This is a genomic window from Winogradskyella rapida (genome assembly GCF_042675845.1).
Lineage (GTDB): Bacteria > Bacteroidota > Bacteroidia > Flavobacteriales > Flavobacteriaceae > Winogradskyella > Winogradskyella rapida.
In genome coordinates, this window is record NZ_JBHTKM010000063.1 from 938,945 (window position 1) to 986,796 (window position 47,852).

The window sequence follows — 47,852 nt, forward strand, 5'->3', positions numbered from 1 at the left end:
ACATGGATCTTTTTATAGGAAACCACTCTGATGCCCATGATTTTGGACAAGCCGTCTCCTCGTATATTTTAGTTAACGACGGAACAGGGCATTTTACAAAACAACTTAATTTTAAAGTAGAATCTAAAGTTACTAGCGCGCGTTGGGAAGACATTAATGGCGACCAATTAAAAGATTTACTAATTGCCACAGAATGGGATGCGCCTAAAATTTTCTTAAACCAAGGCGGAACCTTAACCCCAACCACCGTACCTCAGCAGCTTAATGGTTTATGGCAAACCGTCAGCACTTACGATATTGACAAAGATGGCGATCAAGATATTTTATTAGGCAATTGGGGCTTAAATACTAAATTCAACCTCAACTTTGATGGTCCTTTACAGCTTTATCATTCCGACTTTGACCAGAATGGAAAAAATGAAACTCTATTAGCCTACAATAAAGGAGGCTACTACTACCCGTTAAACACCAAAGATGAACTCGCCTCGCAGATGAATGTGATTAATAGAATTTACACGAATCATAAAAGTTATGCTGGCAGAACCATTGAAGAAGCCCTAACTAAAACCACTATAAATCGTGCCGAAAAGTTTGAAGTGCACCAATTAGCTTCAGGCTATATGAGAAATGACCATGGGCAGTTTAATACGTTTATTCCTTTTGACGATGCTTTACAATTAGCTCCGATTACCACATTTTTAAATGTCAACCTAGAGAATGAATCACAGCTTATGGTGGCCGGAAACTCTACTAAGCTAAACAGCTATCATGGTGCTTACACGGCTTTAAAAGGCCTTTTATTAAAAAATGAAAACGATTATAAATTGATTTCAGACTACGGAATGACTCCAATAAACACGCAAGTAAAACAATTAGAGACTCTAAAGATGAAGGATGAAAACTTAATCTTAATCCTTTCTAATGACGATAATTTACAACTTTACACCTACAAGTAATCCCTATGAAACAGTTTTATTTCTCCCTCACGTTTTTAATTGTAGTCCTTTTTTCATCGTGTAACACAGAGCACCCAACTATTGAGATTTCTAGTGAAGATTACCACCATGCTGTAGAAAAACTCACCCAAATTATGGTGCATGATATATTTTCTCCTCCTGTAGCGAGCAGAATTTATACCTATCCTAATATTGCGGCCTATGAGACCTTAAACCAAGAGAGTTCCAACTACCATTCTTTAAGTGATCAACTCAACAACTTGTCAATCATTAGTCCAACAAACACGAACGACGAAGTGAATTTAAAATTAGCGTCACTCATTGCCTATTTAGACGTTGCTAAAGATTTGGTGTTTTCAAAAGAAGCGATTACCACTTACAGAGATAGCTTATACCAACAATGGAATACGCTTAATCCCGATGAATTAGAAGCTGCTCAAACTTATGGCACAACCATCTCCCAACAAGTAATAACTTGGATGCAAAAAGACCAGTATGCCGAAACCCGCACCATGCCGAACTACAATATTTACTCTGATGATCCTTCGAGATGGCAACCGACACCGCCTTCATATACCACAGGAATAGAGCCCCATTGGAGTAAAATTAGACCTTTTGTTTTAGACTCCGCAGCCCAATTTAAACCCCAAAGACATCCTGAGTTTTCCTTAGAGAAAGACAGTCCATTTTACAAAGAGATTATGGAGGTATACACGGTTAATCGTGAGATGTCACAAAAAGGAGACGAAAGTCCGGAGGTTCTTATTGCCAAGTTTTGGGACTGCAATCCTTTTGTTTCTGTAAATAAAGGCCACTTTATGTTTGCGGTAAAGAAAATTACACCCGGAGCGCATTGGGTAGGCATCTGTAAAATTGCCTGCAGACAAACAAAGACTGATTTTGAAAAAACCGTCTACGCCTATACCAAAATCTCATTAGGTATTGCCGATGCCTTTATAAGTTGCTGGGATGAAAAATACCGAAGCAATTTGGTACGTCCTGAAACATTGATCAACGCTTATATAGACAAATCGTGGGCGCCAGTATTGCAAACCCCTCCCTTTCCAGAATATACTAGTGGCCATTCGGTGGTCTCAGGGGCATCTTCAGAAATATTAACCTCTATTTTTGGTGAGGATTTTTATTTTGAAGACCTCACGGAAGTACAATATGGTTTACCTATTAGACCGTTCAATTCCTTTAGAGACGCAGCCCAAGAGGCGGCCTTGAGTCGGCTTTACGGAGGTATTCATTACAGATCCGCTATAGATATTGGTCTTGATCAAGGGATTAAAGTGGGGACTTTAGTAAATAGCAAAGTTAAATTTCTAAAATAATAGTTTAGTACTGATCTGTAGCTAAAAGTACTAAGGTACACGCCACTTCATAATGAATGTTTTGCTGTTCTAGCACATTATAAAATTCAGAATTCTCAGTTCCTGGATTAAAAATCACACGCTCTGGATTTAAGCCCACAATATAATCGTAATATGGTTTTTGACGTTGTGGGTTAAGATACAAGGTCACGGTGTGAATATCTTGGTAAGGCATTAATTCGGTATCAATAGGCACTCCTTCCACTTCACCTGATTTTAAACCAAAGGCTTTGACATCGTGTTGATAACGTCTTAATCTTTTGATAGCGATATTAGAATAGCGTTCCGGTTTTAAGGATGCGCCTATAACTAGTGTTCTTTTTGTCATATTGTTAAAGTCGTGTTAAGAAAATATATTTAAGTAACATACCCTAAATATAATCGTCTTCTCTTTATCGAACAATCTTAATACCATCAAATTTAATCAATCTAAACAATGAAACAGTTTTTACTTATGCTTATAATAGCTTCATCAACTCTTATAAGCGCCCAGCCAGCGGCCCATTCAGCATTAAAGAATGGCGCTGTTTACGGTCGTGTTATCGACGCAGAACTCAATGAACCCTTGCCTTATGTTAATATTGTCATTTCAGATATGGCAAAAAAAATTATAACAGGAGGAATCACCGACGACGATGGAAAATTCTATATTGATAACCTTCCTGAAGGAAAGATCCTAGTGTCTGTTCAATTTGTAGGCTTTAAAACCATCAACCAAGACACCACTATTGGTAAAGCAAATTATAAAGTAGATTTAGGAGTCATACGCTTAGAGGAAGCATCTACAGGCTTAGACGAAGTTACTATTGTAGCCGATGTATCTTCGATTCAACAACGTGTAGACCGCAAAGTTATTACCATTGGAAAAGATTTACAAACCGCCGGTGCCACAGCAAGTGAGATAATGAATAATCTTCCGGCCGTAAGCGTAGATCAGCAAACGGGAGCGCTAAGTTTACGTGGCAATCAGAATGTACGCGTTATGGTAGACGGAAAATTATCTAATATTCCGGCAGAACAATTACTAAAACAGATCCCTTCAACCTCTATAAAAAGTATTGAGCTTATTACCAATCCTTCAGCAAAATACAATCCTGAAGGGATGAGTGGTATAATTAATATTATCCTCCACAAAAACACACAAATTGGCTTTAATGGTAATATTAACGTTGGCTTAGCTTATGATATAGAACCAAAATTCAACAGTTCTATAGACGCCAATTACCGTAACGGTAAATTAAATTTCTACGGATCTTACAGCAATAGTGTGGCTAAAAATGTTAACTACGGACAGATTAATCGTGTGGAACAAGAGATTGCACAGAATTTTAATATTTTAAACAATAATAAATCGCACCTCTTTAAAGTAGGGCTTGATTACTACCTTAACGACAAGAACACACTTTCAGTTTTCACCAATCAGAATATTTTTGATGCTTGGAGTGATGTGTATTCGAGTATTGATTACCGTACTAACCCTGCTTTAGATGAATCGCAATACACTAGAGGTGACAACGATAACGACTCGCAACAATACAATCTGAATTATAAGCACGACTTTAATGAAGAAGGGCATAACATTGAGTTTGAAGCAGATTACAATACGTACAACGGCCTTACGGATACGAGTAACGCTTTTTACAACTCGCAACGCCCTAATTTTATTGAAGAAACCCATACAGACCGAAGCAATACCACATTAAATTTAGATTACGTTAATCCGTTAACAGAGGCTACAAAACTAGAACTTGGCTTACAAGTGCGTTTATTTGACACAGAATTATTTTATGAATCTGATGCGCGTGAAACCAATGCCAATGGCGATTATATCCCAACAACCACACGTTTTGATTATACCAGAGACATTTATTCGGCCTATGCCACTTACGGCACTAAAAAAGAAAAATGGAGTTATCAACTTGGCCTAAGAGCCGAATCTGTTTATGTAGATTCTGATGCTTTTAAACAAGATTTAGCGTCTAATGAGGTTTTAAATATTCCTTTTGAAAACAACTATTTTGAGCTGTATCCGTCGGCCTTTTTTACCTATAGCCCTTCAGAAAAAAACAGCTATCAATTGAGTTATAGCCGACGTATAGATCGTCCGGGGATTGGGCAAGTTAACCCTTTACCAGAATGGAATACCCCATTAATATCGCAATTTGGAAATCAGGAATTACGTCCACAGTTTACCAATTCTATAGAGACCAACTACACCCGACAGTTAGAAAAAGGAAGCCTTACTGCCGGTTTATTTTACAGAATTATTGAAGATGAAATTCAGCAAGCCATTCTTATAGATCGTACAGACATCAACCGATTGATTATGACCAATCTTAATTTTGACAATAGTACGGCTTACGGAATTGAGGTATCTTCTAACTACCGTCCAACGTCTTGGTGGAGTGTAAATGCGAGTTTTGATTTGTATGCACAATCTCAGAAAAGTTTAGCAGAGTCTTTTGATGAAGATCAGAATATTCTATTAAATACGGTGAAGGTTGATAATGTTGCTTGGAGCGCTAGAGCTTTCAATAATTTTAAAATTAGTAAAAGTTTTAGTCTTTCGGCCTTCGGAATGTATCGCGGAAAAAACCAAAATATACAATTTGAAATGGAAGATATGCTTATGGTTAACTTAGGGCTTCGTTATACGTTTATGGAGAATAGAGCAAATTTCAGCTTAAGTTATAACGACATTTTTGATACGATGTATGCGGCATTCGAAAGCGAACGTCCTTATGCGCAACAAGGGCAATTTAATTGGGAGAGCCAACAGATCTCTGCACGTTTATCTTACCGTTTTGGAGGGGGTAACTATAGAGCCAAATCAAGAAAACAACGTGATAACGATGTGAAAGAAGGTGGCGGTATGTTTTAATTTAAGTCCGCCACATACACTTTAAATCTACAATTATCATATTTATGTAATGGACCGTAATCGTTTTCTTTATACTGTTAAATACGCGTTAAATGCGAAAAACGATGTAATAAAAATGAATTTCTAACGTCTTAAGCTATATAGTTTTTAAGTAATAAGATTATAAATTAATTTTTATAATAGTGTTAGTTAAGGTTGGTTAATAGCTGAAAAGCCCAAACGTTTCGTTTGGGCTTTTTAAGTTTTTAAAGCTGTTGTGTTTTAAACACCACTGTAGGCACTAAACCCACCATCAACCGGAACGACTATTCCGGTTACAAATTTTGAAGCCTCTGAGCAGAGGTAATGTACAGCCCCGTTAAGTTCGTCAGCCTCACCAAAACGACCCATTGGCGTGTTTCTTATAATGGTATGACCTCTATCGGTATAAGTCCCATCTTCATTAGTAAGGAGTGCACGGTTTTGGTTTCCTATAAAAAATCCTGGTGCTACAGCGTTAACACGCATACCTTCCCCATATTTCTGAGCCAATTCTACAGACATCCATTTTGTAAAATTATCTATAGCTGCTTTTGATGCCGAGTAACCCATTACGCGTGTAATCACCCTATCGGCTGCCATAGAAGACATATTTATAATAGTTCCTTTTTTATGCTTAGACATTTCTTTACCAAAGACTAAGGACGGAAGAATACTGCCAAATAAATTCAGATCTATAACTTGTTTAAATTGCTCTATATCTACATCAAAAACTGACTGACCTGGAGCCACTGTTGCACCTGGTTTATTACCACCAGCGGCATTAATAAGTACATCAATTTTTCCATATTTAGCCATTATAGTGCTAGCCACTTCTTGAAGACTCTCCTCCTCTACCACATTACACACATAGCCATCAACCTTATCACTTATAGCTTTAAATTCATGGATTCGTTCTAATAAAGGAGCTTCCTTATAATGTAATAAAATTACGGTTGCCTTATTTTCTAATAAGTATTTTGCAATACCACCACCGAGAACACCACAGGCTCCCGTAACAAGAATTATTTGATCTTCTAAATTGAATAAATTCATTTTATATTTTTATTTTCTTTTGATTTGTGAATTGTTAATCCGTTTAATTTGGCGGGTAACACAGTAAAATTTTAGAGGCGGTGTCGGACTTAAACGTAAGCTCTGAAATTGCTGCTGAAATAAAAATCTCATCTCCTTGAGCGTAGGAATACGTTTCGCCATTACAGATCATTTGTCCTGCACCGGAATAAATAACCGCCACATAAAAACAAGCATTACCTTTTATAGTGTGTTCCCCATCTAATAAAAGCTCACTTAAACCAAAGCAATTGGTATGCTTCGTATTGAATAAGGTTTTAAGCGTATAAGCTTCTGTTTGTTCTAAAACTTCAGGTTCAATTTTCCATTCGTTTAAAGCTTCCTCCATAGTAAAGGTGTCGTAGTGGAAACATTCTAACATTTTCGCTTCTCCAACCCCTTGATGAATTAACTCCGGGCCAATTTTTAATCCTGCTGGTGTTGTTTTTTCAACACGCATGGTATAATCTGTAGGCTCTTGTACTTCCATTAGAAAACAACCCGCACCAATAGCATGCGGCACACCACCATAAATCATAAAAGCATCGCCAGGTTGCACTTCTATTTTATGCAAACAATCTAGCATTCCTTCAATATCTTGATTTTCAAAATGCGTTTGCCATAGCGCTTTAGTAACATGCTTTTTAAAGCCCATGTACACCACACTTTTTTCACCATTAATTTCTCTGGTATTCAGCACATACCAAGATTCTGTTTTTCCAAATTCAGAATTAAACACGGTTTTAGCATACGCCTTATCCGGATGCACTTGCACGGTTAAACGCTCCATAGAATCGAGCATTTTTATCAATACACCAGTAGTGCCGTACTTCTTAGCCAAGGCTTCACCTAAATACAATTCCTTATTGGCGTTTATTAATTCTTTTAAAGAAAACGTACCTTCAGGGGTTTCAATTAGAGAAAGGCCTTCGTTTTCGGGCCTACCATTTCCACGAGCGGTCACGGTAGACATTATCCACTGCTCTGGCATCTGCCCATCGGTTTCTGGGCTATGGTTTTTCCAACGGTCAATTAAGGCGCCGCCTTCGTAAGTTCTCCAAACACGATTAGACTTTTGTTTTAAAGGTATATGGGCGTATTTCTGTAAATCTTTACTCATGGGTTTGCAATCTCTTAAAACTTATTAGTGTACAAAATCTATAAATCCAACTAAAGCGACATATAACATATAGCAGTTAAAAATAAACGTCGCTCCCAAGGCAAGGTTCATACCTAGCTTAGGCAGGTGCGATGTCATCAGTTGAGATTTATTCAGTAAAATTATTAAAAACAAGGTGATTAATGGCATAACAAAAGGACTTAGTGCTTGCGAGGCAATTAAAATCCAAACCGGTTTTCCGCCTAAAAAAGGCACAATTAAACCCGTTAATGCTACGAGTACCACAATACCTTTAAATAATGGTCTTTTCATATTTCGTGGTGTATTGCTATAATCTGCAATTAACCAAGGAAAAAGTAATAGGTTAGGGAATATAGATGATAAGCCTGCTCCTATTATCCCTAACGTAAATAAGGTGAGAGCAAAATCGCCTGCCCACGGACCTAATGCCGCCATTAAGTCGGTAGCATCATCAACAGGTGTGCCTTTAAAATACAGGGTTCCTGTAGCACTTATCATTATGGCAAGACTAATTAAAAAAGTCATGACCATGGCAGAAAGCGCATCTTTATTTTCTTTCTTTAAATCGTTTAAGCCCCATTTTTCTTCATGGACTAAAATACTACGGGATGCTAAACAAACTCCAGCCATTGTAGTCCCTACAATCCCTGCTATTATTAAACCTGTATTATCACCGATAGGCAACTCTGGAAAGAAATCTACAATAGACTTCCCAGACTCTTTTATGACCATAAAACTAGTGAATATAAAAGCCAAGGCCATAAAGCCCACCATAACACTCATCGCTTTAATAAAATTCTCGTGTTTCCCAGTCCAAAACAAACCTATTAACAAGGCCGTAAATAAAGCCGCTATAGCAGGTTTATTTAAAAACGAAATGGATGTTTTTACGGCAATCCATTCCATAGACACCTCAGCCACCACACCCATGACGCCAATAACAGACGAAATAATAGACACGGCTAAGGCGATAATAATAAATAAGGTTATGGGTTTACCAAAGTTCTTTTTAAATAAAAACATCAGCGTATCTCCTGTAACAATAGTAAGTTTACTAATAGAGATTAAAAGGAAATACGTAAAAAAACAAGAAAGCAATAAAGCCCAAGAGAGACTTAAGCCAAATTTAGCCCCAGAAACCACCATGGAGGTGACGCTTCCGGTACCGACGACATAGCCAATGATAAAAAAGGCAGGGCCAAAATCTTTAATTTTCTTTTTTAATTTAGTCGCAAAAGAGGGAGGACTCGTATCCATAATTTTGTTGTTCGGGTTCATTAGTTTATCGTCTTAAAATCACAACACAAATATTTCAATAAGCTATTGAAAGGTAGAGAATGCGTTCGATGTGATTCATTTTCAAGAGGTCAAGATATAAAATTAGAACACAAAAACGATGGAATACATCGTATTAATAACAAATAAACCTGACCTGTAGAAACAGGTCAGGTTTATAAATAGTTTTAAGATAGGTAGAACAGTTGCTTATAAAAATTTTCTTACCATTTTATAACCGCACTTCCCCAAGTAAACCCACTACCGAAAGCGGCTAACACAACAGTATCTCCAGTTTTAATTTTTCCTTCTTCCCAAGCTTCGGTTAAAGCAATAGGAATAGACGCTGCGGTTGTATTTCCATATTTCTGAATGTTATTAAATACTTGGTCATCTGCCAATTTAAATTTCTTCTGGATAAATTGAGCGATACGCAAATTGGCCTGGTGTGGAATAAGCATATCAATAGCCGAAACCTCCATTTTATTTTTGGCTAAGCCTTCCATAATGACTTCGCTAAAACGAACCACAGCATTTTTAAACACAAACTGCCCATTCATATGTGGAAAGTAACTTTCGTCATTAGGATCGTTATCCGCAATAATATCACTGACCCAACGTTTCCCCATTCCGGGTGCAACTAATACTAATTCTTCAGCATGCTCCCCTTCAGAATGCAGATGTGTAGATAAAATTCCTTTACTGTTATCCTCTTCTCGGGTTAATACCGCAGCACCAGCTCCGTCACCAAAAATCACAGAAACACCTCTTCCTCGAGTGGTTTTATCTAAACCAAAGGAGTGCAACTCACTACCAATAACTAAGATGTTTTTATACATCCCCGTTTTTATAAAATTATCAGCGACAGAAATGGCATATATAAATCCAGAACATTGGTTACGGACATCAAGTGCTCCAACGGTTTTAATCCCTAAAGCATGTTGCACTTGCACCCCAGGACCAGGAAAATACATATCAGGACTTAAGGTTGCAAAAATGATAAAATCAATATCATCTTTATCAATTCCGGCACGCTCAATAGCCACTTTAGCAGCTTTTACGCCCATCGTTGCTGTGGTATCACCACTCCCCTTTTTAACCCAACGGCGCTCTTTTATCCCTGTACGCTCTTGAATCCAAGCATCGTTAGTGTCCATCATTTTAGACAAATCGTCATTAGTAACCACGTTGTCGGGCACGTATTTACCTAAACCAATTATTTTTGAATTATACATGTGTCGTTTATTTAAGTTCAGCAATCGCTCTATTATAGTATTCTAAAACAAAGCTAACCTTTTCGGCGTTACCAAAGATTTAGTTGGACTTATATTTATTATGCACGCATAATACAAACCTTAAGCTTAGAGTATAGTAAACAACACTTTTGTATATGTCATCTTGTCACAATTATTGTCTTGGTATTTTATTTGACTATAGCTAATCGTTCAAATTAATTATACAAAAAACTATATATCATGACAAAAGGAAGTATTAATGTATCGGTAGAGAATATCTTTCCGTTAATTAAAAAGTTCTTATACAGCGATCACGAAATCTTTTTACGTGAGCTTATTAGTAATGGTACAGATGCCACACTAAAATTAAAACACCTTACAAGTATAGGGGAATCTAAATCTGAATATGGAAACCCACAAATTGAAGTAAAGATCGATAAAGAGGGTAAAAAACTTCATATTATTGATCAAGGTTTAGGTATGACTGCTGAAGAAGTAGAAAAATACATTAATCAAGTCGCTTTTTCTGGTGCTGAAGAGTTTTTAGATAAGTACAAGGATTCTGCTCAAGATTCTGGAATTATAGGTCACTTTGGTCTTGGGTTCTACTCGGCATTTATGGTTGCAGAAAAGGTAGAGATTATTACAAAATCACATACCGGCGCTGAGGCTGCACACTGGACATGTGATGGCTCTCCTGAGTTTACTTTAGAACCTTCTGATAAAGCAGATAGAGGAACTGAAATTATTCTTCATATTGCTGAAGATTCTACTGAGTTTTTAGAAGAACAAAGAATCAGTGCTCTATTAAACAAGTATAACAAGTTTATGCCTATTCCAATTAAATTTGGAACTAAGGAAATTAACGATCCAGATTTTACGCCGGAAACGACTACAGATGCTGAAGGTAAAGAAACCACTGAGCCTCATAAACAAATTACTGTTGATAACATTATTAACAACCCTAACCCAGCGTGGACAAAACAACCTACAGAGTTAGAGGCAGAAGACTATAAAGGTTTCTACAGAGAATTGTACCCAATGCAATTTGAAGAGCCTTTATTCCATATCCATTTAAATGTTGATTATCCGTTCAACTTAACGGGAATTTTATATTTCCCTAAGATGACCAACGATATGAACATGCAAAAGGATAAAATTCAACTGTACCAAAACCAAGTATATGTAACAGATAATGTTGAAGGTATTGTTCCTGAATTTTTAACCATGCTTCGTGGTGTTATTGATTCTCCAGACATTCCATTAAACGTATCGCGTTCTTACTTACAAGCCGATGGTGCTGTAAAGAAAATTTCTTCTTATATCACGCGTAAGGTTGCCGATAAATTAAAATCACTATTCAACAGCAATAGAGAAGATTTTGAAGCAAAATGGGACGATATAAAAATTGTTATCGAATACGGAATGCTTTCTGAAGAAAAATTCTTTGAAAAAGCAGATGCTTTCGCATTATATCCAAGTGTAGATGGTAAGTTCTATACTTACGAAGAATTATATAACAAAACTAAAGCAAACCAAACTGATAAAGATGGTAAGCTAGTTATACTTTATGCGTCTAACAAAGACCAACAGCACAGCTATATTGAAGCTGCCAAAGCTAAAGGTTATGAGGTATTAATGTTAGACTCTCCTATTGTATCGCATTTAATTCAGAAATTAGAATCGTCTAAAGAAAACATTTCTTTTGCACGTGTTGATGGAGATCATATTGACAATTTAATTAAGAAAGAGGAAACTACGATTTCTAAATTAACGGAAGAGCAACAAACCACTTTAGACACCCTTTTAAAAGAAGTTGTTCCTTCTGAAAAATTCACGGTACAATTAGAGGCTATGGATAGTGATGCTTCACCATTTATCATTACCCAACCTGAATTTATGCGTAGAATGAAAGAGATGCAACAGACCGGTGGAGGTGGTGGTATGAATATGTTTGGTAACATGCCAGAGATATACAACCTTATTGTTAATACCAATTCGCCTTTAGTTGGTGATATCTTAGAAGCGGACTCTAAAGAGAGCAAAGAACGTTTAATAACGCAAAGTTTAGACTTAGCACGTTTATCACAAGGCCTTTTAAAAGGTGAAGAGTTAACCAACTTTATTAAGCGTAGTTACGAGATGATTAAATAATGTTTTTACACATTATAGTTTTATAAATTAAACCCATTTCTTTTTTGAAATGGGTTTTTTCTGTTTTAGCCAGAAAACTAGCTTTTAATATTTTGTTTGATTTAGATAAAGCGTGAAGCCTATTTTTAATGGCCATTATCATTCGTTTGTACATGCACAATTTCCCTATTAATTCCCCAAAGGTAATTGACTGATAATCTGATAGTCACATGACAAAAGTCATGAAAAAAACTAAAACTTAGTTGTAATTTAAGAGTATAAGTTTAACTAAATACTCTATTATTATGAAAACTATCTTTTCTCTAGCTTTTATTGTGCTTTGTAGCACATTGACCCTTAATGCACAAAAAGTTGTCGCATTGCACAGCCCCACCAACGGCACCCAATATTTTAACGAAAGTGGCGCTTTTGTAGAAGCCTATGAAGCTGCCGTGGTTGGTGATACTATTTATTTACCTGGCGGGACACATACCCCTCCAAGTGTATTTGATAAGCAGCTCACTATTTTTGGTGCCGGACATCATCCAGAGGCTACCACAGCAACATTTAAAACCACAATTTCGGGGCAAGTTATTCTTGGCGAAAATGCCGATGGTTTTCATCTTGAAGGTGTAAACATTACCTCTGACCTATATCTTGGTTCTCCTGGAACCGATATGTCAGTTAATGACGTTGTAATAAAACGTTGCAAGTGGGGTAATCTTAGGGTGCCAGGCAGCACCAATACCAGTTACAATAATGCATTTGTTGAAAACATATTTACTTCAATATACGATGGTTCCAATTTAAGAAGCAGCTCTTTTTTTAACAATATTATTGTTAGTGGCAATAGAAATGCGTCTCTAACAGATTTATACCTCTCCAATAATGTATTCTTGTATGAGGATATATCGGGTTATATTTATGGCGGATTCACCTTTAACAATTGCGTGCTTCAAAATAATATTTTTGTAAATCAAGGATCAGAACTAAGCTACGGTGCAGATTCAACTTTTGAAAACAACATTTTTTGCCATGGAACCCCAAGTTTAGGAACAGACCCAACACTTGTGAACAATTATTACATGACGCGCTCTGAAGTCTTGGTAGATCAAACAGGAAGCACTTTTGATTATGAGCACGACTACCATTTACAACCTACCGCGGCCTCCAATTTAGGTACGGATGGCACAGAGACAGGAATTTATGGTGGTGCCTATTCATGGAAAGACTATTCTATTCCATCAAACCCCCATATTGTAAGTAAAACAATATCTGGAGCTTCAGATGCAAGTGGTCAAATTCAAGTTAATATAACCGTAGAAGTTCAAGACAATTAATTATGAAAGCACTTAAATTAATTTCACAACTATGGTTGTTATTAAGTTTGCTTTTTAGCTTTCATAGTGCAGCACAGAATGTTATAGTCGGTTACGAATATGCCTTTGACAATAACGCTCCACCGGTATATATCAACGTACCACCAACAGCGAGTTTTAATCTAAATACTTCTATTGATGTTAGTAGTTTACCTAACGATGTGAATGTTTTCTATATTAGGTTTAAAGATGATGTTGGACAATGGAGCAGCATAATTAGCAAAATATTTATAAAACCTCCAGAAGCCTTTGCCACAGTGAGCAACATTGTAGGTTATGAATATGCATTTGACAATGAAGATCCTCCCGTTTATGTTGATGTAGCAGCAACAGCAGACTATAATTTAGTCACGGATATTGACGTGAGCAATTTACCTAATGATGTGAATGTTTTTTACATTCGGTTTCAAGATGATGTTGGACAATGGAGCAGCATAATTAGCAAAATATTTGTAAAACCTCCTGAAGCCTTTGCCACTGCAAGTAACATTGTAGGTTATGAATATGCATTTGATAATGAAGACCCTCCCGTTTATGTTGATGTAGCAGCAACAGCAGACTATAATTTAGTCACGGATATTGATGTGAGCAATTTACCTAATGACGTGAATGTTTTCTACATTCGGTTTCAAGATGATATTGGACAATGGAGCAGCATAATTAGCAAAATATTTGTAAAACCTCCTGAAGCCTTTGTCACTGCAAGTAACATTGTAGGTTATGAGTATGGTTTTGATGACGACGAAGACCCAATTTATGTTTCAATTACGCCATCGGTAGATTATAATTTAGTGACCGACATCGATGTGAGTAGTTTGCCTAATGATATTAACGAATTTTACATTCGGTTTCAAGACGACATTGGGCAATGGAGTAGCGTTATTAGTAAGATTTTTGTTAAACCGCCAACCCCCATAACCTTTCCGAATAACACCTTAGTAAGTTATGACTATTGGTTTAATGACGACACCGCTTCTGTGATTAGTGTAGACATCACGCCAGCGACCGCTAATTTCAATCTGTTAGAAATTGATGTCAGCCAATTATGGGCAGGTGAATATAAACTGAATACACAGTTTAAGGATGTTTATGGTAATTATAGTGTGGTAATGACAGATACCATTAATAAAGCCATTTTACCAAAGGCTATGTTCTCAACCGATGCTACAGAAATTTGTTCAGGAAGTTCTATAACCTTTACAAATCTTAGTGTCGATTATGACAACCAACTTTGGAATTTTGATGATGGTGAAACAAGCAGCACAGTAAATTCTGCGCATACTTTTAGTACGCCTGGAGCCTATACGGTGAGTTTAGCTCTTGAAGACTCAAGTACAGGTTTAACCGATGTTGCTACCCAAACCATAACGGTCTATGAGTTACCTGAAAATACAGTAACCGCCTCTACAAGCTTACCAGCCTGTTTTGGAACCACAGTAACTCTAACAGCAGATTATGCTGAAGGAAATTATGTTTGGTCTAATGGTGCCACCACACGAAGTATTGACGTAACAACTAGTGGGAATTATAGTGTAGAAATTACAAACGTAAATTCAAGCTTATGTTCCGTAACATCATCAAGTATAAGCGTTAATTTTAATTCTGAAATTGATAATTCTGTAACAGCAGAGGCCAGCACGATAACGGCTAATCTCAGTGGCGCATCGTACCAATGGCTCGATTGTTTAAACGGCAATACGCCTATTGATGGCGCAACGGATCAGGTCTTTGCACCAACCATAGATGGCGAATATGCTGTAGAACTGACCGTAGATGGTTGTACCGTAATTTCAGACTGTGTGCCTATGTCTAATCTATCAGTAGATGATTATGACCTTAGTAAGACAGTAACACTTCATCCTAATCCGGTAAAAAATAGATTAACCCTTAAGACTGATAGAAGTATTACTGTAGAAATTTATGATTTATTAGGAAAGCGAATTAACAGCAACACATTCCGCAGTGGAACGCATCAAATTAATATGAGTCCTTACGATAATGGCATCTATTTATTTAAGGTGAAGGAAACAGATCAACCCCACACTAAAGGAAAAATCTTTAGAATCGTTAAAAATTAAACGTTCTCCCTATATCAACTAATGTAGAAAAACCATTTAGATCATTCTAAGTGGTTTTTTTCTTAAAGTCCTAACCTCGTTGCCCTCTTCCCTATCGCTCCTATTAAAAAACTGTTACCTATAACAAGGCCTTGTAATTTCCGCAAACAAAGAATTCCTAAGTTTTATTACGCAAAAACAGTGTACAACTCGATAGGGTTATAAAAGGTAGAAACAAACGCCATTCCTCTTTCATCGTTAGCCTGAAATTAAAATTTACATCACACGTATACACTGTTATTTTCTTACATTAAAATACAGATTAACCATTTTATATTAAAATAAGACGAGGAAGTCCGGGAATAAAAAACAATTCCATAATTTCACGTTTAAACATGAACATTTGGCGAACACAAATCACAATATATTTCGAGAAATTTTTAACGGAATTACTTTTTCAGAGAAAGAACTAGACGTTATTTCTAAAGTCTTTATAAAAAAGCACTACAAAAAAGGAAGCATCATTTTTAAAGAGAATGAGGATATTGATGAGATGTTCTATATCTATGACGGCTGTCTAAGAACTTTTCATATGGACGATTCTGGAAAAGAACATACCGTTCAATTCGGAATTAAAGATTGGTGGATTACAGATTACATCGCCTATTTCACCGATACAAAAGCTTATATGACTCTCGAAGTCTTAGAAGACGCCACAGTATATAGTTTAACTAAGGCCAATAAAGCATTTTTCTATTCGGAAATTCCTCAGGTGCAAAGTTTTATTATCCGAAAGCTTGAAGGAGCCTATGCGGCATTTCAGAAACGAATCATTCTCAGCCTATCACAATCGGCAAAAGCCCGTTATCTTATATTTTTAGACACGCATAGCGATTTAGAAAAGAAATTAAAAAACTACCATATTGCCTCCTATTTAGGCATTACTACAGAAAGTCTAAGCCGCATAAGAAAAGAACTTTATAATCCTTAAAAACTAAATTTATTAACATACATCAATTTTTTGCTTCTTAAAAAGTCTTAGTTTTGCCCCTGTACAAAACCCTAATAAATTTGTACACAGATAGTTTCCCTAGGATTAATAGCAAAAAATCGCAAGTTTAAGTTCTTGCGATTTTTTTTTTGCACAATAGTTATCTCCCTTAGCTCTTAAATAAAACTTCGCTTCAAGACCTCCTTATAGCTTTCTAAACCCTATAAACAACGTAGTTCTAAATTTCAAACGTTGTTATTTGTTCTCCAATTAAAAAGGCTATTTACTTTCTAACCCAACAGAAACATTTCAACAAACAGCACTTCACCTCTTCCTTTTTACATCTTTAAGCCTTACAATTCAGAAGCAAAAACAAATGTTAACCATAACATTAATTAAACAGAATAGCGAACAGGGTTTACATATTCAAAAAAAAGACCATCTTTCGATGGCCTTTTCATATAAATAAGTGGTAGTTATATAACTTTATTCTAAAATTAATTTGTGTGAAGTACGCCCTCTATTCGTAATCACATTAACAATATATATCCCAGAAGACATACCACTTATATCCATTGTATTATTACCCGTAGATAATGGCAATTGCTTTAATAATTTTCCTGTCATTGATGTAATTTGAACATCCATATCACCAGATATTGAATCATCTATCACAATATTGAATTGTCCATTGGTTGGATTTGGAAAGATATTAAAGACTGATTCAGAATTGAAATCTTCTAATGACAGTGTCATTTGGGCTTCAAAAGCCCCAATATCACGAGCAGAGCCATATACAACTTGGCCTATCTGATCTACAAAAACATCAGTGGAATCACCTGCATCATAAGCTAAAGAACCGTTTAATAGTTGATGTGTAAATGTTGTACCCCCATTATCTTGTAATGGACCTAATAAAGGATTAACACCAACAATATCATTGGTTTGAAGTGTAAACACATTCAAATCATCTGAGCCAATTAAATTATAATCGTTTGAAATTATTGTTCCTGAAACATCAGTCCCAGAAGCTGCAGAATTCAACGCTACAATCGTATTCTTTAAATCCACACTGTTTACAGCATCAATTCCACCACCATTGCCTGGCGTTTCATTCATTGCTACAGTTACAGCATTTAGTTCTAAACTAAATCCATTATTCGTTAATCCACCACCTGAAATTGATGCTGCATTACCAGAAATGGTACTGGTCATAATTGTAGAAGTTGCTCCTGTTTCATTATAAACACCGCCACCTTCGTTTGCTGAATTACCAGATATTTCTGAAGTCGTCACTGTCATATCTGATCCGCCATTCCAAAGTCCACCACCTTCAACTGCAAAATTATCTCTTACCGTACTATAAGCAATTGTTGCAGTAGCAGGACCACCTAAATGCAATCCACCACCATTTCCAGGGCTAGCGACTGCTGGTAAAACACCGACATTATTATAACTTAAATCTGTGCTTGACATATCTAATGTTCCATCTGCCAATTCAATACCACCACCTGCTCTATTGGCACGATTATTTGTTATTGAAGCGTCTTCAACCATTACAGCACCTCCAATACTTAAAAGTCCACCGCCAGAACCAGAAGTTCCATCAGCCACGTTGTTCGTAATTACAGTCCCATTTTGTACGATTAGCGTCCCACCATTGTTAAAGATCCCTGCACCACCATCATCAGCTGCTGGTCCGCTTGCGATATTAGAGTCAATCATAGTGCCATCTACAGTCATTGTTGCAGTACTATTCCACAGTGCACCACCTTCTCTTGCTGCAACATTATTAGCCATTGTTCCACCAATAATCATCGCTGTAGCAGAACCACTAATATGCAATGCACCTCCATTTCCAGGACTAGCAACAGCTGGTGAAACACCAGTATTATTATCACTAATATTAAAGTTCCCCGAAAATTCAATTGACCCATCTATAATTTCAATCGCACCACCGGCGCGGTTAGATTGATTAAAAGCTAACACCGCATCTGTAATTGTAACCGCTCCATTGGTACTTAAAATAGCTCCTCCAGAACCTGCAACCCCATCTGCAATATTATTTATTATTGAAGCTGCATTACCAACGATTAATGTGCCACCATTGTTAAAAATAGCACCACCACCATCATCAGCAGCATCTCCAGAAGCTATATTACCATCCAAAAATGTTGTACTCACATTCATAACTCCCATATTGTTCCAAAGTCCACCACCCTCTTGAGCGGCATAATTATTTGAAATTGTCGAAAAATTAGAAATAGTCGCATTCGTCGTTCCTGATAAGTGCACAGCACCACCATTTCCTGGGTTTGGTGCAATTGTGTTTCCTAAACCAATAGCTACACCTGCAGAATTTCCAGTCAGTGTAACACCAGATAAAATTAAAGTTCCATTAGAATTATCTTCAATAGCACCACCTGCTCTACTGGCATAGTTACCCGTAATTGCAAGGCCTTCAGCTAAATTCAAAATACCATCAGTACTATTAAAAATTGCACCACCACGACCACCAGGCGTTGCTCCCATAGCTATATTCTCACTAAGTATTGTTGTATTATTAATGTTAACTGTTCCACCGTTATTGAAAATTCCACCACCTCCAGTAGCATCTCCTACAGCAGAGTTTCCTGTTATTGCTGTTCCTGAAACGGTCATAATTCCAGATCCGTTCCATAAGCCGCCACCTTCTTTAGCAGCCGTATTTTCAGACACCATTCCACCTGAAATAAGAGCATCTCCTGCTCCTGTTATATGCAGACCACCTCCATTACCGGGAGCCGCAGCCGCAGGTGAAACACCTGTAGTGTTATTATTAAGAGTAACATTATTTAGGGTTATTGCTAAACCAGCTCCTGAATTATCTTCAATTCCTCCACCAGCTCTATTCGCTAGATTGTATGATATTTCAGAATCGTTAACGGTTAAAACACCTCCAACGTCATTAAAAATACCACCTCCAGAACCTGATGTTCCGTTAGCTTGATTATTAGTAATTATACAATTGTTGATTGTAACTGCCGCATTGGTTAAGTAAATTGCACCACCATCAATCGCCACACCATTGGTCAGTGTTAAACCATTTAATTCTAACGGACCAGCAGTAATATAAAATACTCTACCATTAAAATTCGCATCAATTGTTACCGAACTCCCATCAATTGTGAGTTCTTTAGTAATTAACAACTCACTATTTAAGCTTACTGTAGTTATAGCGGCATCAAAAGTAATCGTGCCACCTGCAGGCGTATCTGCAATCTCGTTTCGTAACGTTCCGTCTGTTCCATCATCTGCACTGCTAGTAACGACTTGCGCAAACAAATTTGTTGAAATAAATAAAGTCATTGACAATGCAATAACTTGTGTAATTTTGTTTTTCATGTGAATTAGTTTTTGGTTAAAAGGTTATTAGTTATGCCTCTAGAGTGGAGACATTAATGCTTACGAGAAAATGAATTAGTGGGTTTTAAAAAATAACCGCTTTAACATTTTTTAACATCTACAAAACACTTTAAAAACTGAAATAGAGATGATTAAAAGTAGAGCCGTTTGAATTTTATTTTACTTAATTGACAAGTAAACATCATAACAATCATCTAAATTCATAATGGAATTGAAAAAAGTAAAAGCTCTAATAATAACCGCTTATTACTTTGTTATAGCTGACTCCAAAAATCTACCTTCTAACTTTTGAATATTAGCGAAGAGAGTCACTCCTATTTTAGCTTTAGGACTATAATTCCTAGCGATAGCATCAAAAGATATCAAACGAGGCCTTTAATTTCAACACCGATAAGAAATCTGAAAATAAAAGTATTTAACGAAAACGTTTTCGCGAGTGTTTTATATCTTTAAGCAGAATGCAATAATACTCAGAAACTAAAAGGTCCAAACACGTAATATATCCATTAAGTCATATGAAAATCAAGAAAATTCTAGTAGCTAACCGAAGTGAAATTGCCATCCGTGTGTTACGTGCTTGTACGGAATTAAATATCGCTACGGTTGCGGTATACACCTACGAGGATCGTTATTCTCAGCACCGCAATAAAGCCGATGAATCTTACCAAATAGGTGAAGACCACGAGCCTTTAAAACCCTATTTAGATATTGAGGAAATTATTGGTTTAGCAAAGCGCAAACATGTCGATGCCATCCATCCGGGATATGGTTTTTTATCTGAAAACTCAGAATTTGCAAGACGTTGTGCTGAAAATGATATTGTTTTTATAGGACCCGACCCCGAAGTCATGGATGCCTTAGGCGATAAAATAACAGCAAAGAAAATCGCCGTAAAATGTCAAGTTCCTATTATAGAAAGTAACCAAAATAGCCTAACCTCATTAAAAGTTGCACTTTCAGAAGCCAATAGTATTGGATACCCCCTTATGCTTAAAGCGGCATCAGGTGGTGGTGGTCGTGGAATGCGTGTGGTGCGAAATAACAAAGATTTAGAACAACATTTTGACTCCGCTAAAAACGAAGCCTTAAATGCCTTTGGTGACGACTCCATGTTTTTAGAAAAATATGTAGAAAACCCAAAGCATATTGAAGTTCAAATTGTTGCCGACAGACATGGCAACATCCGCCATTTATTTGAGCGTGACTGCTCTGTACAGCGTCGCCATCAAAAAGTTGTAGAAGTTGCACCGTCATTTAATGTTTCTGAAAAAGTAAAAGAAGCCTTATACAAATATGCTATTGCCATTACTTCTGAAGTTAATTACAACAATATTGGTACGGTAGAATTTTTAATTGATAAGGAGAATCAGGTTTATTTTATTGAAGTGAACCCAAGAATTCAAGTTGAACATACCGTAACAGAAATGGTTACGGGGATTGATTTGGTAAAAACCCAAATATTTATTGCCGGAGGTTACAAATTATCGGATCAGCAAATAAAAATCTACGAACAAAATTCTATTAAAACAACCGGATATGCCCTACAATGTCGTTTAACCACAGAAGATCCTGAAAACAATTTTACGCCAGACTACGGGAATATTACCACCTACAGAAGTGCCTCTGGTATGGGCATCCGTTTAGATGCTGGTAGTATTTATCAGGGTTATAATGTCAGTCCTTTTTTCGATTCAATGCTCGTTAAAGTCTCGGCACAAGGACGTACTTTAGATGGTGCCGTGAGAAAAATGGTGCGCGCCCTTAAAGAATTTAGAATTAGAGGCGTTAAAACCAACATTCATTTTCTTCAAAATGTCATTCAGCATAACACCTTTAAATCGGGAAACGTTACCGTTAATTTTATTGAAAACACTCCAGAGCTTTTCGAAATAAAACGCCCTCAAGACCGTACCACGAAAGCGGTTAATTTTCTAGCCGAAGTAATTGTTAATGGAAACCCTGATGTTAAAAACATTGACGAAAATAAAGTCTTTAGAACTGCCAAAGTCCCTAGATACAGTCGCTCAGAAGCCTTTCCGAAGGGCACAAAAGATTTATTAACCGAATTAGGCCCTGAAGGATTTTGTCAATGGTTAAAAGATGAAAACAAAATACAGTATACAGACACAACCATGCGCGATGCTCACCAATCGCTCTTAGCCACCCGAATGCGTAGTTACGATATGCTAAACGTTGCGGAAAGTTTTGCCAAAAACCACCCTAACACCTTTAGTATGGAAGTTTGGGGCGGCGCTACGTTTGATGTTTGTATGCGTTTTTTACATGAAAGTCCTTGGACACGCTTGAGAGAATTACGAAAATCGATCCCCAACATCTTGTTTCAAATGTTATTACGGGGTTCTAACGCGGTGGGTTATAAAGCGTATCCGGATAATTTAATTGAAAAATTTGTAGAAAAATCATGGGAAAATGGTGTCGATATTTTTAGAATTTTCGATTCCCTAAATTGGGTTAAAGCCATGGAACCAAGTATAAATTATGTAAGAAATAAAACCGGTGGTATTGCCCAAGCGGCCATCAGTTACACCGGTGATATTTTAGACCCCACAGAGCGCAAGTACAATCTTAAGTACTATACCAATTTGGCTAAAGATTTAGAAAACGCAGGCGCCCATATGTTAGCCATAAAAGACATGGCCGGTTTACTAAAACCATATGCGGCAACAGAATTAGTTGCGGCTTTAAAAGATAGCGTAAAGATCCCCATCCAATTACACACCCATGATACCTCATCACTACAAACGGCCACATATTTAAAGGCCATAGAAGCAGGTGTAGATGTTGTAGATGTGGCACTCGGAGGCTTATCGGGCTTAACGTCGCAGCCTAATTTTAATGCGGTTGTTGAAATGCTGAAAGGCCAACCAAGGGCACACGATTTTGATATACAGAAATTAAATCAGTTTTCAAATTATTGGGAAGACACACGCGAGATGTATTATCCTTTTGAATCCGGATTAAAAGCCGGAACCGCTGAGGTTTATCAGCATGAAATTCCAGGCGGTCAATACTCCAATTTACGACCACAAGCTATCGCATTAGGTTTAGGCGATCGGTTTGATGAGGTAAAAAAAATGTATGCTCAGGTCAATACAATGTTTGGTAATCTTATTAAAGTCACCCCAAGCTCTAAAGTGGTCGGCGATATGGCCATATTTATGGTGACTAACAATTTAACACCAGAAGATGTGATGCAACGTGGCGATAGCCTCTCTTTCCCGGAGTCGGTTATTAATTTCTTTAAAGGCGATTTAGGACAACCGAACGGTGGTTTTCCCAAAGAGCTTCAAAAAATTATTCTTAAAAATAGAAAAGCGTATACAGACCGACCTAACGCGTATTTAGAACCTGTAGATTTCACTAAAGAATTTGCCTCCTTTAAAACCAAGTTTCAACAAGGCTTTACCCGACCTATTGAAATGGAAGACTTCTTATCCTTTATGCTCTATCCGAAGGTTTTTGAAACTGCCCATGAGAATTATAAGAAATACGGCAATATCGCCCTTATACCGACTAAAGATTTCTTCTATGGCATGAAACTTCAAGAGGAAACCAAAATCACTTTAGAGCCCGGAAAAACCATTATTGTAAAACTCCTATCCGTCAGTATTCCTAATGATAACGGTATGAGAACGGTATTTTTTAAAGTAAATGGAGAAAATCGATTTGTAGAAATTTTTGATACCTCCTTAAATATTAAAAAAGTAGAGAACCTAAAAATAGACCCTGAAGCCGATAACCAAGTTGGAGCACCACTGCAAGGTGCCCTCTATAAAATTTTAGTCAAAAAAGGGGCTACGGTAAAAGAAAATGACCCGCTTTTTATTATTGAAGCTATGAAAATGGAAACTACAGTAACGGCTCCTAAAGCTGGTAAAATTGCGGCCATAGCATTGTCTGAAGGCAGTATGGTAGGTCAAGATGATTTAGTGATTACCTTAAAATAAATCTAAGATCCCTTCGGAATCTAGACGATGGTAAAATGGAATTCCCTGTAGGAGTAATTTATAAGCGACTTTATTAAGAAGTCCACCTGAATATTTTCAAGCAAAAAGCATAGTCAATTACAAATCAAAACTTTAGTACATAGTGCCACATACTCTAACATTTATTTAACAACAGCATCTTAGAATTGGCAAGACTTTTGAAATTTAAGCCCTATAACCAATACTTATATTTATGACCCTATTAAAAACCATTCCTTTTTTTATTTTCACAATGATGCTTAGTGCTTGTGGGACTTCAAAACAAACCACAGAAACCTATTGGGTGAATAGCGCAAAAGTAAATTGTGATGCTGGCGCCGGGAAAACAACCTGCTTGCAATGGAGCCAAACTGAGAATTACGAAAATGCAGAATGGTCTAACTTATATACCCCTATTAAAGGCTTTAATTTTGAACCTGGCTATCTTCAAAAAATTGAAGTCTTAAAAACAACTTTAGATAAAAGTAGCACGCCTGCAGACGCCTCTTCACTACACTACGAGTTGGTGAAGGTTTTAGAGAAAAAACAAGATCCTAAATTAGCCATTCACGATATTTGGGTGGCGACCCATATTAATGAAGAGCCCATTACCGAGACTCCCAAAGTCCCAACGCTTGAGATTAATACCACTAAAATGCAAGTCTACGGTACTAATGGCTGTAACAATTACACCGGTCAAATTAAAAAGATAAACTCCGACACCATTAATTTTGGTGCCATAGCGTCCACAAAAAAGATGTGTATGGATATGACCATCCCCGATCGTTTTGATAAAGCCTTGCAGTCCATTGCAACCTATAAAAAAGAAAATAATACATTAAGTTTTTTTAATGCTTTAGGCGAAGAGGTTTTAAAATTTAAAAAAGGCGATTAGGACGTTTTCAAATTGAATTTTAAATAATTGGGTTATTTGGGCTAAGGTCTAATAACCCAATTTCTTTTCCATTACCTTTGTACCTTTAAATTAACATGTATTGGAAAAGAAAAAACAACATCCACAAGTAAAATCAGAACTTCATCCTAGAAGCCAACACCGCACACGCTATAATTTTGAAGCCTTAATAAAGAGCTCACCAGAATTAGCTAAATATGTTGCGCCAAATAAATACGGAGATGAATCTGTAGATTTTTTCAATCCTGCTGCTGTAAAAGCCTTGAATAAAGCTTTATTAATTCACCATTACGGTTTAGAGTACTGGGATATTCCTGAGCATTATTTATGTCCTCCAATTCCAGGACGTGCAGACTACATTCATAATATTGCTGATTTACTAAAAGGCAACCAATCTGAAATTCCTAAAGGAAAACACATAAAAGGTCTAGACATTGGGGTTGGCGCCAATTGCATATACCCTATTATTGGGCAGCATGAATATGGTTGGTCTTTTATAGGTAGTGATACTGATGAAACAGCTATAAGTTCTGCGAAAACTATTGAGCAGAAAAATTACAAACTGCGATCTACCCTAGAAATAAGACGTCAAGAAAAGTCTAACAACTTTTTTAACGACATTTTAAAACCTGAAGAAAAAGTAGATTTCACCATTTGTAACCCTCCTTTTCATGCCTCTGCAGAAGACGCGCAAAAAGCAAGCCTTAAAAAGCAAAAAAACTTAAAAGGAAAACGTCCTAATAAAGCCCTTTTAAATTTTGGCGGACAACACAATGAATTATGGACTAAAGGTGGTGAAGCGCGTTTTGTAAAAGACATGATTTATGAAAGCAAACACTTTGGAAAACAGTGTTTTTGGTTTACAAGTTTAATTTCTAAAGAAGCGACATTAAAACCAACCTATAAGATTTTAGAAAAAGTAAATGCGACTGTCGTAAAAACTATTGAAATGGGACAAGGCCATAAAATCAGTAGATTTATCGCTTGGACTTTTTTAACGGAACAAGAACAAAACGACTGGATAAAAGAGCGTTGGTAGAACGATTTCGTCACTTCGATTGTTCCGATATTTTTATCGGGATGTATTGAGAAGCTATTGAAACAAAATGGTTCTCGATACGATATGCTCATATTTCATAAATTACGCAAACTAACGTGATTTGTAATTTTACAATTTTTAAATCAAAGTTTGAATTCACAAATATTCTACCTTTGTAACAAATACAAAACCTATGTCATTTAAAGACTTACATCTTATTAAGCCAATCCTAAAAGCTGTTGAAGCTTCAGGTTATATAGCACCAACTTTAGTACAACAACGTGCTATTCCTTTTATTTTAGATCGTAAAGACGTCATTGTTTCAGCACAAACCGGAACCGGAAAAACAGCGGCTTTTGCGTTGCCTATCTTGCAAAATCTTTTTGATAAACAAGATGCGCCTAAAAAAGGTAAAAAAATAAAGGCTTTAATTTTAAGTCCAACACGAGAACTCGCCATACAAATTCAAAAGAATTTCAACACCTACGCCGAGTTCACTAACCTCACCTCTTTAGTGGTTTTTGGTGGCGCTTCTATAGAACCTCAAATTGACGTCCTAAAAAAAGGGATCGATATTTTGGTGGCTACACCAGGGCGTTTACTCGATTTGCACAAACAAGATTATATTAATCTCGACTATGTTGAAACTTTAGTTTTAGATGAAGCCGATCTCATGTTAGACATGGGCTTTATTGACGATGTTAAAAAAATTGAGCGTTTGTGTCCTAATGACAAACAAAGCTTATTATTCTCGGCAACGATTCCGGATAAAATTGAAGACTTAGCCACTTCAATCTTAAAAACTCCTGAACGTATTGACGTTACGCCAACCAAATCGGTAGCAAAAGATGTAAGTCAGATCTTATATTATGTCCCTAAACAAAGTAAAATAGAATTGTGTTTACACTTAATGCGCAATACTATTGAAGGCAATGTCCTTATTTTTAGACGTACCAAATATGGGGTAGATAAGCTTGAAAAAACGCTATCTAAAAATGGTTATGCTGTAAATAGTATTCACGGGGATAAAAACCAAAGCGATAGACAAACCGCTTTAAACAAATTTAAAAATGGCTATGTAAAAGTGTTGATTGCTACAGATGTGGCCGCACGTGGTATTGACATTAATGAGCTAGATAATGTGCTTAATTTTGATATGCCAAATGTTGCAGAAACTTATGTGCACCGTATAGGACGAACAGGAAGAGCCGGTCATGTTGGTAAGGCTTATTCTATGTGCTCTGCAGATGAAAAGACCTATGTAAAAACGATACAAAATGCGATCAATGTTCAGATTCCTGTAGAGACGGAACACCCTTATCCTTTAGATCCTAAGGCAAAACCTATTGTACACAAAAAACAAGGTGGCAGTAAGTATAAAAAAGGGCGTAAAAGCGAAGCTTCTAAGAAGAAGAAAAAACGTTGGTATTAAGTTGGTTGATGGTTGATGGTTGATGGTAAAAAAACAAAAAGCACTTAGATTTTCTAAGTGCTTTTTGTTTTAAATGTAGTTTATTATTTATTCTTCTAGCTCAATAAAATCCTCAGCAAATCTTATAATACCGTGAACTGCATTAATTTGGATTTTGTTCGGGCTCGTTTCCTCCCCAATTACCATCATTTTTGAAGATTCATTTTTGCGACTTGGCGGAATATCAGCACTTGTAAAACCTACATTATGAAAGGTATCATGGCCAAAGGTTTCAATATAATAATCAATTCCCTCTGGATAAAATAGATTGATTTCAGAGTACTCTGTATTCATAAAAAAAATACCAAAATCATTAGAAAAATTATGAATCCAGAATTTACTGTTAAAATCAACAATTTTAACACCTTCACCTATTTCTCCTATTTTAGTCGTTGTAAATTCACTATCTATAGTTAGATTTTTTATCTCAGCAATTTGAACTTCATCTACATGCGTAAATTTATAAGAACCTCCATTTAAAGTATTGCTTCTAAAACTTCCATTGACAATATCGAAATTATTTAACGGATTTTGTATACTTTGAAATTTTAAATCTGTGTTTCTTGCATTGACATTTATTTGACTTTCTAAGTCTAGTTTAAACGTCATGTTAGAATTAACAGCCATAAGTCTTATATTTAAATGAGAAGGTATTTTTATGGTGAAATTGGTTCTCAATATTTTTACATGTTTAGAATTAATTTTTCTTTTCTCTCCCTTATCATCGATCTCTCTTAAATTCTTTAGATACTCTTTTAGGCTTTTCCCTCTAGAACTACTATTAATCTCTAAAAAATACTGTTTAGACTTCCTAAACATCTTAGTGGTTGGTTCTTTAAAGTTGATATAATCACCTTCAAAAGTAATTCCGTAAAGAGTTTCTATAGAATAAGTAACCTCACCAGAGATGTTATTCCCTTTACTTTTAAACTCTAATTTATCATTTACAATTTGTGATTCAGGTTTAATTACTTTCAAAATTTCATCAATTTCTTTACTTGAATAGTTTTCAAATTCAACGGTATAATCGAAATGGACTTTATTATCGTCGGATGCTCTAATGTCTACAAAAGTTCCTTCTAAATCTAAAACTAAGTTTTTCAGGTTTGTTGCATCATAGCTCTTTTTAAATATCTCTTTAATTTGAGATTGAACGGGTAATGATGTGATGAGCATCAAAGCCGTAATTTTAAATAGTGTGTTCATACTGTTCGTTGTTTTGATTTAATATGTTGATGTGATTCTGTATGTCTTTTAAAATTTGAAGTCGCGTTTGAAGATTTTCGACCAAGGCTTCAATGACTAAAATGTTATTGGCATCGGCTTTAAATTGAACAGATATGGCTTTATAATCGGCGTCTAAATCTTTTAGTTTTTTTCTAAACCGTTCTACCAAAACAGGATCATCTGCCAGAGCGATAAAATTTTGCCATTCGGTTTCAATATCAGCCAAATATTCAGCTTCTACAGACTCAATCTGAGCTACAATTGGCGACGGTGAATCTTGGTTGTCATAGGATTGTATATCCACCCTATTAAAGCCAATGGTTAAGGCAATAATTAAAATAGCCGCTACACCTAACCACGCATAAGGACGTCTTTTGAGTTGAGATTGTTTCTTAAGCTTATCGGCAAATTCTGTTCTATGATTTTTAGGAAGCGTTTTTAAATCGTCTTCCTCACTAAATAAGGTTCTAATATCTTGCTTCATTGTACTTGTGTTTTAATAAGTCTTGTAATTTTAACTTGCCGCGTCTTAAATGGGTTCGCGATGTTTTTACGGGAATTTCTAAGATCTCAGAAATCTCTTCGTGATCATAGCCTTCCAGCAAATAAAGTTGCACGACTACCTTATGTTTTTCATTGAGTTGAACAATGGCATCTAAAATTTCTTGCTTTGTAATTGCCGTATCAAATTGCCAGTCATCCTCGTTAATAATCTGTAATTCTGAAACCTCAACAGCGTCAAATTCGAGTTTATTTTTCTTTAAAACGTCTAAACACTGATTAATGATAATACGTTTTAACCAGGCTCCAAATGTCGCTTCCGGTTTGTACGTTTTTATATTTTTAAATGCTTTTAGAAACCCTTCTTGCATCGCATCTTTGGCATCTTCTTCATCTTTTAGATAACGACAGGCTATAGTAAACATCGCCTGTGCATAAGCATCATAAACTTGTAGTTGCGCAAGGTCATTTCCTTTTTTGCAAAGCGTAATAAGTTTAGGCTCTAATTTTTGCATTGGTTTGGTTAGCAGGTTCTATTTTAAAAACGATAAAAAAGTATTGAGGTTTCAAATTATTATAAAAAAATGCAATTCCTTAAATTTTTTCGAGAATTTAATAGGCTTTTATTGTAATGCCGAATTTATTTCAGCATCTTTAGTCTTTACCCCTAATGCTATAGCGGTTGGTAACCCCAGCTTAAAACCTTAAAAAAAAATTCAACATGTATAAAACACTCGTCCTATTCCTATGTTTTGGATCTTGCGTATTTGCACAAACCACCATTAAAGACAGTATCACATCGTATCCTGTGAGTTATGCCACTATTTCTTTCGGAAACGGCAATGGTCTTTTCGCAGATGATGAAGGCCAATTTATTTTTACCGAAAAATTATACCCCGATATCGATTCGCTTTTTATATCGGCTTTAGGTTTTAAAGACTTAAACATCGCCACGAAAAACCTTCCCAAACAACTCCTTATGCAACCACAGGCCCATTTGTTAGACGCCGTGATTATTGCCAATAAAAAAGATAGAAAATACAAAGAGGAAAAGTTAAAACCTTATTTAGATGACGACTACTACAAATGTTGGTTACCCACTATAGAATCTGAAATTGCGGTTTATTTCCCTAAAACCACCACTAAAGATCAAAAATTGTCTGAAGTTTTATTTCCTATAGCCTTAGAATCTAAAGATTGGAGCAAGAGAAAACGCTCTAATAGCGAAAAGAAAAAATTTTCAACCTTATTTAAAGTCAAGTTTTATCAGAATAATAATGGGTTCCCCGGTAAGGTTTTAACCTATGAAACGACTGTCTTTAGAGCCACAGAAAAAAAGGGCGACGTGTATCAATTAGATGTTGATGACTTAGATATCCATATTCCTGAAGATGGTTTTTTTGTATCACTTCAGGTTTTAGGCTACACCAATAAAGACGGTAAGTTATTGCCCAATAAAAAGTATAAGGAAATTGTTTCTAAATCTGGAGATGTGGTAAAAATCCCTACTAATTTTAGACCATTATTACCTTTTACAGATGAAATTGAGACGAAAAACACCTTTATTAAACGTGTGTTTATCAATGGAAATAATTGGGTGAAATTTGACAAAGGCAACAAATTCACCTCAACGTTACTCGATAAGGGTTTGTTTAACTATGGCATTGGTCTTACCTATAAAACGTATAAAGATGAATAACTCCATTATTGGCATGGCCGCCATGTATATCCTTGCTGGCCTAATGCATTTTATAAGACCTAAATCTTATATGCGCATTATGCCTAGATACCTGCCCAACCACAAAGCTTTAGTCTACCTCAGCGGTGCAGCTGAAATAATTTTAGGTGTTGGCTTGTGCTTTCCTGAACTAAAAAACTATGCGATTTACGGTATCATAGCTATGCTAGCCGTTTTTCTATTGGTGCATTTTTATATGTTGTCTGGAGAAAAAGCCTCTGCAGGCCTCCCTAAATGGATTTTAATTTTACGGATTCCCCTTCAATTTGGATTGATGTATTGGGCTTGGTATTATCTAAATTAAACGTGTTTTGAAAGCTCAAAAACAGTCGTGGATTTTAGCCATTATTATTGGAGCACAGTTTTGTTGCACCTCATTATGGTTTGCAGGAAACGCTGTTACAGATAACTTGCTACAACATTTTAACCTTAACACAGAAGCACTAGGAAATATGAGTTCTGCCGTGCAATTTGGTTTTATTGCCGGATCCTTTGTTTTTGCTGTTTTAACCTTAAGTGATCGTTATTCCCCATCGCGAATTTTCTTTATAAGCGCCGTTTTCGGAGCGCTATGTAATCTAGGATTGCTCTTAGCGAGTAACACGATGTTCTCCCTGTTAGCATTTCGGTTTTTCACCGGATTTAGTTTAGCCGGTATCTATCCGGTTGGGATGAAAATTGCCGCAGATCATTTTGAAAAAGGCTTAGGAAAATCTTTAAGTTTCTTAATTTCCGCATTAGTTTTAGGCACCGCCTTCCCCTACTTTATACAATCCTTTAATGTTAATATTTCTTGGGAAACCGTGATTTGGGCGACCTCGGCCTTAGCTACTTTTGGAGGTTTATTAATTCTGTTTTTCGTCCCTAACGGACCTTACCAAAAGCTTGCAAATCAATTTGAAGTCTCTAAAATCTTTAAGGTCTTTAAAAATTCTAGCTTTCGTTCAGCAGCCTTCGGCTATTTTGGTCATATGTGGGAACTCTATGCTTTTTGGACCTTTGTCCCTGCTTTGTTAGTGCTGCATCAAAAATTTCAAAAAGTCGAATTAAACATCCCGCTGTATGCCTTTCTAATTATAGCTTCAGGAAGCCTATCGTGTATCTTAGGCGGTTTTATTTCTAACCGAATTGGTGTTAAAAAAACCGCTGTTTTAGCCTTGAGCCTTTCAGGATTATGTTGCCTACTCTCTCCGCTGTTTATCATTTTTACACCAACAGCAGTATTTTTAAGTTTTGTAATGCTTTGGAGTATGGCGGTTATAGCAGATTCGCCCTTATTTTCCACTTTGGTCGCTAAGAATTGTGACGCACAATCTTTAGGAACGGCCTTAACTATTGTAAACTGTTTGGGTTACAGTATCACCATTATAAGTATTCAACTTTTAAATCTTCTCATCTTAAATGTTGAGTGGGCACCCTATGCTTTTGTAATCCTAGCATTAGGTCCCATAATTGGACGCTTTCATTTAAGGCAAAAGCCATTTATTCCACATCAAAATCAAAATAAGTCTTTGGGTAAGGTTCCCAACGCAAAGTAAAATGCCACCACTCTTTAGCATAGCTTCTAAAATTATGTTTTAGCATCACCGTTTGTAATAACTGTCGGTTTTTCTTTTGAATTTCGGTTAAAGGCTCATGCGCCACCCAAGATTCATGTCCAAAAAAATCATAAGGACTTCCCATATCTAAAGGTTCACCCGTTTGCCCATCAATAATGGTTAAATCTACGGTACTCCCACGGCTATGTCCGGAGCGTGAAGCGATATACCCCGAATTAAATAAGTTTCTTTTTTTTACTTCCGGATAAAATTCAGATTTATTAAGCGTATCATTTAAATCGCGTGCCCATCTAATAAAATGATTTACCGCTTTTTGAGGTCTATACCCATCATACACTTTTAAACATAGGTTTTGCTCTTGCAATTCCTCTTGAACACGTTTTAATTTTTCAGCTGTACCTTTGGTAAGTATTAATTGGTTAGCATGATACCCATCAATAGTATCACCAACAAAATTATGAGTGGTATAATACCTTAACTCAACATCTAAATCAGGAATTAGTGAAGAGACATAGACAAAACCTTCCGGCAAGTTGTTACTTTTCTGAAAACTAAAGGAGATTCCTATAAAGACCGTGAGATAAATGAGCGTTTTATAATTCATTGTGAAGCATTAATTTAGTCAAAAATAAAACTATGAATCTATTTTCGGAAGCGAAACAACATTTTAAACGACCTCAAGCCGAATTAATTTATGTTCCGCAATTTTTTTCTAAAGCAGAAGCAAACCGTTTATTACAACAATTGAAAATAGAAACCCCATGGCAACAGGATGACATTACCGTCTTTGGAAAAACCTATAAACAACCCCGTTTAACCGCCTTATATGGTACCACGCAAAAGCCGTACAGCTATTCTAATATTACTATGCACCCCATGCCTTTAACCGAGACCTTAGACACTATAAAAACCAAAGTCGAAACGTTTAGTGCTACTCCGTTTAATACAATTTTAGCGAATTTATACCGCGATGGTAATGACAGTAACGGCTGGCATTCTGATAATGAAAAAGAATTAGGGACTAACCCCGTAATTGCTTCCTTGAGTTTTGGCGCTGAACGTCCGTTTCATTTTAAACATAAAACGATAAAAACGGAACGTCATAAACTGGTATTAGAGCATGGAAGTTTACTACTCATGAAAGGTGAAATGCAACATTTCTGGCGACATCAAATCGCTAAGACAAAGCAACCGATTACGGAAAGAATTAATTTAACGTTTAGAACGCTTATATCCCCTTCAAAGCACTAAAATTATCGTGTAAAAAAAAGTGTATAAAAACAAAAAACCGAGATCCCTCAATCTCGGTTTTCGTTTATTTGCTTTATAATATGCTGGTAGATTCAGGGTCTCTAAGCCAACGCAACATACGGCAAATATTAATTAATTAATCCATTGAACTAAAACTAAATCTTAGTACGAGTCAAATATATAATTCATTTCGTTGTGCGCAGATAAAAAACACATTTAATCGATGAAATACATATAATTTTAACAATTTACGACCAAATAACCTATTTTACCGATAAAAAGCAAGTCAACAAAATTGAATATAGAGCTAAAAATGTGCTTATAATTTCTTAAAAAAATGAAAACTTTGCATAAAATTCACCTGTTATCAATTAACTTTAGACACTTATTAAAACGCTCTAATAAATGAAAGCTTATATATTTTTTATTTGTATTGTTCTAAGTAGTTTGGGATTTAGCCAAGAGCCCCCATTTACGGAAGAAGAATTATCCGTTTCGCACTGGATTGATGGGACGCTGTTAACACCAAAAGATACAGAAGCACCTAACTTAGCGATTATAATTGCAGGATCTGGTCCTACCAATAGAGATGGCAACCAAAATTTTCTTAAAAACAATGCTTTAAAAAAATTAGCCGAAGAACTCAGCAAACAAGGCATTGCCACTTTTAGATTTGATAAACGAGTGGTAAAGCAAATTAGACAGAATAATGTGGATAACGACATGATGTTTGACGATTTTGTAACTGATGCCACAGATGTTCTCGATTATTTCATAGAAAAAAACAGCTATAACACTATTTATATTATAGGTCATAGTCAAGGCAGCTTAGTAGGAATGCTAGCGGCTAAAAACAAAGCCGACGGTTTTATTTCATTAGCCGGGGCCGGGAATAATATTGGGGATGTACTCGTTGAACAAATTTCAAAAACGGCTCCGATGTTTACTGTAGATACAAAACGCGTCGTTGACAGTTTAAAAGCCGGAAAAACCACGACAGATTATCCCGTAGCTTTAGCCTCAATTTTTAATGCCGATTTACAACCCTTTATGATAAATTGGATATCTTATTCGCCTACCGAAATTCTAAAAGACCTCGATATGCCTATACTTATTGTTAACGGCACTAAAGATCTTCAAGTATCAGTAGATGAAGCCGAGCTTTTAAAAGCAGCAAACCCTAAAGCAGAATTGGTCCTTATTGAAAACATGAACCATGTCTTATTTGAAATTGAAGGTGGTGATTTAGAAAATTCTAAATCTTATAACGAATCGTTTAGACCAATCTCTCCACAACTCATTGAACAGATTAGTAATTTTATAAGTAAGAAATAGAGCTTAAAACATTCTATAATCATAACAAAAAAAGCATCACTCTAGTGATGCTTTTTTTTTATTCTACTCTCTAAATAAATAAAATAAAAAGCATCCCAACCACGAGATGCTTTTTCTAACTAACCAACCATAATAATGTTACGATTTTGTATAGGTTACACATTGGTAACTATCGTAATTCACATTATATCATATAGTAAGCAAACGTCGTGCCAAATTTTTACATCAGTGTAACAAATCTAAAAAGTTGTAGACCAACAAATAAAAGCATATCTTTATGACATCATTTTAATATCACATTAAATTCTAACTTAAAACCAACTCACTATGAAAGAAGAAAAAATTATAGTTCCTGCTAACGGGTATTTAATGCTCTTTTTATTTGTCTTACTCTTCTTTGGAAGTATCGCTAGCATAGCCCTATTAAAAACAGGATGGCCTGTATTTACAATGGTTATTTCCTTAGTCTTAGCCTTTGGATTTTTAATGGTACAACCTAACGGCTCTCGGGTTCTGCTCCTATTCGGAAAATATGTCGGTACGGTAAAAAAGAATGGGTTCTACTGGGTAAATCCATTTTACACCAAAAAGAAAATATCATTAAGAGCTAGTAACTTTGATAGTGAACGTTTAAAAGTGAACGACAAATTGGGTAATCCTGTTATGATTAGTACCATTTTAGTGTGGCGAGTTCAAAACACCTACAAAGCAGCCTTTGATGTTGATAATTATGAAAACTTTGTGCGTGTACAAACCGATGCAGCCGTCCGTAAGCTCGCAAGTATGTATCCTTATGATAATTTTGCAGATGAAGGTGTTGATGAAGATATCACCTTACGATCTAGTGTTAATGAAGTTAGTAATGCTTTGGAAAAAGAAATTGACGAACGTTTAACAATCGCAGGTATAGAAGTACTTGAAGCCCGAATTGGTTATTTAGCTTATTCTAATGAAATTGCAAACGCGATGTTGAAACGCCAACAAGCTACAGCCATTGTTGCAGCACGACATAAAATTGTTGAAGGCGCTGTAAGTATGGTAGAAATGGCTATTGAACAACTGAACGAGAAACAAGTTGTGGACTTAGATGAAGAGCGCAAAGCCGCTATGGTGAGTAATCTTATGGTAGTGCTTTGTGGGGATAGAGATGCTTCTCCGGTCTTAAACACGGGGACCTTAAATCATTAAGAAGCCAATTATGTGTACTTAACAGTATACGTCACCTAAATACTACTGAAATGACGCCTTAATAATTTAATCCCAAATAAGTATTACCGCCTTTGAATAATAACAAGAGATCATGAGAATTTTTAAAGAAGAACAACGTTTTAATCAAACCTGGCTTATTGTGCTTATGCTCATATCTAGCCTTGTGCCACTAGCCCTTTTTATTAATGATTATCTTAAGAATCCTGAAACCTATTCCGTAACAGAATTGTTACTCCTTTTAAGTATTCTTATTTTTGTTGGCTGTTTTATCTTTTTTATAAAACTTAGTACTAAAATAGACCAGCACGGTATCCACTACAAATTCTTTCCCATCCATAGGAGTTTTAAAATCATTCCTTGGACGGAGATAGAACATATCCATGTAAAAACCTACGATCCTATAAGCGATTATGGCGGTTGGGGATTTAAAGGAGGCGCACTTTGGAACCGATCTAAAGGGCAATCCATAACCGTCTCTGGGGATATTGGAATACAAATGATCCTAAAAAATGGTAAAAAATTATTAATAGGAACGCAACAACAGCAAGCCGCCGAGCGCAGTATTGCTTATTATAAATCAAAATATCAACAGCTATAATGTCTAAAAAGAAAGCCTTTGCATTACGATTAAATGAAGAGATGCTGAAATCTATTGAAAAATGGGCTTCAGACGAGTTTCGTAGTACTAATGGTCAAATAGAATGGATCCTCATGCAAGCTCTAAAAAAACATCATAGACAACCAAAATCTGACGATAGTACCGAAGAAAAGTGATCCGTAAGGCTCACTTTTTTTAGTTTTAATTTTTTGTATTTTGCGTCCTCTAAACAAACAACTTCTATGGATAATACTCCCATTTTTACTGATGATACTATTGTATTTGGACTTTTAATGCTAGCTCTTGGTTTTGTATTTATTACAGAATCTATACAAACAGGGTTTTGGCCTAAATTTTATAAAATTGTTCCGGGACTTTTTATGGCTTATATGCTCCCTGCTGTACTTACAACAACAGGATTAATCTCACCAGAATGGACTACGGTTTCAGAAACTGGTGTTATTACCGAACATAGTTCTAGCTTATATTACGTGGCTAGCCGCTACTTACTCCCTGCAGCTTTAGTCCTAATGACCTTAAGTATTGATTTAAAAGCCGTATTTAATTTAGGGTGGAAAGCCTTAGTTATGTTTTTTACAGGTACCCTTGGTATTGTTATCGGTGGTCCTATTGCCATACTTTTAATTGCAAGCGTATCGCCAAGTACAGTTGGTGGTATTGGTCCTGATGCCGTATGGAGAGGACTCTCTACCCTTGCAGGAAGTTGGATTGGTGGTGGCGCTAACCAAACAGCCATGCTAGAAATTTACGGGTATAACCAAGCCAAATATGGCGGTATGGTATTCGTTGATATTGTGGTGGCTAATATTTGGATGGCCGTAATTCTAATTGGTATAGGAAAGCGTAATCGTATTAACAAGTGGTTAAAAGCGGATACCTCTTCTATTGAAGAATTAAAAGAAAAAATGTCTACCTTTTCTGAAAAGGTGAAACGCAACCCATCGCTTACAGACATTATGATTATCTGCGCTATTGCCTTCGGAACGGTGAGCATCGCTCATTTAAGTGCTAGTTATTTAGCTCCATTTTTTGAAACTTTAGTCTCCGGAATTACCTCAGCAACCACCAGAAACATTTTTACCTTCTTAGGCTCTAAATTCTTTTGGATGATTAGTGTCTCTACACTAATTGCTATTTTATTATCAAACACAAAAGCCAAAAACTATGAAGGCGCTGGCGCTAGTAAATTTGGAAGCGTCTTTATCTATATTTTGGTCGCTAGTATTGGTATGAAAATGGATTTAACAATGATCTTTGATAATATGGGACTTATTGCCATTGGTGTAGTATGGATGACTATCCATGCCCTACTTTTAATTGTAATTGCCAAAATTATTAAAGCACCGTATTTTTTCCTCGCTGTGGGAAGTCAGGCCAATGTTGGTGGAGCAGCGTCTGCGCCTATCGTCGCTTCAGCCTTTCACCCTTCGCTAGCCACTGTAGGAGTTTTGCTCGCTGTTTTTGGTTATGCCGTAGGGACTATTGCCGCTATTGGTTGTACAATTTTAATGGAATTAGCTTCTATCAGCTAGTAAAATTAAAACTAATATAAGATATTTGCCCACCTAAAATTACACTCTATCACATGACAAAATTAAATAAGATCTTAAGTTTAACCTTTATCGTGGCCTTAGCGTTTTCATGCAGCCAAAGTCCAAACACCAACTTTACCTTAAAAGGACATATTAAAGGTTTAAAAAAAGGGATGGTTTATCTTCAAAAAGATGGCGATTCTAGTATTGTAAATCTAGACTCCGTAGCCATTTCTGGACAGTCTGAATTTAGCTTACATACCGATATTGAAGAACCAGAGATTCTTTATCTCAAACTGTTTAAAAACGACAAAGACGAACATTACATTCCGTTTTTTGCTGATAAAGGTGTTACTGAAATCTCTACAACACTAAAAAACTTTAATTACGACTCTAAAATTAAAGGTTCTGAGCAGCAAAATCTATTAAATGAGTATACCAACGTGGTCTCTAAATACAATTCTAAAAATTTAGATTTAATTGAAGCGAGTTTTATTGCTCAAAAAGCGAACGATTCAGTTACTGCAGATTCTTTAAACCGAGCTTCAGATAAACTTATCAAACGTAAATACGCTTATACCATTCAGTATGCCTTAAATCATAAAGATAACGAGATTGCACCGTATTTAGCTTTGTATGAAACTCGAAACGTGAATCCTATTTTTATAGACTCTATTTATAAAAGCCTTAGTCCAGAGGTTAAGACTTCGCTTTATGGTAAAAAGCTCGCAGAAATAATTGCAGCTCGTAAGGAAGCCAATTAAAAACTTTAGATAATACATCAAAAAAAATCCAATCAGCCGATTGGATTTTTTTTTTGATGCTACCTTAAACATTCTTCATTAAACACAAGCTTCTAACCCACCTTATCATCCTAATAGTCGTCATTGCTATAATAACAATGCGATTTCAGAAGCTTAAAATCAATTAAGACTACAATCTAAGACAGCTTAAATAGGAAGCCTTTAAACGTGTTAAAACAAGAGCAAAAAAAAACTCTAATCACTTTAAAAAGTGTTAGAGTTTTTATGAAGAGCCGATGGAGGGACTCGAACCCACGACCTGCTGATTACAAATCAGCTGCTCTAGCCAGCTGAGCTACATCGGCAACAATTGCTTACTAATATCGGTAAGCGAGCGCAAATTTAAGATAGATTTTTAAATCTGCAAATAAATTTATTTTAATTTATTTATTTTTTCAATAAGAGCTCTTCCTTTAGACTCAAGATCAGCGTTTATCGCTTTAAAATGTGCCTTTTTATTTTCTACACTACGGTCATTAACACGAGCAATTAACTCATCAAACGTAACAATAGCCTCGTCAATAACAGCTTCACTCTCTTTTGTTGGTTTCTCTGCATTCGTCAATTCCCAAACGTAAACTGCTTCAATAATATCTCCTAGTACGTAATTGATATCTTTTTTTAATTCTCTTTTATTAGCCATGATAATTTTATTTTAATAACTGCAAAAATACTAAATCCATTTAGTTAATGAATTGCATTTTCTTAATTTATCTTAAGTTTTAAACGTAAACCTCTAAAAGCTTCCCGTATTCAGACTTTAAACTAAAATCTTTAACGGTTGCTGGGATCAATATTGTTTCGCCTTTAGAAATCTTAATTGTAGTGCTATCGGTTATAATTTCAACAGCACCATCAACACACATATAAATTAGAAAGGAATCCCATTTATTATGCTTTTCAATTTCAGAATCTATAATCATAAAATTGGTCGTAAAATAAGGACAGGTCACCATGGCATTAGAGACATTCTTCTCCTTCTTGTAAGACACTCTATAATCGTCTTCCATGTTAAAATCAAAGGCATCAATGGCAATATCATTATGCAATTCGCGCTCCTTTCCGTTGGCATCAACACGGTCCCAATCATACACTCGGTAGGTTACATCACTAGTCTGCTGTATCTCTGCTAAAAGGACACCCGCTCCAATAGCATGAACTCTACCCGCTTCAATAAAATAGGTATCGCCTTCTTTTACGGTATCAAAATTTAAAATTTCGGTGAGGCGTTTTTCTTCTAAATGCTTTAAGTAAATTTCTTTATCTACTTTTTTATTAAAACCTACAATTAAGTTAGCGGCTTCGTCGGCTTGCATTACATACCACATTTCCGTCTTTCCGAAGGAATTGTGACGTTTTTTAGCCAGTTCATCATTAGGATGCAGTTGAATGCTTAGATCTTGTTTGGCATCTATAAATTTAATAAGTAATGGAAAGGCCTTACCAAAACGTTCCCAATTTTTTTCACCTAATAAAGCAGATTGATGCTCATTGACTAAATCTTGTAGAGACTGCCCAGATAAGGCTCCGTTAGAAACGATAGAAACAGCTTCTGGAACAGTACTAATCTCCCAACTTTCGCCCAAAATTTTCGACTCTGAAGCTTTGTTAAAGTATTCGTTTAATTTACTTCCTCCCCAGATTTTATCTTTTAATATAGGTTGAAACTTTAATGGGTATAAACTTGATTTCATCATTATTTTCCGGAATAAGTTACAAAATTACGTGGTGTTTCATAAAGCGTAATTTCTAGCTGAAACTTAGCATCGAGTTTCGCTTTGAGTTTGTTGTAAATCACCACTACAATATTTTCTGCTGTAGGATTTAAGTCTTGAAATTCTGGGACGTCAAGGTTAAGGTTTTTATGATCAAAAGCCTCTTCCACTTCGGACTTTATAAGGTCCTTCAACGTTTTTATATCGATAACGTAGCCTGTTTCAGGATCTATTTCTCCTGTAACACTAGCAATCATTTCGTAATTATGACCATGAAAGTTAGGATTATTACACAATCCAAATACCGCCTGATTCTTCTCAGCACTCCAATCCTTACGATAAAGTCTATGAGCCGCATTAAAATGTGCTTTTCGATGTACGGTAACTTGCATGATTAACTAACGTTTATAAATTCATAAAATTTTTCAAAAATAATTTTAAACCAAGCGGTGTAAAGTTCTGGATGCGCTGCAATATCTTCTTGTACAGCTTCTAAACTCATCCATTTCCAGTCAGCAACTTCATCAGGATTAATTTGAGGAACGCTGTTATAACACCCAACCATAATATGATCAAATTCGTGCTCCGTTAATCCATTTTCAAAAGGTGCTTTATAAATAAAAGCTGTTTTTTCTTCCAATTCGGTTACAAACCCCATTTCTTCTTGAAGGCGGCGCTTACCGGCTTCAAGATTAGACTCACCATCGCGCTGATGACTACAACAGGTATTGGTCCACAAGCCTGGTGTGTGGTATTTGTGTAGCGCACGTTGCTGAAGCATTAATTCATTTTTGTCATTAAATACAAACACCGAAAAGGCGCGATGTAGCAATGCTTTTTCATGCGCTTCCATTTTTGGCATTAATCCAATCTTATTATCGTTTTCATCAACGAGGATCACTTGTTCTTCTGTCATGCCGTAAAAATACCAAGTTAAACTTTAAAATGCATTAATCTTTTCATAAAAAGGCCATATTACAACTAAAAACATCTTGTTTACAAGCCGTAAACAAGATGCTTTTCCACAAATAAACCAACCCCAATTAGTCTTTAATAATAAACATGGATCGCCTATTAAGTTGATGTTTTTCTTCGCTACAATCTACTCCATTTGCGCATTCATTAATTAACTGCGATTCTCCATAGCCCTTTGCAGACAGTCTACTTTTAGCCACTCCTTTATCATAGAACCATTGCAACGTAGATTTTGCGCGACGTTGCGATAATTTAAGATTATAAGCATCTCGACCTCTTGAATCTGTATGAGATTCTATATGAATTTTTAATTCTGGGTATTGCTTTAATGCCGCTAATATTTTAGCTAGCTCTACCTCAGCATCTGCACGGATATTAGATTTATCATAATCAAAATATATAGGTTGTAAGGTTAACTTACAGCCAAGGTCATTAGGTAAACACGGATCCATAACCTTTAAGGTTAAAGGCATATTTAGTACAATTGGCATCACAATTGTTTTCGGATTCTTAGGGGTTTCAAAAATTTCTTCTTTAGGATTATAGCCTTCTTTTTTAGCCCTTATAATATACTGTTGGTTACAATCTAAATTGAAAGTAAAAAGACCATCTTCCTTAAGAATCACCGACTGAATAACTTCATTATTACTATCTAAAAGCGTCACCTCGGCATCTGGCAGTAACTCGCCAGTATCCGCATCGGTAACAGGACCTTGAATTGTGATTTCACAACGTTCCCAAATTTGATAAATATCATCACTTTTACTCCCCTCATCGCCATCTCTATTGGATGTAAAATAACCTATACGACCTTCTTTAATAATAAAACTAAAATCATCTTTACTACTGTTAATTGGAGCACCAAATGTTGCAATTTCTCCATGATCATCTGCATTGAGTTTGGTGACAAAAATATCTAAGCCTCCTAAACCTTTAAGGCCATCACTAGAAAAGTATAAATTGTTTTCGGTACTTATAAAAGGAAATGTTTCCCTGGCCACCGTATTAATAGTAGTCCCCATATTTACAGGAGTGGAATAGGTATCATTATCTAAAATATCTACATACCAAAGGTCAGACATTCCAATAGTACCCGGCATATCTGAAGCAAAGTACAATCTATTTTCTTCAGGATTCAATGCCGGATGTCCTACGGAATAACTATCACTATTAAAGGGGAGTTCTTTTATATTGCCCCAACTGTCCCCTACTTTTGTAGCCTTGTATATTTTAAGTCGAATAACAAAATCTTTGTCTCGTCGTTTTTTTCCGTCTAAAAAATTATTTCTCGTGAAGTACATCGTATTTCCATCTTTAGAAAACACGGGGGTAGACTCGTGATACTTGGTATTAATATCACCTTTTAAGGGCTCTACTTTTTTTAAGTTCATTTCATCATCCACCTCAACTTGATACAAATCAAGAAAAGGTTGTTTATCCCAACCAGCAAGATCAACAGCTTCTGAATCAAAATTCTCACTCGCATTATCACTTGAAGCGAATACTATTTTATTGTCATAGAAAGCCGGTCCAAAATCTGAATGTTCAGTATTGGCGCTAATTTTATCGATTTCAAATAGCTTATCGTCTACTCCTTTTTCAAATAAGGTATCGGCAACATTTTTATAAGATGCTATAGTTAAGGCTTTACCTCCTTTAGCTTTGTAGGTTTCCATTAAGCGTTCTGCCTCGCGCAATTCGCCTGTACTTTTTAAGCATTGTGCGGCGCGGAAATAATCAATTGGCTGAACGTCATCAGGAAATTCATTTAACAATTTATAATACCATTTTGAAGCGCCGGCATATTCACTATTAAAATAATAAGTGTCGCAGAGTTTTCTATACACCTCAGCCGATCGATAGCCATTAGCCACAACTTCTAAGTAAATTTCGCGGGCATCGATATAGTGGTATTTATCATATTTTGCGTTGGCTTTTTCTAATTTCCCTATTTGGGCCAAAGAACTTGCCGAAAACGTCAGTGTAAAAAAACAGAGTATTAATTTATATATATGTAGATTCATAGTTTTTAAGGTTTAGAAAAATCTAGGCGTTAGTATACGTTCAACATTTTTAAGGACATCAAATTTGATAAAGACCTCATAAGAACCATCACTATAGGTTTCAATATCTGTAGTCTGATAATCATATCCCATCCCTATAAATAATCTGTTTGTAATCTGAAAACCTGCCATGGCTGTTACGGCAGCATCAAAACGATAAGCCGCACCAAGCGTAATTTTTTCATTAATGAGAAAATTAGCCGAGATATCCGCCTGAATAGGAGAACCATCCACCAATTTCACCATGGTGGCTGGTTTAAATTTTAGATTTTCATTGAGATCAAACACATAGCCCCCAATTAAGAAATAGTGTAAACGTTCTATCGCAAATTCATCGACATTAATATCATCGATATTATCCGTGTTATAATGTTTTGAATTCAGCAAATTAGGTACTGACAACCCGACGTACATTTTATCGGTGTTATAAAAAATTCCGGCGCCTATTTGCGGATAGAGTTTATTGTTGATGTTCTCTGAAAACTGCGAATCATTAGTATCATAAATATTAAGTTTTGTATAATCTACATCTAGAATATTAACCCCTGCTTTTATACCAAAAGACAATTTAGATACTCGAGAAAACATTAAGGCATAAGCATAATCTACAACGATATTAGTCTCTGTAGATGGACCAATTTGATCATTAACAATAGACAGCCCGAGTCCCATTTTTTTAGCTTCACCTATTGGGGAGCTTATGGTAAATGTTCCTGTTTCTGGGGCGCCATCAAATCCTACCCATTGCGACCGATACAACAGCCCAAAACTAAGGACGTCTTTAGAGCCTATATACCCTGGATTAATAACCTGGGTGTTATACATGTATTGCGTGTATTGCGAATCTTGCTGAGAAAAGCTTAAACTAATACTCATAAAAACTAGCAGTATTAAAATGTAATATTTCATAAGATTATGGGGGTTTAATTATTTTTTATATATAAATATCCTTGATTCGTTATGGTCTCTCTCCCTACAAATCGTCTTAATATATAGTAGTAGGTTCCTGTTGGTAATTCTTCATCTTTATTAATGGTACCACGACCGTCAGAGACACCGGTAAACACCTTGCCGTTAATACCGTAACCATCCATCTCATAAATTAATACACCCCAACGGTTATATATTTTTAAATTATTTTGAGGATAATCTTCTATACCTACAATTCTGAAGAAATTATTATCACCATCGCCATCTGGTGTAATGGCATTAAAAATTTCGAATTGTGCACTTAAGACTTCTGGTAAATCCGTAACCGTAGGATCATCGGGTTCATTATCGTCATTAAGGTCTATATCATCAAAATTATTAGGATCATCGGAGGTGTCCGTGTAGGTCACTCCATCTGCTCCAGTTGCCGTAACAATAGCTTGGTTGGTGACTTGACCGTTGGCAATATCCTCTTCAGTAAGTGTGTAAGTTGCTACAAAAGTGAAGTCATCTATTCCGCCTGCATCTAATTCGGCAATAGGGCCGCCTTCGATGATAATACCAGGAAGAGGATCCTCAATGCTAATATCATAAAGCGTTATAAACCCAGTGTTGTAAACCGTAAAGGTGTAGCTTAACGTTTCACCAACTTCTGGAACACCACTTCCGTTTTCATCATTAAAAACTCCAACTTTTTCTAGGGACAGCCCTCCTGATAGACAGATGGTCGTAATGGTAACATCATCTTCCATAGTGCTATCATCATCCGATAAATCCATCAACATGGTTCCGTCCATCATATTCATTCCTGTAAGCATAGCTTGATTGTTAACGATACCGGCTTCAATATCCGTTGCAGTAAGTGTGTAATCTGCGGTATACCACCACGTTTCATTTACATCTAACTCAGTATCGGCATCATCATCTCCAGAAGCAAGCGTCATGACACCGCCTAGCATACTATCGGTTAATTCTACTAAAGGCACACTTAAATTACCTTCATTGGTAACTTGGAACGTATATGAAATTGTTTCACCTATATTTCCACATCCATCAGAATTATCGTCATTAAGAACTCCGGTTTTCACTACTGCGATTGCTGCTTTTTGGCATAAAATCATTTCAGTGATATCATCTTCTGAAGCACTATTATCATCCGATAGATCCATCACAGCAGAACCATCACTAACAGTAATACCTGTAACCGTTGCTTGGTTGTATATAATTCCTATATCAATATCTGATTGGGTAATGGTATAATCGGCAACATAGATCCACGTTTCATCACTATCTAATTGGCTGTCGCCGTCTGTATCTCCTGAAGCTAAATCCATAAGACCTCCTAGCATCACATCTGTTAATTCTACCGATGCTATACTTGAATCGCCTTCATTAGTCACAGTGAACGTATAAGTAATAGTTTCACCGATATTAGCACAATCATCTGCGTTAAGATCATTATAAACCCCCGATTTGACTACTGCTATTACTCCAGACGATAAACACACTTGTGTTTCTGTAGCATCATCTTCTAAGACGCTATCGTCATCCGATAAATCTGTGAGTATAACGCCATCCATTGCACTTATACCACTTACTGTGGCTTGGTTACTCACCATTCCTGCATCAATATCGGCTTGAGTTAAAGTGTAGTCTGCGGTATAAACCCAGATCTCATTAACATCAAGTTCGTTGTCGGCATCTATATCTCCTGATGTAAGCGCGATAAGACCACCAAGCATGGTATCCGTCAACTCTACATTAGTGACACTTGTGTTACCTTCATTACTCACCATAAACGTGTAGCTTATGGTTTCATTAACATCACCACAACCATCGCTATTGCTATCATTAACCTCAGCAATTTTTATCAATGCTATCGACGCTGTTGATTGGCATACCACGGTTTCTGTGGCATCATCTTCTAAAATGCTATCATCATCTGATAAATCTGTAAGTGTTGCACCATCAATAATGCTTATTCCACTTACTGTGGCTTGATTGCTCACCATTCCTGCATCGATATCAGCTTGTAATAAAGTGTAGTCTGCGGTGTAGATCCATGTTTCATCAACATCTAACTCATTGTCGGCATCAGTATCTCCTGAGGCTAACATAATTTCACCACCTAACATGGTATCTGTTAATTCAACATTGGTGATGCTTGTGTTTCCTTCATTAGTGACGTTGAACGTATAAGAAATCGTTTCTCCGGCGTCGCCACAACTGTTGTTATTCGCATCGTTAACTTCGGCTATTTTTATCACTGCTATCGCTGCAGGTAATTGACATACCTCGGTTTCTGTGGCATCATCTTCTAAAACGCTATCATCATCCGATAAATCTGTAAGTGTTGCACCATCAATAATGCTTATTCCACTTACTGTGGCTTGATTGCTCACCATTCCTGCATCGATATCAGCTTGTAATAAAGTGTAGTCTGCGGTGTAGATCCATGTTTCATCAACATCTAACTCATTGTCGGCATCAGTATCTCCAGACGCTAACATAATTTCACCACCTAACATGGTATCCGTTAATTCAACATTGGTGATGCTTGTGTTTCCTTCATTAGTGACGTTGAACGTATAAGAAATCGTTTCTCCGGCGTCGCTACAACTGTTGCTATTTTCGTCATTAAAAACTGCCATTTTTATCACTGCTATGCCTGATTCTAATGGCAAGATTAAATCGGTAATATCATCTTCTAAAACGGTATCATCATCTGAAAGGTCTTCTAAAGTGGAACCATCTATTGAACTTGTTCCAGTTACCACAGCTTGATTACTTACGATGCCTGCATCAATATCTGATTGCGTAATTGTATAGTTGGCTGAGTACAACCAAATCTCTTCGACATCTAAAATGTTATCACTATTGTCGTCTCCTGAGGCTAAAGTGAGTTCTCCGCCTAACATAGCATCTGTAAGAACAACATCTATTATGGTGGCTTGCCCCTGGTTGGTGACTGTAAAACTGTAGGTGATCGTTTCTCCTAAGTTTGCATAACCATCATTATTTTCATCATTAAAAACTCCCGTTTTTATCACTGCGATGCCTGATTC

Annotated in this window: 38 protein-coding genes and 1 tRNA gene (1 of these 39 cut by a window edge); 21 read left to right on the forward strand and 18 right to left on the reverse strand. The window is 36.2% G+C overall.

The genetic code is table 11. The features are described 5' to 3' along the window. Both ACFQ13_RS11450 and ACFQ13_RS11455 read left to right on the forward strand, forming a co-directional pair. Positions 1 to 956, forward strand: partial view of a VCBS repeat-containing protein gene (locus tag ACFQ13_RS11450; RefSeq protein WP_386117430.1) — the end only. 2,287 nt of this gene lie to the left of the window's left edge; the window shows 956 of its 3,243 coding nt (coding positions 2,288-3,243); its start codon lies off the left edge, out of view; its stop codon occupies positions 954 to 956. 5 nt (positions 957 to 961) lie between these two features. Next, positions 962 to 2,293 carry a vanadium-dependent haloperoxidase gene (locus ACFQ13_RS11455; protein ID WP_386117431.1) on the forward strand — a complete coding sequence of 444 codons (1,332 nt, stop codon included), beginning with the start codon at positions 962 to 964 and terminating at the stop codon, positions 2,291 to 2,293. 4 nt (positions 2,294 to 2,297) lie between these two features. On the opposite strand, the gene ACFQ13_RS11460 is transcribed toward ACFQ13_RS11455, so the two are convergent. Next, the gene (locus ACFQ13_RS11460; RefSeq protein ID WP_386117433.1) at positions 2,298 to 2,660 is read right to left on the reverse strand and encodes a CoA-binding protein; all 363 of its coding nucleotides are present in this window, start codon (positions 2,658 to 2,660) and stop codon (positions 2,298 to 2,300) included. A 108-nt stretch (positions 2,661 to 2,768) separates the two neighbouring features. Between ACFQ13_RS11460 and ACFQ13_RS11465 the strand changes: the two genes are divergently transcribed. Next, entirely contained in the window at positions 2,769 to 5,213 is a 2,445-nt protein-coding gene (locus ACFQ13_RS11465; protein ID WP_386117435.1) for a TonB-dependent receptor domain-containing protein, read from the forward strand. A gap of 261 nt (positions 5,214 to 5,474) precedes the next feature. Here the strand turns inward: ACFQ13_RS11465 and ACFQ13_RS11470 are convergent, their stop codons facing one another. The 4 genes from ACFQ13_RS11470 to ACFQ13_RS11485 form a co-directional block, all read right to left on the reverse strand. Then, entirely contained in the window at positions 5,475 to 6,287 is an 813-nt protein-coding gene (locus ACFQ13_RS11470; protein ID WP_386117438.1) for an SDR family oxidoreductase, read from the reverse strand. A 43-nt stretch (positions 6,288 to 6,330) separates the two neighbouring features. Further along, positions 6,331 to 7,425 carry a type I phosphomannose isomerase catalytic subunit gene (locus ACFQ13_RS11475; RefSeq protein ID WP_386117440.1) on the reverse strand — a complete coding sequence of 365 codons (1,095 nt, stop codon included), beginning with the start codon at positions 7,423 to 7,425 and terminating at the stop codon, positions 6,331 to 6,333. A 24-nt stretch (positions 7,426 to 7,449) separates the two neighbouring features. Further along, positions 7,450 to 8,724: an Nramp family divalent metal transporter gene (locus ACFQ13_RS11480; protein ID WP_386117441.1), complete on the reverse strand. Its 1,275-nt coding sequence runs from the start codon at positions 8,722 to 8,724 to the stop codon at positions 7,450 to 7,452. A gap of 221 nt (positions 8,725 to 8,945) precedes the next feature. Continuing rightward, complete coding sequence (locus tag ACFQ13_RS11485) at positions 8,946 to 9,956, reverse strand: 3-oxoacyl-ACP synthase III family protein (RefSeq protein ID WP_386117444.1); 1,011 nt, start codon at positions 9,954 to 9,956, stop codon at positions 8,946 to 8,948. 240 nt (positions 9,957 to 10,196) lie between these two features. Here ACFQ13_RS11485 and htpG point away from each other — a divergent pair, with 240 nt between their 5' ends. From htpG to ACFQ13_RS11505, 4 genes are all read left to right on the forward strand, one after another. Beyond that, positions 10,197 to 12,110 (forward strand): molecular chaperone HtpG, encoded by a 1,914-nt coding sequence (gene htpG / locus ACFQ13_RS11490; RefSeq protein ID WP_386117446.1) that lies wholly within the window; start codon positions 10,197 to 10,199, stop codon positions 12,108 to 12,110. Positions 12,111 to 12,394: 284 nt separating this feature from the next. After that, positions 12,395 to 13,429, forward strand: a complete 1,035-nt coding sequence (locus ACFQ13_RS11495; RefSeq protein ID WP_386117448.1) for a hypothetical protein — start codon at positions 12,395 to 12,397, stop codon at positions 13,427 to 13,429. Between the two features lie 2 nt (positions 13,430 to 13,431). Continuing rightward, positions 13,432 to 15,546, forward strand: coding sequence for a T9SS type A sorting domain-containing protein (locus tag ACFQ13_RS11500; protein WP_386117450.1), 2,115 nt, complete (start codon positions 13,432 to 13,434; stop codon positions 15,544 to 15,546). Between the two features lie 382 nt (positions 15,547 to 15,928). Then, positions 15,929 to 16,516: a Crp/Fnr family transcriptional regulator gene (locus ACFQ13_RS11505; RefSeq protein ID WP_386117452.1), complete on the forward strand. Its 588-nt coding sequence runs from the start codon at positions 15,929 to 15,931 to the stop codon at positions 16,514 to 16,516. Between the two features lie 486 nt (positions 16,517 to 17,002). Here the strand turns inward: ACFQ13_RS11505 and ACFQ13_RS11510 are convergent, their stop codons facing one another. Next, positions 17,003 to 19,900, reverse strand: a complete 2,898-nt coding sequence (locus ACFQ13_RS11510) for a choice-of-anchor Q domain-containing protein (RefSeq protein ID WP_386117455.1) — start codon at positions 19,898 to 19,900, stop codon at positions 17,003 to 17,005. A 536-nt stretch (positions 19,901 to 20,436) separates the two neighbouring features. Here ACFQ13_RS11510 and ACFQ13_RS11515 point away from each other — a divergent pair. From ACFQ13_RS11515 to ACFQ13_RS11530, 4 genes are all read left to right on the forward strand, one after another. After that, a complete protein-coding gene (locus ACFQ13_RS11515; protein WP_386117458.1) occupies positions 20,437 to 23,889 on the forward strand; it encodes a pyruvate carboxylase in 3,453 nt (1,150 codons plus the stop codon). 232 nt (positions 23,890 to 24,121) lie between these two features. Next, on the forward strand, positions 24,122 to 24,802 hold the full coding sequence (locus ACFQ13_RS11520; RefSeq protein ID WP_386117461.1) for a DUF4377 domain-containing protein: 681 nt from the start codon (positions 24,122 to 24,124) through the stop codon (positions 24,800 to 24,802). A 100-nt stretch (positions 24,803 to 24,902) separates the two neighbouring features. Next, positions 24,903 to 25,859, forward strand: coding sequence for a 23S rRNA (adenine(1618)-N(6))-methyltransferase RlmF (rlmF, locus tag ACFQ13_RS11525; RefSeq protein WP_386117463.1), 957 nt, complete (start codon positions 24,903 to 24,905; stop codon positions 25,857 to 25,859). A gap of 193 nt (positions 25,860 to 26,052) precedes the next feature. Continuing rightward, positions 26,053 to 27,291: a DEAD/DEAH box helicase gene (locus tag ACFQ13_RS11530; protein WP_386117466.1), complete on the forward strand. Its 1,239-nt coding sequence runs from the start codon at positions 26,053 to 26,055 to the stop codon at positions 27,289 to 27,291. Between the two features lie 87 nt (positions 27,292 to 27,378). Here the strand turns inward: ACFQ13_RS11530 and ACFQ13_RS11535 are convergent, their stop codons facing one another. Genes ACFQ13_RS11535 through ACFQ13_RS11545 form a run of 3 tightly spaced genes read right to left on the reverse strand, consistent with a single transcriptional unit; the run spans position 27,379 to position 29,573 of the window. Further along, positions 27,379 to 28,536 carry a hypothetical protein gene (locus ACFQ13_RS11535; RefSeq protein ID WP_386117469.1) on the reverse strand — a complete coding sequence of 386 codons (1,158 nt, stop codon included), beginning with the start codon at positions 28,534 to 28,536 and terminating at the stop codon, positions 27,379 to 27,381. Then, on the reverse strand, positions 28,520 to 29,041 hold the full coding sequence (locus ACFQ13_RS11540; protein WP_386117472.1) for a hypothetical protein: 522 nt from the start codon (positions 29,039 to 29,041) through the stop codon (positions 28,520 to 28,522). The genes ACFQ13_RS11535 and ACFQ13_RS11540 overlap by 17 nt, the downstream gene beginning before the upstream one ends. Continuing rightward, entirely contained in the window at positions 29,025 to 29,573 is a 549-nt protein-coding gene (locus ACFQ13_RS11545) for an RNA polymerase sigma factor (RefSeq protein WP_386117475.1), read from the reverse strand. The genes ACFQ13_RS11540 and ACFQ13_RS11545 overlap by 17 nt, the downstream gene beginning before the upstream one ends. Before the next feature lie 206 nt (positions 29,574 to 29,779). Here ACFQ13_RS11545 and ACFQ13_RS11550 point away from each other — a divergent pair, with 206 nt between their 5' ends. The 3 genes from ACFQ13_RS11550 to ACFQ13_RS11560 are packed head-to-tail and all read left to right on the forward strand — an operon-like array spanning position 29,780 to position 32,334. Next, positions 29,780 to 30,757: a hypothetical protein gene (locus tag ACFQ13_RS11550; protein ID WP_386117477.1), complete on the forward strand. Its 978-nt coding sequence runs from the start codon at positions 29,780 to 29,782 to the stop codon at positions 30,755 to 30,757. Then, a complete protein-coding gene (locus ACFQ13_RS11555; RefSeq protein WP_386117479.1) occupies positions 30,750 to 31,100 on the forward strand; it encodes a DoxX family protein in 351 nt (116 codons plus the stop codon). The genes ACFQ13_RS11550 and ACFQ13_RS11555 overlap by 8 nt, the downstream gene beginning before the upstream one ends. 7 nt (positions 31,101 to 31,107) lie before the next feature. Then, positions 31,108 to 32,334 carry an MFS transporter gene (locus ACFQ13_RS11560; RefSeq protein ID WP_386117482.1) on the forward strand — a complete coding sequence of 409 codons (1,227 nt, stop codon included), beginning with the start codon at positions 31,108 to 31,110 and terminating at the stop codon, positions 32,332 to 32,334. Here ACFQ13_RS11560 and ACFQ13_RS11565 read toward each other — a convergent pair. After that, positions 32,279 to 32,959, reverse strand: a complete 681-nt coding sequence (locus ACFQ13_RS11565) for a M15 family metallopeptidase (protein WP_386117484.1) — start codon at positions 32,957 to 32,959, stop codon at positions 32,279 to 32,281. The two genes, ACFQ13_RS11560 and ACFQ13_RS11565, sit on opposite strands and share 56 nt — an antisense overlap. 32 nt (positions 32,960 to 32,991) lie before the next feature. Here ACFQ13_RS11565 and ACFQ13_RS11570 point away from each other — a divergent pair, with 32 nt between their 5' ends. The 7 genes from ACFQ13_RS11570 (at position 32,992) to ACFQ13_RS11600 (ending at position 39,065) form a co-directional block, all read left to right on the forward strand. After that, a complete protein-coding gene (locus tag ACFQ13_RS11570) occupies positions 32,992 to 33,606 on the forward strand; it encodes an alpha-ketoglutarate-dependent dioxygenase AlkB family protein (protein ID WP_386117487.1) in 615 nt (204 codons plus the stop codon). A 405-nt stretch (positions 33,607 to 34,011) separates the two neighbouring features. Continuing rightward, the gene (locus tag ACFQ13_RS11575) at positions 34,012 to 34,941 is read left to right on the forward strand and encodes an alpha/beta hydrolase (RefSeq protein ID WP_386117490.1); all 930 of its coding nucleotides are present in this window, start codon (positions 34,012 to 34,014) and stop codon (positions 34,939 to 34,941) included. Positions 34,942 to 35,268: 327 nt separating this feature from the next. Next, positions 35,269 to 36,129, forward strand: coding sequence for an SPFH domain-containing protein (locus ACFQ13_RS11580; protein ID WP_386117492.1), 861 nt, complete (start codon positions 35,269 to 35,271; stop codon positions 36,127 to 36,129). Between the two features lie 112 nt (positions 36,130 to 36,241). Beyond that, positions 36,242 to 36,748: a hypothetical protein gene (locus ACFQ13_RS11585; protein WP_386117494.1), complete on the forward strand. Its 507-nt coding sequence runs from the start codon at positions 36,242 to 36,244 to the stop codon at positions 36,746 to 36,748. Continuing rightward, positions 36,748 to 36,924 (forward strand): Arc family DNA-binding protein, encoded by a 177-nt coding sequence (locus tag ACFQ13_RS11590; protein WP_386117495.1) that lies wholly within the window; start codon positions 36,748 to 36,750, stop codon positions 36,922 to 36,924. The genes ACFQ13_RS11585 and ACFQ13_RS11590 overlap by 1 nt, the downstream gene beginning before the upstream one ends. A gap of 66 nt (positions 36,925 to 36,990) precedes the next feature. Next, a complete protein-coding gene (locus ACFQ13_RS11595; protein WP_386117497.1) occupies positions 36,991 to 38,301 on the forward strand; it encodes a DUF819 family protein in 1,311 nt (436 codons plus the stop codon). 53 nt (positions 38,302 to 38,354) lie between these two features. Continuing rightward, positions 38,355 to 39,065, forward strand: coding sequence for a DUF4369 domain-containing protein (locus tag ACFQ13_RS11600; RefSeq protein ID WP_386117499.1), 711 nt, complete (start codon positions 38,355 to 38,357; stop codon positions 39,063 to 39,065). A gap of 270 nt (positions 39,066 to 39,335) precedes the next feature. Here ACFQ13_RS11600 and ACFQ13_RS11605 read toward each other — a convergent pair. The 8 genes from ACFQ13_RS11605 to ACFQ13_RS11640 all read right to left on the reverse strand — a co-directional run. Beyond that, positions 39,336 to 39,409 (reverse strand) — tRNA-Thr (locus tag ACFQ13_RS11605). Positions 39,410 to 39,477: 68 nt separating this feature from the next. Then, the gene (locus tag ACFQ13_RS11610) at positions 39,478 to 39,747 is read right to left on the reverse strand and encodes a hypothetical protein (protein ID WP_386117502.1); all 270 of its coding nucleotides are present in this window, start codon (positions 39,745 to 39,747) and stop codon (positions 39,478 to 39,480) included. A 79-nt stretch (positions 39,748 to 39,826) separates the two neighbouring features. Next, positions 39,827 to 40,798: a type I phosphomannose isomerase catalytic subunit gene (locus ACFQ13_RS11615; protein WP_386119440.1), complete on the reverse strand. Its 972-nt coding sequence runs from the start codon at positions 40,796 to 40,798 to the stop codon at positions 39,827 to 39,829. 2 nt (positions 40,799 to 40,800) lie between these two features. Beyond that, positions 40,801 to 41,211, reverse strand: a complete 411-nt coding sequence (locus ACFQ13_RS11620) for a 6-pyruvoyl trahydropterin synthase family protein (RefSeq protein WP_386117506.1) — start codon at positions 41,209 to 41,211, stop codon at positions 40,801 to 40,803. A gap of 2 nt (positions 41,212 to 41,213) precedes the next feature. Further along, the gene (gene idi / locus ACFQ13_RS11625; protein ID WP_386117508.1) at positions 41,214 to 41,735 is read right to left on the reverse strand and encodes an isopentenyl-diphosphate Delta-isomerase; all 522 of its coding nucleotides are present in this window, start codon (positions 41,733 to 41,735) and stop codon (positions 41,214 to 41,216) included. 127 nt (positions 41,736 to 41,862) lie between these two features. Next, complete coding sequence (locus tag ACFQ13_RS11630) at positions 41,863 to 43,818, reverse strand: OmpA family protein (RefSeq protein ID WP_386117510.1); 1,956 nt, start codon at positions 43,816 to 43,818, stop codon at positions 41,863 to 41,865. A gap of 12 nt (positions 43,819 to 43,830) precedes the next feature. Beyond that, the gene (locus tag ACFQ13_RS11635) at positions 43,831 to 44,766 is read right to left on the reverse strand and encodes a PorP/SprF family type IX secretion system membrane protein (protein ID WP_386117512.1); all 936 of its coding nucleotides are present in this window, start codon (positions 44,764 to 44,766) and stop codon (positions 43,831 to 43,833) included. A gap of 14 nt (positions 44,767 to 44,780) precedes the next feature. Then, a partial coding sequence (locus tag ACFQ13_RS11640; RefSeq protein ID WP_386117514.1) for a DUF7507 domain-containing protein occupies positions 44,781 to 47,852 on the reverse strand: 3,072 nt, incomplete at its 5' end.

What these genes read in the sequence shown, in the direction of transcription:
- ACFQ13_RS11465 (WP_386117435.1), top strand. Translation starts at nt 2,769, where the DNA reads ATGAAACAGTTTTTACTTATGCTTATAATAGCTTCATCAACTCTTATA.
- ACFQ13_RS11555 (WP_386117479.1), top strand. Translation starts at nt 30,750, where the DNA reads ATGAATAACTCCATTATTGGCATGGCCGCCATGTATATCCTTGCTGGC.
- ACFQ13_RS11535 (WP_386117469.1), bottom strand. Translation starts at nt 28,536, where the DNA reads ATGAACACACTATTTAAAATTACGGCTTTGATGCTCATCACATCATTA.
- ACFQ13_RS11485 (WP_386117444.1), bottom strand. Translation starts at nt 9,956, where the DNA reads ATGTATAATTCAAAAATAATTGGTTTAGGTAAATACGTGCCCGACAAC.
- ACFQ13_RS11460 (WP_386117433.1), bottom strand. Translation starts at nt 2,660, where the DNA reads ATGACAAAAAGAACACTAGTTATAGGCGCATCCTTAAAACCGGAACGC.
- ACFQ13_RS11630 (WP_386117510.1), bottom strand. Translation starts at nt 43,818, where the DNA reads ATGAATCTACATATATATAAATTAATACTCTGTTTTTTTACACTGACG.
- ACFQ13_RS11610 (WP_386117502.1), bottom strand. Translation starts at nt 39,747, where the DNA reads ATGGCTAATAAAAGAGAATTAAAAAAAGATATCAATTACGTACTAGGA.
- ACFQ13_RS11530 (WP_386117466.1), top strand. Translation starts at nt 26,053, where the DNA reads ATGTCATTTAAAGACTTACATCTTATTAAGCCAATCCTAAAAGCTGTT.
- ACFQ13_RS11550 (WP_386117477.1), top strand. Translation starts at nt 29,780, where the DNA reads ATGTATAAAACACTCGTCCTATTCCTATGTTTTGGATCTTGCGTATTT.
- ACFQ13_RS11620 (WP_386117506.1), bottom strand. Translation starts at nt 41,211, where the DNA reads ATGCAAGTTACCGTACATCGAAAAGCACATTTTAATGCGGCTCATAGA.
- ACFQ13_RS11565 (WP_386117484.1), bottom strand. Translation starts at nt 32,959, where the DNA reads ATGAATTATAAAACGCTCATTTATCTCACGGTCTTTATAGGAATCTCC.
- ACFQ13_RS11470 (WP_386117438.1), bottom strand. Translation starts at nt 6,287, where the DNA reads ATGAATTTATTCAATTTAGAAGATCAAATAATTCTTGTTACGGGAGCC.
- ACFQ13_RS11570 (WP_386117487.1), top strand. Translation starts at nt 32,992, where the DNA reads ATGAATCTATTTTCGGAAGCGAAACAACATTTTAAACGACCTCAAGCC.
- ACFQ13_RS11520 (WP_386117461.1), top strand. Translation starts at nt 24,122, where the DNA reads ATGACCCTATTAAAAACCATTCCTTTTTTTATTTTCACAATGATGCTT.
- htpG (WP_386117446.1), top strand. Translation starts at nt 10,197, where the DNA reads ATGACAAAAGGAAGTATTAATGTATCGGTAGAGAATATCTTTCCGTTA.
- idi (WP_386117508.1), bottom strand. Translation starts at nt 41,735, where the DNA reads ATGACAGAAGAACAAGTGATCCTCGTTGATGAAAACGATAATAAGATT.
- ACFQ13_RS11575 (WP_386117490.1), top strand. Translation starts at nt 34,012, where the DNA reads ATGAAAGCTTATATATTTTTTATTTGTATTGTTCTAAGTAGTTTGGGA.
- ACFQ13_RS11515 (WP_386117458.1), top strand. Translation starts at nt 20,437, where the DNA reads ATGAAAATCAAGAAAATTCTAGTAGCTAACCGAAGTGAAATTGCCATC.
- ACFQ13_RS11495 (WP_386117448.1), top strand. Translation starts at nt 12,395, where the DNA reads ATGAAAACTATCTTTTCTCTAGCTTTTATTGTGCTTTGTAGCACATTG.
- ACFQ13_RS11585 (WP_386117494.1), top strand. Translation starts at nt 36,242, where the DNA reads ATGAGAATTTTTAAAGAAGAACAACGTTTTAATCAAACCTGGCTTATT.
- ACFQ13_RS11455 (WP_386117431.1), top strand. Translation starts at nt 962, where the DNA reads ATGAAACAGTTTTATTTCTCCCTCACGTTTTTAATTGTAGTCCTTTTT.
- ACFQ13_RS11500 (WP_386117450.1), top strand. Translation starts at nt 13,432, where the DNA reads ATGAAAGCACTTAAATTAATTTCACAACTATGGTTGTTATTAAGTTTG.
- ACFQ13_RS11590 (WP_386117495.1), top strand. Translation starts at nt 36,748, where the DNA reads ATGTCTAAAAAGAAAGCCTTTGCATTACGATTAAATGAAGAGATGCTG.
- ACFQ13_RS11540 (WP_386117472.1), bottom strand. Translation starts at nt 29,041, where the DNA reads ATGAAGCAAGATATTAGAACCTTATTTAGTGAGGAAGACGATTTAAAA.
- ACFQ13_RS11480 (WP_386117441.1), bottom strand. Translation starts at nt 8,724, where the DNA reads ATGAACCCGAACAACAAAATTATGGATACGAGTCCTCCCTCTTTTGCG.
- ACFQ13_RS11475 (WP_386117440.1), bottom strand. Translation starts at nt 7,425, where the DNA reads ATGAGTAAAGATTTACAGAAATACGCCCATATACCTTTAAAACAAAAG.
- ACFQ13_RS11600 (WP_386117499.1), top strand. Translation starts at nt 38,355, where the DNA reads ATGACAAAATTAAATAAGATCTTAAGTTTAACCTTTATCGTGGCCTTA.
- ACFQ13_RS11545 (WP_386117475.1), bottom strand. Translation starts at nt 29,573, where the DNA reads ATGCAAAAATTAGAGCCTAAACTTATTACGCTTTGCAAAAAAGGAAAT.
- ACFQ13_RS11595 (WP_386117497.1), top strand. Translation starts at nt 36,991, where the DNA reads ATGGATAATACTCCCATTTTTACTGATGATACTATTGTATTTGGACTT.
- ACFQ13_RS11615 (WP_386119440.1), bottom strand. Translation starts at nt 40,798, where the DNA reads ATGAAATCAAGTTTATACCCATTAAAGTTTCAACCTATATTAAAAGAT.
- ACFQ13_RS11510 (WP_386117455.1), bottom strand. Translation starts at nt 19,900, where the DNA reads ATGAAAAACAAAATTACACAAGTTATTGCATTGTCAATGACTTTATTT.
- ACFQ13_RS11635 (WP_386117512.1), bottom strand. Translation starts at nt 44,766, where the DNA reads ATGAAATATTACATTTTAATACTGCTAGTTTTTATGAGTATTAGTTTA.
- ACFQ13_RS11580 (WP_386117492.1), top strand. Translation starts at nt 35,269, where the DNA reads ATGAAAGAAGAAAAAATTATAGTTCCTGCTAACGGGTATTTAATGCTC.